General features: G+C 72.4%; 37 protein-coding genes and 1 pseudogene. 27 read left to right on the top strand and 11 right to left on the bottom strand.

The window, feature by feature from the left end; translation table 11 throughout:
• Positions 1-175 precede the first annotated feature (175 nt).
• The 4 genes from ACFWBB_RS07930 (at position 176) to hemW (ending at position 7,082) form a co-directional block, all read left to right on the top strand.
• Positions 176-2,050: an AMP-dependent synthetase/ligase gene (locus ACFWBB_RS07930; RefSeq protein WP_385268259.1), complete on the top strand. Its 1,875-nt coding sequence runs from the start codon at positions 176-178 to the stop codon at positions 2,048-2,050.
• A gap of 374 nt (positions 2,051-2,424) precedes the next feature.
• Complete coding sequence (locus ACFWBB_RS07925) at positions 2,425-4,365, top strand: SpoIIE family protein phosphatase (RefSeq protein WP_385268257.1); 1,941 nt, start codon at positions 2,425-2,427, stop codon at positions 4,363-4,365.
• Between the two features lie 245 nt (positions 4,366-4,610).
• Complete coding sequence (locus tag ACFWBB_RS07920; protein ID WP_385268255.1) at positions 4,611-5,726, top strand: Dyp-type peroxidase; 1,116 nt, start codon at positions 4,611-4,613, stop codon at positions 5,724-5,726.
• A 123-nt stretch (positions 5,727-5,849) separates the two neighbouring features.
• Positions 5,850-7,082 (top strand): radical SAM family heme chaperone HemW, encoded by a 1,233-nt coding sequence (hemW, locus tag ACFWBB_RS07915; RefSeq protein WP_385268253.1) that lies wholly within the window; start codon positions 5,850-5,852, stop codon positions 7,080-7,082.
• Between the two features lie 28 nt (positions 7,083-7,110).
• Here hemW and ACFWBB_RS07910 read toward each other — a convergent pair whose 3' ends face one another.
• Together ACFWBB_RS07910 and ACFWBB_RS07905 are read right to left on the bottom strand one after the other, a co-directional pair.
• Positions 7,111-7,914 (bottom strand): DUF3097 domain-containing protein, encoded by an 804-nt coding sequence (locus ACFWBB_RS07910; protein ID WP_385268251.1) that lies wholly within the window; start codon positions 7,912-7,914, stop codon positions 7,111-7,113.
• 31 nt (positions 7,915-7,945) lie between these two features.
• Positions 7,946-8,662, bottom strand: a complete 717-nt coding sequence (locus ACFWBB_RS07905) for an MBL fold metallo-hydrolase (protein ID WP_385268249.1) — start codon at positions 8,660-8,662, stop codon at positions 7,946-7,948.
• 159 nt (positions 8,663-8,821) lie between these two features.
• On the opposite strand from ACFWBB_RS07905, the gene hrcA reads away from it, so the two are divergent.
• From hrcA to ACFWBB_RS07880, 5 genes are all read left to right on the top strand, one after another.
• Positions 8,822-9,838, top strand: a complete 1,017-nt coding sequence (gene hrcA / locus ACFWBB_RS07900; RefSeq protein WP_385268247.1) for a heat-inducible transcriptional repressor HrcA — start codon at positions 8,822-8,824, stop codon at positions 9,836-9,838.
• On the top strand, positions 9,839-10,975 hold the full coding sequence (dnaJ, locus tag ACFWBB_RS07895; protein WP_385268245.1) for a molecular chaperone DnaJ: 1,137 nt from the start codon (positions 9,839-9,841) through the stop codon (positions 10,973-10,975). It abuts the gene before it with no gap.
• 212 nt (positions 10,976-11,187) lie between these two features.
• Positions 11,188-12,276 (top strand): nitronate monooxygenase, encoded by a 1,089-nt coding sequence (locus tag ACFWBB_RS07890; protein ID WP_385268243.1) that lies wholly within the window; start codon positions 11,188-11,190, stop codon positions 12,274-12,276.
• A complete protein-coding gene (locus ACFWBB_RS07885) occupies positions 12,273-13,019 on the top strand; it encodes a 16S rRNA (uracil(1498)-N(3))-methyltransferase (RefSeq protein WP_385268241.1) in 747 nt (248 codons plus the stop codon). Before ACFWBB_RS07890 ends, ACFWBB_RS07885 begins: the two co-directional genes overlap by 4 nt.
• A gap of 31 nt (positions 13,020-13,050) precedes the next feature.
• Positions 13,051-13,443, top strand: a complete 393-nt coding sequence (locus ACFWBB_RS07880) for a VOC family protein (RefSeq protein WP_385268239.1) — start codon at positions 13,051-13,053, stop codon at positions 13,441-13,443.
• On the opposite strand, the gene ACFWBB_RS07875 is transcribed toward ACFWBB_RS07880, so the two are convergent.
• Positions 13,385-13,780 carry a hypothetical protein gene (locus ACFWBB_RS07875; RefSeq protein ID WP_385268237.1) on the bottom strand — a complete coding sequence of 132 codons (396 nt, stop codon included), beginning with the start codon at positions 13,778-13,780 and terminating at the stop codon, positions 13,385-13,387. The genes ACFWBB_RS07880 and ACFWBB_RS07875 overlap by 59 nt on opposite strands.
• A gap of 79 nt (positions 13,781-13,859) precedes the next feature.
• Between ACFWBB_RS07875 and ACFWBB_RS07870 the strand changes: the two genes are divergently transcribed.
• The 5 genes from ACFWBB_RS07870 (at position 13,860) to ACFWBB_RS07850 (ending at position 20,040) form a co-directional block, all read left to right on the top strand.
• Complete coding sequence (locus ACFWBB_RS07870) at positions 13,860-14,357, top strand: hypothetical protein (RefSeq protein WP_385268235.1); 498 nt, start codon at positions 13,860-13,862, stop codon at positions 14,355-14,357.
• A 45-nt stretch (positions 14,358-14,402) separates the two neighbouring features.
• Positions 14,403-17,609 (top strand): S41 family peptidase, encoded by a 3,207-nt coding sequence (locus tag ACFWBB_RS07865; RefSeq protein ID WP_385268233.1) that lies wholly within the window; start codon positions 14,403-14,405, stop codon positions 17,607-17,609.
• Positions 17,610-17,764: 155 nt separating this feature from the next.
• Positions 17,765-18,118, top strand: a complete 354-nt coding sequence (locus ACFWBB_RS07860) for an HIT domain-containing protein (protein WP_385268231.1) — start codon at positions 17,765-17,767, stop codon at positions 18,116-18,118.
• Positions 18,119-18,124: 6 nt separating this feature from the next.
• Positions 18,125-19,030, top strand: a complete 906-nt coding sequence (locus ACFWBB_RS07855; protein WP_385268229.1) for a ribonuclease Z — start codon at positions 18,125-18,127, stop codon at positions 19,028-19,030.
• Between the two features lie 20 nt (positions 19,031-19,050).
• Positions 19,051-20,040, top strand: a complete 990-nt coding sequence (locus ACFWBB_RS07850) for an adenosine deaminase (protein ID WP_385268227.1) — start codon at positions 19,051-19,053, stop codon at positions 20,038-20,040.
• Between the two features lie 140 nt (positions 20,041-20,180).
• On the opposite strand, the gene ACFWBB_RS07845 is transcribed toward ACFWBB_RS07850, so the two are convergent.
• Positions 20,181-21,476, bottom strand: a complete 1,296-nt coding sequence (locus ACFWBB_RS07845) for an MFS transporter (RefSeq protein WP_385268225.1) — start codon at positions 21,474-21,476, stop codon at positions 20,181-20,183.
• A 175-nt stretch (positions 21,477-21,651) separates the two neighbouring features.
• Complete coding sequence (locus ACFWBB_RS07840; RefSeq protein WP_385268223.1) at positions 21,652-22,434, bottom strand: IclR family transcriptional regulator; 783 nt, start codon at positions 22,432-22,434, stop codon at positions 21,652-21,654.
• 276 nt (positions 22,435-22,710) lie between these two features.
• Here ACFWBB_RS07840 and ACFWBB_RS07835 point away from each other — a divergent pair.
• From ACFWBB_RS07835 to ACFWBB_RS07785, 11 genes and pseudogenes are all read left to right on the top strand, one after another.
• Positions 22,711-22,803: pseudogene (locus ACFWBB_RS07835) on the top strand (5-dehydro-4-deoxyglucarate dehydratase); the annotation flags it as partial.
• A 76-nt stretch (positions 22,804-22,879) separates the two neighbouring features.
• Positions 22,880-24,175, top strand: a complete 1,296-nt coding sequence (locus ACFWBB_RS07830; RefSeq protein ID WP_385268221.1) for a glucarate dehydratase family protein — start codon at positions 22,880-22,882, stop codon at positions 24,173-24,175.
• Between the two features lie 121 nt (positions 24,176-24,296).
• Positions 24,297-25,487, top strand: a complete 1,191-nt coding sequence (locus ACFWBB_RS07825; RefSeq protein WP_385268219.1) for a carbohydrate kinase family protein — start codon at positions 24,297-24,299, stop codon at positions 25,485-25,487.
• A gap of 141 nt (positions 25,488-25,628) precedes the next feature.
• Positions 25,629-26,687, top strand: coding sequence for a PhoH family protein (locus ACFWBB_RS07820; RefSeq protein WP_385268217.1), 1,059 nt, complete (start codon positions 25,629-25,631; stop codon positions 26,685-26,687).
• 12 nt (positions 26,688-26,699) lie between these two features.
• The gene (ybeY, locus tag ACFWBB_RS07815; RefSeq protein WP_385268215.1) at positions 26,700-27,197 is read left to right on the top strand and encodes an rRNA maturation RNase YbeY; all 498 of its coding nucleotides are present in this window, start codon (positions 26,700-26,702) and stop codon (positions 27,195-27,197) included.
• Positions 27,194-28,510, top strand: coding sequence for a hemolysin family protein (locus tag ACFWBB_RS07810; RefSeq protein WP_385268213.1), 1,317 nt, complete (start codon positions 27,194-27,196; stop codon positions 28,508-28,510). Before ybeY ends, ACFWBB_RS07810 begins: the two co-directional genes overlap by 4 nt.
• 42 nt (positions 28,511-28,552) lie before the next feature.
• A complete protein-coding gene (locus tag ACFWBB_RS07805; protein ID WP_385268211.1) occupies positions 28,553-28,912 on the top strand; it encodes an MmcQ/YjbR family DNA-binding protein in 360 nt (119 codons plus the stop codon).
• A 56-nt stretch (positions 28,913-28,968) separates the two neighbouring features.
• The gene (locus ACFWBB_RS07800) at positions 28,969-29,322 is read left to right on the top strand and encodes a cytidine deaminase (RefSeq protein ID WP_385268209.1); all 354 of its coding nucleotides are present in this window, start codon (positions 28,969-28,971) and stop codon (positions 29,320-29,322) included.
• A gap of 446 nt (positions 29,323-29,768) precedes the next feature.
• Complete coding sequence (locus ACFWBB_RS07795) at positions 29,769-30,245, top strand: hypothetical protein (RefSeq protein ID WP_385268207.1); 477 nt, start codon at positions 29,769-29,771, stop codon at positions 30,243-30,245.
• 171 nt (positions 30,246-30,416) lie between these two features.
• Positions 30,417-31,757, top strand: a complete 1,341-nt coding sequence (locus ACFWBB_RS07790) for a beta-xylosidase (protein ID WP_385268205.1) — start codon at positions 30,417-30,419, stop codon at positions 31,755-31,757.
• Between the two features lie 164 nt (positions 31,758-31,921).
• On the top strand, positions 31,922-32,935 hold the full coding sequence (locus ACFWBB_RS07785) for a WxL protein peptidoglycan domain-containing protein (protein WP_385268203.1): 1,014 nt from the start codon (positions 31,922-31,924) through the stop codon (positions 32,933-32,935).
• A gap of 119 nt (positions 32,936-33,054) precedes the next feature.
• On the opposite strand, the gene ACFWBB_RS07780 is transcribed toward ACFWBB_RS07785, so the two are convergent.
• A complete protein-coding gene (locus ACFWBB_RS07780) occupies positions 33,055-33,393 on the bottom strand; it encodes a P-II family nitrogen regulator (RefSeq protein ID WP_383472868.1) in 339 nt (112 codons plus the stop codon).
• Positions 33,390-34,700, bottom strand: a complete 1,311-nt coding sequence (locus tag ACFWBB_RS07775; RefSeq protein WP_385268199.1) for an ammonium transporter — start codon at positions 34,698-34,700, stop codon at positions 33,390-33,392. Before ACFWBB_RS07775 ends, ACFWBB_RS07780 begins: the two co-directional genes overlap by 4 nt.
• Positions 34,701-34,873: 173 nt before the next feature.
• Between ACFWBB_RS07775 and era the strand changes: the two genes are divergently transcribed.
• The gene (gene era / locus ACFWBB_RS07770) at positions 34,874-35,827 is read left to right on the top strand and encodes a GTPase Era (RefSeq protein WP_385268197.1); all 954 of its coding nucleotides are present in this window, start codon (positions 34,874-34,876) and stop codon (positions 35,825-35,827) included.
• 187 nt (positions 35,828-36,014) lie between these two features.
• Here era and ACFWBB_RS07765 read toward each other — a convergent pair whose 3' ends face one another.
• Complete coding sequence (locus ACFWBB_RS07765) at positions 36,015-36,881, bottom strand: helix-turn-helix transcriptional regulator (protein WP_385268195.1); 867 nt, start codon at positions 36,879-36,881, stop codon at positions 36,015-36,017.
• Between the two features lie 132 nt (positions 36,882-37,013).
• Between ACFWBB_RS07765 and ACFWBB_RS07760 the strand changes: the two genes are divergently transcribed.
• Entirely contained in the window at positions 37,014-37,868 is an 855-nt protein-coding gene (locus ACFWBB_RS07760) for an NAD-dependent epimerase/dehydratase family protein (protein WP_385268267.1), read from the top strand.
• Positions 37,869-37,932: 64 nt separating this feature from the next.
• On the opposite strand, the gene ACFWBB_RS07755 is transcribed toward ACFWBB_RS07760, so the two are convergent.
• The 3 genes from ACFWBB_RS07755 to ACFWBB_RS07745 form a co-directional block, all read right to left on the bottom strand.
• A complete protein-coding gene (locus tag ACFWBB_RS07755; protein ID WP_385268193.1) occupies positions 37,933-39,207 on the bottom strand; it encodes an MFS transporter in 1,275 nt (424 codons plus the stop codon).
• A complete protein-coding gene (locus ACFWBB_RS07750) occupies positions 39,204-40,526 on the bottom strand; it encodes a GH1 family beta-glucosidase (protein WP_385268191.1) in 1,323 nt (440 codons plus the stop codon). The genes ACFWBB_RS07755 and ACFWBB_RS07750 overlap by 4 nt, the downstream gene beginning before the upstream one ends.
• 82 nt (positions 40,527-40,608) lie before the next feature.
• Complete coding sequence (locus ACFWBB_RS07745; protein WP_385268189.1) at positions 40,609-40,863, bottom strand: protealysin inhibitor emfourin; 255 nt, start codon at positions 40,861-40,863, stop codon at positions 40,609-40,611.
• Positions 40,864-40,880 lie beyond the last annotated feature (17 nt).

Here is a 40,880-nt window from a genome sequence, read left to right as displayed (position 1 = left end):
GTACTCAGGAGAAAGTGACCGCCCGGAGCCCCTTACGCGCTGGCCAGTCGCCCTTTACTCTGATCCCTGCTCGGTAGTTACTCGTGAGTTAAACAAGAGCTGCCGTCAACAACAGTCGCGCGTCGAACGACGCCGCAACGAGCCAGCCGCACCGTCGCGGGTCCCGGAGGATGTCGTGAGCGACACACAGACACTGATCGAGAACCGTCCGCCGTCCGTCGCGGGCCTCTTCCTGGAGCGCGTGACGGCCACGCCCGACGCGGAGGCGTACCGGTACCCGGTGCCCTCCGCTTCCGGCGCGGGCCCCGACGACTGGAAGTCGCTGAGCTGGGCGCAGGCCGCCGAGCGGGTCTACGCGATCGCGGCCGGCCTCATCGAGCTGGGCGTACAGGCCGAGCAGCGCGTGGCGCTCGCCGCCTCGACCCGGCTCGAGTGGATCCTCGCCGACCTCGGCATCATGTGCGCCGGGGCCGCCACGACCACGGTCTACCCGCAGACGAACGCCGAGGAGTCGGCGTTCATCCTCTCGGACTCCGAGAGCAGGGTGCTGATCGCCGAGGACGCGGCCCAGCTCGCCAAGGCGGTCGAGAAGCGCGCCGAGCTGCCCGCCCTCACCCATGTGGTCGTGATCGACCCGGCCGGTGTCGAGACCGCCGACTGGATCCTCACCCTCGACGAGCTGGAGAGGCGCGGCGCCGCCCGGCTGGAGAAGGAAGCCGCGCTGATCAAGGAGCGGGTCGGCGCGATCACGAAGGACCAGCTCGCCACCCTCATCTACACCTCCGGCACCACGGGCCGGCCCAAGGGCGTCCGCCTGCCGCACGACAACTGGTCGTACATGGCGAAGGCGATCGCCGCGACCGGCCTGGTCGGCCCCGACGACGTGCAGTACCTGTGGCTGCCGCTCGCGCACGTCTTCGGCAAGGTCCTCACCTCCGGCCAGATCGAGGTGGGACACGTCACCGCCGTCGACGGCCGGGTCGACAAGATCATCGAGAACCTGCCGATCGTCCAGCCGACGTACATGGCCGCCGTGCCGCGCATCTTCGAGAAGGTCTACAACGGGGTCGCCGCCAAGGCCCGCGCGGGCGGCGGGGCCAAGTACAAGATCTTCCAGTGGGCCGCCGAGGTCTCCCGTGAGTACGCCAAGGCCGCGCAGGACAACTTCCGGCGCACCGGCACCGTCGCCGTCCCGTTCGCGCTCGGCGCCAAGCACAAGGTCGCCGACGCGCTCGTCTTCGCCAAGATCCGCGAGGCCTTCGGCGGCAACCTGCGCGCGTGTGTCTCCGGGTCGGCCGCCCTCGCGCCGGAGATCGGCTACTTCTTCGCCGGCGCCGGCATCCACATCCTCGAGGGCTACGGCCTGACGGAGTCCTCCGCGGCCTCCTTCATCAACCCCGGCGAGGCCTATCGCACCGGCACGGTCGGCAAGCCGCTGCCCGGCACCGAGGTGCGCATCGCCGACGACGGCGAGATCCTGCTGCGCGGCCCCGGCATCATGGAGGGCTACCACGGGCTCCCCGAGAAGACCGCCGAGGTCCTGGAGGCCGACGGCTGGTTCCACACCGGCGACATCGGCGAACTGTCGCCCGACGGTTACCTGCGCATCACCGACCGCAAGAAGGACCTCATCAAGACGTCCGGCGGCAAGTACATCGCGCCCGCCGAGGTCGAGGGACAGTTCAAGGCGGTGTGCCCGTATGTCTCCAACATCCTCGTGCACGGCGCCGACCGGAACTTCTGCACGGCGCTCATCGCCCTCGACGAGGTCTCGCTCCTCGACTGGGCGAAGGACAACGGACTGGCCGGGAAGTCGTACGCGGAGGTCGTCGCCGCGCCCGTCACCGTGGAGCTCATCGACGGCTACGTCAAGCAGCTCAACGAGGGCCTCCAGCGCTGGCAGACCGTCAAGAAGTTCCGGCTGCTGCCCCGGGACCTGGACGTGGAGCACGGCGAGATCACGCCGAGCCTGAAGCTGAAGCGGCCCGTCGTCGAGCGGGAGTACAAGCACCTGATCGACGAGATGTACGCGGGGTCGCGCGAGGCGTAGCGCCGGGCGTAACGCGGCGTACCGCGGGGCGGGGCGGCGCGAGGTGCGATGCGGGGGCGGTAGCCCGCCCCGGCACGCGGCCGCCTGCGACGCGGCCGCCCGGGCCGCCTGCGAGGCGGGCGCGCGACGCATGGTGCGAGGGCGCTTGCCGTGGCGCGACGGCGCGAGGGGGAGCGCGGCGCCGCGGGTGTCGCGCGGGGCGGGGGCGGAGCCCGAATGCTCGGATTCCGCCCCTCAAGCGTGCGTCATCGAACACGCGCGTGCACATGCGTAGCACGGTTCTCGGCAAGGACGGCCCACTTCGGTAACCCACCGCTCATGGCCGGGACCGGTCTGTCACCCTGTGGACATCCGAACTGTCCGGGGAGCTGCGCATGGGGGCCATTCCGACGCAACGGGAGACCGCCTCCCGTGCCCACGGCGCGCCCGCGCCCCCGAGTGCGCTCCCGTCCACCCGCGCGACCCTGACCGGAAGTCCCCTCGCGCCCGGCGCCGCCCGCGGGCTGGTGCGCGCCGCGCTGACGGAGTGGGCCGGCCTCGGCCTGCTCGGTGCCGAGGAACCCGGCGAGCGCCTCACACAGGACGCGGCACTCGTCGTCAGCGAGCTCGTCACCAACGCCGTCGTGCACGCCGGCACCGACGTCGGGCTGGAATGCCGGCTGGAGGAGGACCCCGAGCACCCCGGCGGCAGCCGCGCGGTCGTCGTCGAGGTCTGCGACCACCACCCCTCCCGCGCCCCTCGTGACGGCGCCCTCGAACCGTCGTACGGGACGCCGGAGTACGGCCGCGGTCTGCGCCTGGTCGCCGCGCTCGCCGACGCCTGGGGGGTGACGTACCGCAGGGGGGCGAAGACGGTCTGGGCCCGGCTGCTGCCGACGACCGCCGAGCCCGACGAACCCGTCCTCACCTTTCACCCCGGCCGCCTGCTCGACGGGTCCCCCGACCACGCCCTCGGCCCTGCTCCCGCTGCCGCGCCGGGTCTGCTCGAAGCCCTGGCCCCCGAGCCCCGGCCGGTCGGGGGCCAGGACCGGGACTGGCTCAACCGCGGTGCCCTCTCGTTCCTCGCGGAGGCGTCCGACCTGCTCGCCGGGCAGCTCGACGAGGATCTGGTGGCCGCGCTGACCGGCCAGCTGCTCGTGCCGCGGCTCGCCGACTGGTGCGCGGTGTGGCTGGAGGACGAGGTGAGCGGGCGCGGTGAGTGGGCCGGCGGGCCCGGGCCGCGGCTGGCCCGGGTCTGGCACGGCTGCGAGAGCCGGGTCGAGGAGCTGCGCCGGGCCCTGGAGAAGGATCCGCCGTGTCCGCCCGACGGCGGTCCGCGCTCCGGGCCCGAGCCCTTTCCCTGGCCCGGCGCGGTGCTTGGCCCGCACGGCGCGGCCCTCGCGTACCGGCTGATCGCGGGCGGCCGGCCGCTGGGCACCCTGGTCATCGGGCAGACCGGACTGCCGGCCTTCCCCGACGAGGTCACCGGGCTCGTCGAGGATCTCGGCCGCCGGGTGGCGCTGGCGATCGGCGCGGCACGTCAGTACGCCCGCCAGGCCACCATCAGCGCCGTTCTGCAACGGGGGCTGCTGCCCGGCGCGGTCGCCGAGATCCCCGGGGTGCGCAGCGCCCTCGTCTACGAGCCCCGCGAGCAGGGCGGGCCGAGCGGCGACTTCTACGACCTGTTCCCGGCGGGGGACGGCCGCTGGTGCTTCGCGGTGGGCGATGTGCAGGGCAAGGGCCCGGAGGCGGCCGTCGTGATCGGTCTGGCCCGCCCCTGGCTGCGGCTGCTGGCCCGCGAGGGGTACGGCGTCGCCGACGTCCTGGACCGGCTCAACCAGCTGCTCCTCGACGACGCGACCGAGGTCGCCGACGCCGCCGCCCGCGCCTTCGTCGGCCCCGCCGGGCCGGGAGACGGCCCGCAGACCCGCTTCCTCTCCCTCCTCTACGGCGAACTGGCCCCCTTCGAGGGAGGCGTCCGCTGCACGCTCGCCTCCGCCGGGCACCCGCTGCCGCTGCTGCTCGGGCCGGACGGCTCGGTCGCCACGGCCGGGCGTCCGCAGACCCTCCTCGGGGTCATCGAGGACGTCATGTACACCTGCGACAGCCTGGAGCTGCGGCCCGGCGACAGCCTGTTGTGCGTCACCGACGGCGTCACGGAACGGCGGTCGGGCTCCCGGCAGTTCGACGACGAGGACGGCCTCGCCGCCGCGCTTGCGGGCTGCGTCGGACTGGACGCGGAGCGGCTCGCGGAGCGGATCCGGCGACTGGTGCACGAGTTCGGCGAACAGCCGCCCGAGGACGACCTGGCGCTGCTGGTACTGCAGGCGGAATAGACACCGCCCCGGCCCATCCACCCGGACCCATCCCCAGGACCCATCCACCCATCCCCCATGCCCAGCCGCGCAGGCCCCGTCGGGCCTCCACCCAGGCCCAGTCGGTTCTCCACCCAGGCCCAGTCGGGCCTCCACCCAGGCTCCTCGGTCCGGGCCGGCCTCCGTCGGCGGGCAGGTGAGGGCCGTGGGCGGCGGGTGGGCGGGGGAGACGGGGTGGCCGGAGTCACGGATGTATCGTCCGGTTTGTGCTGAAGGCGACGAATGCCGCATCCGACCCGCCCACCCGTCGACGCGTTCTGATCGTCGGCGCGGGGTTCGGGCTGACCGTGACCGCCTGTGGCCGTGACACCGAGCCGCCCGAGGACGCCCGCGGGCCCGGCTTCCACGGGCTGCGTCAGGCCGGGGTGACGACCCCGCGCCAGTCCACCGTGCTGCTCCTCGCGTACGACCTCGATCCCGCCCTGCGGGGCGCGGCGGGCGCGCGTGAGCTGAAGGCGGTGCTCGGCACGTGGACGAACGCCCTCACGCAGACGCTGGGGTCGGCCGGCTCGCGCGCCGCCCGTCTCACCGCCACCCTCGGTGTCGGCCCGGCGCTGCCGGCGCGCCTCGGTCTGCGTGCCCCGGCCGCCCTGCGCGATCTGCCGCCGTTCACGGGTGACCGTCTCGACCCCGCCCGCTGCGGCGGCGATCTGCTCGTACAGCTCTGCGCCGACAGCGCGGAGACCACCGAGGCGACCGCCGAGACCCTGACCCAGCTGGCCGGGGACACCCTGCGCCCACGCTGGCGGCAGGACGGTTTCCTGCCCCCGTCCCCCGGCGGCGGCACGCCGCGCAATCTGCTCGGCTTCAAGGACGGGCCCGCCAACCCCACCCCCGAGGAGTGCGAACGCTGGGTGTGGTCGGGCAACGCCACCTTTCTCGTCGTACGCCGGATCCGGCTGCGCATCGAGGACTTCGCGCGGCTCGCCGAGCACCGGCAGGAGGAGATCGTCGGCCGTCGGCGCGAGACCGGCGGCCCGCTGGACGGCGGCCCCGAGGAGGCCGGGGCCGACCTCTCCGCCAGGACCCCGCAGGGCGCGTACGTCACCCCGGCGCGAGCCCATGTCCGGACCGTCGACCCCCGCCTCGACGCGGGGGCCCGGATGCTGCGCCGCGGCTACTCCTACGCCGACGGCCCCACCGACCAGGGCCTGCTGTTCCTGGCGTTCATGCGGGACCCCGCGCTGTTCGCCCGGGTGCAGCGCCGGATGGCCGCCCAGGACGAGCTGAGCGGCTTCGCCGAGGCCCGGGGCTCGGCGGTGGCCTACATCCTGCCGGGGGCCCGCCCGGGACACCCGCTCGGAGCGGAGCTGCTGGGCTGAAGGTCGGCCCGGTGCCCGTACGGTGCCAGTGCCAGTGCCAGTGCCGGTGCCGGTGCCGGTCCCCGCGCCGGGGTCGGGGCGGGGGCGGCGGGTGTGGTGCGGGCGTGCGGGACAATGGGCGGTATGCCTTCCGCACTTCCCGACGGTGAGCCGGTCCCCGACGACGGCGCACTCCCCACGCACGCGCTGGCCGGCGCCGCCGACCGCCCCCTCGGGTTCTATCTGCACGTCCCGTACTGTGCGACCCGCTGCGGCTACTGCGACTTCAACACCTACACCGCGACCGAGCTGCGCGGCTCCGGCGGTGTGCTCGCCTCCCGCGAGAACTACGCCGACACCCTGATCGACGAGGTCCGGCTGGCCCGCAAGGTCCTCGGCGACGACCCGCGCGAGGTCCACACGGTCTTCGTCGGCGGCGGCACGCCGACCCTGCTGGCCGCCTCCGACCTGGTACGGATGCTGGGCGCGATCCGCGAAGAGTTCGGTCTCGCGGCGGACGCGGAGGTGACGACGGAGGCCAACCCGGAGTCCGTCGACCCCGCCTATCTGGCCACCCTGCGCCAGGGCGGCTTCAACCGGATCTCCTTCGGCATGCAGAGCGCCCGGCAGCATGTGCTGAAGGTCCTCGACCGCACGCACACCCCCGGCCGGCCCGAGCGGTGCGTGGCCGAGGCCCGGGCGGCGGGCTTCGACCACGTCAACCTGGACCTGATCTACGGCACTCCGGGGGAGTCGGACGACGACTGGCGGGCCTCGCTGGACGCCGCCCTGGGAGCCCGCCCCGACCATGTCTCGGCGTACGCGCTGATCGTCGAGGAGGGCACGCAGCTCGCCCGCCGGATCCGCCGGGGCGAGGTCCCGATGACCGACGACGACGTCCACGCCGACCGCTATCTGATCGCCGAGGAGACCCTCTCCGCGGCGGGCTACGAGTGGTACGAGGTGTCGAACTGGGCCACCTCGGAGGCGGCCCGCTGCCTGCACAACGAGCTGTACTGGCGCGGCGCCGACTGGTGGGGCGCGGGCCCGGGCGCGCACTCCCACGTGGGCGGCGTGCGCTGGTGGAACGTCAAACACCCGGGGGCCTACGCGGCGGCGCTCGCGGCGGGCCGGTCGCCGGGGGCCGGACGCGAGCTTCTGCCGGACGAGGACCGGCGGGTGGAGCGGATCCTGCTGGAGCTGCGGCTGCGGGAGGGCGTACCCCTGGACCTGCTGCGGCCGCAGGGGCTCGCGGCATCGCGGCGGGCCCTGGCGGACGGGCTGCTCGACAGCGGTCCCTACGAGGAGGGGCGCGCCGTGCTCACCCTGCGCGGGCGGCTGCTGGCGGACGCGGTGGTGCGGGACCTGGTGGACTGAGCCCCGGAACCGGCGGACGGCCGGGGACTCAGGACACGGTCACGAAGTCGATCAGTTCCTCGACCCGCCCCAGCAGCTCCGGCTCGAGGTCCCGGTAGGACCCCACCCGCTTCAGGATCGCCTGCCAGACCGCCCCGGTGTTCTCCGGCCAGCCCAGTGCCCGGCACACGCCCGTCTTCCAGTCCTGGCCGTGCGGTACCCGCGGCCAGGCCTCGATCCCGACTGCCGACGGTTTCACGGCCTCCCAGATGTCGATGTACGGGTGGCCGACGACCAGGGCGTGCTCGCTCGTGACCGACCGCGCGATGCGCCACTCCTTCGTGCCGGGGACGAGGTGGTCCACCAGGACGCCCAGCCTGGCGTCCGGGCCCGGCGCGAACTCGGCGACGATCGACGGCAGGTCGTCCACGCCCTCCAGGTACTCCACGACCACGCCCTCCACGCGCAGGTCGTCGCCCCACACCTTCTCGACCAGCTCGGCGTCGTGCCGGCCCTCGACGTAGATACGGCCGGCGCGGGCGACACGCGCGCGTGCGCCGGGGACGGCGACCGAACCGGAGGCGGTACGGCTGGGACGTACGGGACCGCCGGAGGGAGGCCGTACGAGGGTCACGACCCTGCCCTCCAGCAGGAAGCCGCGCGGCTCGAGCGGGAACACCCGGTGCTTGCCGAAGCGGTCCTCCAGGGTCACCGTGCCCGCCTCGCAGCGGATCACCGCCCCGCAGAACCCGGTGCCGGGCTCCTCCACCACCAGGCCGGGCTCGGCCGGGACCTCGGGGACCGGCTTCGGCTTCTTCCAGGAAGGGGTCAGGTCGGTGTGGTACTGGCGCATTCGGATGACGATAGGAGAAGTCCGGGGCCGGTCAGGGCGACACGCCGAAACGGGCGCTCAGGGCGTCCCGTTGCGCCCGTACGAAGGCGGCGTCCACCACCGCCCCGTGACCGGGTACGTACAGCGCGTCCTCGCCGCCGAGATCGAGGAGACGGTCGAGGGCGGCGGGCCAGTGGGACGGTACGGCGTCCGGTCCTGCCTGCGGCTCGCCGGACTCCTCGACGAGGTCGCCGCAGAACACCGCCCCGGGACTGCCGGGGACGAGGACCACCAGGTCGTGGGCGGTGTGACCGGGCCCGACGTTCGCCAGCAGGACCTGTCGGCCGTCGCCCAGGTCGAGGGTCCACTCGCCGGAGACGAGGTGCCGGGGCCGGACGAGCGTGTCCGCGGCCTCCGTCGCCGCCGCCTCGTCGAGACCGTTGCGCACCGCGTCCGCCCGCAGCTCCTCGGCCGGCACGGTGTCCACGCCCACCGCCCCGAAGACCTCCGCGCCGGCGAAGGCCGCCGCACCGAACGCATGGTCGAAATGCGGGTGGGTGAGCGCGAGATGGGTCACACGGCCACCGGCGAGTTCCTCGGCGTGGGCCCGCAGCCGCACCCCCTCCGCCAGGCTCGATCCCGCGTCGATCATGAGGACCGCACCCGCCCCGACGACCAGCCCCGCCGTGCAGTCCCAGCCCGGCAGCCGGACCCGCCCCACTCCGGCCGCGACCCGCTCCCATCCGAGCTCTTCCCAAGTCACCGTCATACCGCGACGCTAGCCCTACGACGTTGCGCCAGGGGCCTACCTTGCCCCGGGTGTACCCCACAGCCGTACACTGGGCCGGGGAACGCTGGCACTCGGATGTGAAGAGTGCCAGGCGAGGCACCCAGGGGACTGGGGACGACTGCTGGAGGTGTGCGCGCGATGCTGAGTGAACGCAGGCTCCAGGTGCTGCGCGCCATCGTCCAGGACTACGTCGGCACCGAGGAACCCGTGGGGTCGAAGGCGCTCACCGAGCGGCACAGCCTCGGTGTCTCCCCGGCGACGGTCCGCAACGACATGGCCGCCCTGGAGGACGAGGGGTACATCGCCCAGCCGCACACCAGTGCCGGGCGGATCCCCACGGACAAGGGCTACCGGCTGTTCGTCGACAAGCTGGCCGGCGTCAAGCCGATGACCGGTCCCGAGCGGCGGGCCATCCAGAACTTCCTCGACGGCGCCGTCGACCTCGACGACGTGGTGGCCCGGACCGTACGGCTGCTCGCGCAGCTCACCCGGCAGGTCGCCGTCGTGCAGTACCCGTCCCTGACCCGTTCGACCGTGCGGCACGTGGAGCTTCTCTCGCTCGCGCCCGCGCGCCTGATGCTCGTGCTGATCACGGACACCGGGCGGGTCGAGCAGCGGATGGTGGACTGCCAGGCACCCTTCGGGGAGACCTCGCTGGCGGATCTACGCGCGCGGCTCAACAGCCGGGTCGCGGGCCGCCGGTTCGCGGACGTGCCGCATCTGGTGGAAGATCTGCCGGACGCCTTCGAGGCCGAGGACCGAGGCACGGTCACGACGGTGCTCTCCACTCTGCTGGAGACGCTCGTCGAGGAGAACGAGGAGCGGCTGATGATCGGCGGTACCGCCAATCTGACCCGCTTCGGACATGACTTTCCCCTCACCATCCGGCCCGTTCTGGAGGCACTGGAGGAGCAGGTCGTGCTCCTCAAGCTCCTTGGCGAGGCGGGGGATTCGGGCATGACCGTACGCATCGGTCACGAGAACGCCTATGAGGGACTCAACTCCACTTCCGTGGTGTCGGTCGGCTACGGTTCGGGCGGCGAGGCAGTCGCCAAGCTCGGCGTGGTCGGACCGACCCGCATGGATTACCCGGGAACGATGGGAGCGGTACGCGCAGTGGCACGGTACGTCGGACAGATCCTGGCGGAGTCGTAAGTGGCCACGGACTACTACGCCGTCCTCGGCGTGCGCCGCGACGCGTCGCAGGAAGAGATCAAGAAGGCCTTCCGGCGGCTCGCACGCGAGCTGCACCCGGACGTCAATCCGGATCCGAAGACCCAGGAGCGGTTCAAGGAGATCAACGCCGCTTACGAGGTGTTGTCGGATCCGCAGAAGAAGCAGGTCTACGACCTCGGCGGCGACCCGCTGTCGCAGTCGGGGGGCGGTGGCGCGGGCGGCTTCGGCGCCGGTGGCTTCGGGAACTTCTCGGACATCATGGACGCGTTCTTCGGGACGGCGTCGCAGCGCGGTCCGCGCTCGCGCACCCGGCGCGGCCAGGACGCGATGATCCGGCTGGAGATCGACCTCGAGGAGGCGGCCTTCGGCACCACCAAGGACCTCCAGGTCGACACGGCGATCGTCTGCACCACGTGCAGCGGCGAGGGCGCCGCCCCCGGAACCACGGCCCAGACGTGCGACATGTGCCGCGGCCGCGGTGAGGTGTCGCAGGTGACACGGTCCTTCCTGGGCCAGGTCATGACCTCGCGCCCGTGCCCGCAGTGCCAGGGCTTCGGCACCGTGGTGCCGACCCCGTGCCCGGAGTGCGCGGGCGACGGACGGGTGCGGTCGCGCCGCACGCTGACCGTGAAGATCCCGGCCGGTGTCGACAACGGCACCAGGATCCAGCTCGCGGGCGAGGGTGAGGTCGGCCCCGGCGGCGGCCCCGCCGGTGACCTGTACGTCGAGATCCACGAGTTGCCGCACGCGATGTTCCAGCGGCGCGGTGACGATCTGCACTGCACGGTGACGCTGCCGATGACCGCGGCGGCGCTCGGCACCAAGGTGCCGCTGGAGACGCTGGACGGGATGGAAGAGGTCGACATCCGGCCCGGCACCCAGTCCGGCCAGTCGATCCCCCTGCACGGCCGGGGCGTCACGCATCTGCGCGGCGGGGGGCGTGGTGACCTCATCGTGCATGTCGAGGTCCAGACGCCGAGCAAGCTCGACCCCGAGCAGGAGCGGGTGCTGCGGGAGCTGGCCAAACTGCGGGGTGAGGAGCGGCCCATCGGGCAGTTCCAGCCCGGGCAGCAGGGGCTGTTCTCCCGGCTGAAGGACGCGTTCAACGGGCGGTGACGGTGGCTGCGCGGGGGCTGTTTCCGCCCCCGCCGCCCCTTCCCCTCCCGCCCCTGGGGGCTGCGCCCCCAGACCCCCGCTTCGGCGCTGAACCGGCGGCCTCGTCCTCGAGTTCCCCCTGAGAGGGGACCCCCGGACGGGCTGAAGAGCTGGCACGTGCCAATGGGAAGGGCCGATTCGGACTTGTTCGGAGGACGTGACAACATGCCGTCATGTCCTCCGCACTGACCGATCTCTTCCCTCATCCGATCGTGCAGGCCCCCATGGCGGGCGGTGTCTCCCTCCCGCGGCTGACGGCCGCCGTGTGCGAGGCCGGTGGGCTCGGATTCCTGGCCGCCGGGTACAAGACGGCGGACGGCCTGTACCAGGAGATCAAGCAACTGCGGAGCCTCACGACCCGTCCCTTCGGCGTGAACCTCTTCATGCCGCAGCCGGAGAACGCGGAGAGGGGCGCCGTCGAGGTCTACGCCCACCAGCTGGCCGGTGAGGCCGCCTGGTACGAGACCGAGCTCGGCGACCCGGACAGCGGCCGCGACGACGGCTACGACGCGAAGCTCTCGGTGCTGCTGGACAACCCGGTGCCCGTGGTGTCGTTCCACTTCGGCGTCCCGAGCGGCGAAACGCTGGCGTCCCTGCGGCGCGCGGGAACGTTCACCCTGGTCACGGCGACCACCACCGAGGAGGCCCTGGCGGTGGAGCGGGCCGGCGCGGACGCGGTGATCGTGCAGGGCGTGGAGGCCGGCGGGCACCAGGGCACCCACCGGGACAACCCCGAGACCGACGGCTCCGGCATCGGACTGCTCGCGCTGATCGCCCAGGTCCGCGGATCCGTGAACCTGCCGGTCGTCGCCGCGGGCGGGCTCATGCGCGGCAGCCAGATCGCCGCGGTCCTCGCGGCAGGCGCGAGCGCGGCCCAGCTGGGCACCGCGTTCCTCGTCACGCCCGAGTCCGGCGCGCACGCCCTGCACAAGCAGGCGCTGACCAACCCCCTCTTCGTGCGCACCGAACTGACCCGCGCCTTCTCCGGCCGACCGGCCCGCGGCCTGGTCAACCGCTTCCTGCGCGAGCACGGCCCGTACGCGCCCGCCGCCTACCCGGAGGTCCACCACCTCACCGCGCCGCTGCGCAAGGCGGCCGCGCGGGCGGGCGACGCGCAGGGCATGGCGCTCTGGGCGGGACAGGGCCACCGGCTGGCCCGCGAGCTGCCCGCCGGGCAACTGGTGGAGGTCCTGGTGTCCGAAATCGCCGCGGCCCGGACAGCGTTGTCGGAGTACCCGGCCGGTGACGGCGGTCTCTCATGACCGCGCCCGTCTTCGTCGTCGACGAATTCCCGGCCTCCCGCTCCACGATGGTGCTGGACGGCCCCGAGGGCCGGCACGCCGTCTCCGTGAAGCGGCTGCGGACCGGCGAGGAGGTCGTCCTCACCGACGGCGCCGGACGCTGGGCGCGGGGCGAGGTCGCCGCCGCGGAGGGCAGGGACCGGCTGGTGGTGAGCCTGGGAGAGGTGATCGAGGAGCCCGCCGAGTCGCCCCGGATCACCGTCGTCCAGGCCCTGCCGAAGGGCGACCGGGGTGAGCTGGCCGTCGAGACGATGACCGAGACCGGCGTCGACGCGATCGTGCCGTGGGCGGCCTCGCGCTGCATCACCCAGTGGAAGGGCGAGCGCGGCGCGAAGGCGCTCGCCAAGTGGCGGGCCACCGCCCGCGAGGCCGGCAAGCAGTCCCGCCGGGTCCGTTTCCCCGAGGTCGCCGAGGCGTCGACGTCCCGGCAGGTGGCGGCGCTGCTCGCCCGGGCCGACTTCGCCGCCGTCCTGCACGAGGACCGCGACTACGGCAGTGCGCCCCTCGCCACCGCCGAACTCCCCACCGGGGGTGAGATCGTGCTCGTGGTGGGACCCGAAGGGGGCGTCTCGCCCGACGAGTTGGCGCTCTTCGAGGAGGCGGGCGCGAAGGCGTACCGGCTCGGGCGGAGCGTCCTGCGCACCTCGACAGCCGGTACGGCGGCCGCGTCCCTGATCATGGGCAGGACCGGTCGCTGGTCCTGACCCCCATCGGTCCGCCCATCGGGAGAAAACCGTGGAATTCGCCCAAGTAAGGCTGCTGGTCACCGACTTCGCCGCCTGCTACCACTTCTACGCCGACGTCCTCGGGCTCAAGCCGCAGTCGGGGGCGGAGCACGGACCGTACGAGAAGTTCTCTCCCGCTACCGGCTCGACGGGGATCGCCATCCAGGACCGGGCGATGATGGCGCGGGTGCTCGGCGAACTGGGCGGTGCGGCGAACGGTCACCGGTCCCTGGTGGCCCTGCGCGTCGACGACCTGGACGCCACCTGTGCGCGGATCACCGCCCGCGGCGCCACCCTGATCCACGGCCCCGCCCCGATGACCGACCGGATGCGCGTCGCCCACCTCAAGGACCCTGAGGGCAATCTGGTGGAACTTCAGGAGTGGCTCCTGCTGATTGGCTGAGCGCGACGGTGGTGAACAACTCCCAGCCGTTCAACTCCCCTTCCAGTGGCAGCAGTTCCCGATTGACGGCCTCGTCGACCAGGGCGCGCACCACACCGGGTCTGTTCAGGTTGAGGTGATGGTGGCGGTCGCCCACCCCGCCGCTGTGCCCGTAGGCGACGCTGCCCACGTAACGCCCTTCACCGGCCTGGAAGACGATGTGGGTGCGCACGCCGTCCCGGTGCAGGGTGAGGACCTCCTGGCACGGCCGTCCGTCCCCGTGCCGGTGGCGGACCGTCCACACATAGGTGGTCGACTCGTCCACGACGAGGGTCCTCCGGCGCCGTTTGTCGTTCATGCCTCCACGGTAGAACCCGCGCGGAATGTGACCGCATACGGGCTACCGCACCGCCTGCCCGAGTGGCACGCTGCCGTCCATGGGGGCATTGAGGCGTATTTGGCTTCTCCCGGTGGTGGCCGGGGCGGCGATCGGCGTCGTGGCGTGCGAGCCGGGCGGGTTGAGCACCATGTCCGTGGCGTACACCACCGACGAGGCCGCGACGGCCGAGATCCAGCGGCGGGACGTGGACGTGCGCTGGCTGACCTGCACGGCCCAGTACAAGGACCAGCGGAAGGCGGGGACCGTCGCCTCCGTGGACTGCCGGGGAAAGACCGCCGACGGGCGGGACATCACGGTCAAGGGGCAGGTCGCACGGGCGGTCGACGGGGCCTGTGTACGGGGGGATCTCACCGCTGTCGTCGGCAAGAAGCAGTTGTTCCGGGTGAGCGGGCTCGGTGACTGCAAGTCCGCGACGCCCTCGCCGGTCAGCCCGTCCGGTTCCGCCCGCCCGGGCGCCCGCCCGACGGTCACCGTGACCGTCACCGTCACCGAGACGATGGGCGGAGGCGGGAACGGAGGCGGCGGAGGGAAGTGATCGAAAGCCCTGACCTGCGGTCCCGCCCTTGCATACAGTGATCCGGTGACCCAGTCCGCGACGCCTGCCGCATACCTCCGATTCCCCCACCTGCACGGCGACTTGGTGGCCTTCACCGCCGAGGACGACGTGTGGCTGGCCCCCCTCGACGGCGGGCGCGCCTGGCGCGTCAGCGCCGACAACAGGCCGGTGACCCTGCCGCGTATCTCACCCGACGGCACCATGGTCGCCTGGACCTCCGCCCGCGACGGCGCCCCCGAGGTGCACATCGCCCCCGTCGACGGCGGCCCGTCGACCCGGCTGACGTACTGGGGGAGCCGGCAGACCCGGGTGCGGGGCTGGACCCCGGACGGTCAGGTCCTCGCCGTCAGCACCCACGACCAGGCGACCCTGCGACGCAGCTGGGCCCGCGCCGTCCCCGTCGACGGCGGCCCGGCGACGACCCTGCCGTACGGGCCGGTCGGCACGGTCGCCCACGGCCCGCACACCGTGCTGCTGTCCGCGTCGATGGGCCGCGAGGCCGCCCACTGGAAGCGCTACCGGGGCGGTACGGCGGGCAGGTTGTGGATCGACCGGGAGGGCGACGGGGAGTTCGTCCGGCTGCACGAGGAGCTGGACGGCAACATCGAGTACCCGGTGTGGGCAGGGGAGCGCTTGGCGTTCCTGTCCGACCACGAGGGCACGGGGGCCCTGTACTCCTCCCTCGCCGACGGGTCCGACCTACGGCGGCACACCCCCCTCGAAGGCTTCTACGCCCGGCACGCCGCCGGTGACGGCACCCGGGTCGTGTACATGTCCGCGGGCGAGCTGTGGCTGCTCGACGACCTCGACGGCGCCGAACCGCGTCGGCTCGACAGCCGCCTCGGCGGGCAGCGCGCCGACCGCCGCCCCTACCCGGTGAGTGCCGCCCGGTGGCTGGGCGCCGCCGCACCCGACCACACCGCGCGCGGCAGCGCCGTGGAGGTACGCGGAGCCGTGCACTGGGTGACCCACCGCAGCGGACCGGCCCGCGCGCTCGCCGCCGAACCCGGCGTCCGGGCCCGGCTGCCGCGCACCTTCCGCACGGAGGGCGAGGAATGGGTCGTGTGGGTGACGGACGCCGAGGGGGAGGACGCGCTGGAGTTCGCCCCGGCCACCGGGCCGGCCCCCGGCGCCTCCCCGCGCCGGCTCGCCGCCGGACGGCTCGGCCGGGTCCTGGAGCTCGCCATGGCGCCCGACGGCAGCCGGGCCGCCGTCGCCGCGCACGACGGGCGGCTGCTGCTCGTCGAGCGGGAGTCCGGTGAGGTCCGCGAGGTCGACAGCAGCCCCGACGGCGAGGTGTCCGACCTGGTCTTCTCACCCGACTCGGCATGGCTGGCCTGGTCGCACCCCGGGCCGCGCCCGCTCAGCCAGCTCAAGCTCGCCAACGTCACCGACCTGTCGGTCACCGAGGCGACCCCGCTGCGCTTCCGGGACTACGCGCCCGCCTTCACCCTCGACGGCAGGCACCTCGCGTTCCTCTCCGCGCGCGCCTTCGACCCGGTCTACGACGAGCACGTCTTCGATCTCTCCTTCGTGGCCGGCGCCCGCCCGCACCTCATCACCCTCGCGGCGACCACCCCGTCCCCCTTCGGCCCGCAGCGGCACGGCAGGCCCTTCGAGGCCCCCGACAAGGACGAGACGCCCGACAGCGAGGGCATCCCGACCACCCGTATCGACCTCGAAGGCCTCGCCGACCGGATAGTCCCCTTCCCGGTGGAGGCCGGCCGCTACTCCGGCCTCGCCGCGGCGAAGGACGGCGTCCTGTGGCTGCGGCACCCCGTGCGCGGTGTCCTCGGCGCCTCCCGCGCCACCCCGGACGACCCCGACCCGCACACCGAACTCGAGCGCTACGACCTCGCCCAGCAGCGCATCGAACACCTCGCCGCCGACGCCGACGGCTACGAGGTCAGCGGCGACGGCAAGCGGCTGCTGCTGTGGACCGACGGCAAGCTCAAGGTCGTCCCGAGCGACCGGCGCGCCTCGGGCGACGAGGACAGCGACAGCAACATCACCGTCGACCTCGGCCGGGTCCGCCGCAGCGTCGACCCAACCGCCGAGTGGCGGCAGATGTACGACGAGACCGGCCGGATCATGCGGGACAACTTCTGGCGGCCCGATCTGGGCGGAGTCGACTGGGACGGCGTCCTCGACCGCTACCGGCCCGTGCTGGAGCGGGTCGCGACCCACGACGACCTCGTCGACCTGCTGTGGGAGGTGCACGGCGAACTCGGTACCTCGCACGCCTACGTCACACCGCGCGGCGGCCACGGCGGCCGCGCCCGGCAGGGCCTGCTGGGCGCGGACATCTCCCGTCACCCCGACGGCAGCTGGCGCATCGACCGGATCCTGCCCTCGGAGACCTCCGACCCCGACGCGCGCTCCCCGCTGGCCGCACCCGGCGTCGCGGTGCGGGCCGGTGACGCGATCGTCGCCGTCGGCGGGCAGCAGGTGGACCCGGTCACCGGGCCCGGACCGCTGCTCGCAGGCACCGCGGGCAGGATCGTCGAGCTGACGATCTCGCCGTCCGGCGGGGGCGAGCCGAGGCACGCCGTCGTCGTCCCCGTCGCGGACGAGGAGACGCTGCGCTACCACGCGTGGGTGTCGGACCGGCGGGCCTATGTGCACGAGGCCTCCGGCGGCCGGCTGGGGTATCTGCACGTGCCCGACATGCAGGCGCCCGGGTGGGCCCAGATCCACCGTGACCTGCGGGTGGAGGTCACGCGGGAGGGGCTGGTCGTGGACGTGCGGGAGAACCGGGGCGGCCACACCTCCCAACTGGTCGTCGAGAAGCTCGCCCGGCGCATCGTCGGCTGGGACCTGCCGCGCGGGATGCGGGCGTCCAGCTATCCGGAGGACGCGCCCCGGGGGCCCGTCGTCGCCGTCGCCAACGAGTTCTCCGGGTCCGACGGGGACATCGTCAACGCGGCGATCAAGGCGCTCGGGATCGGGCCGGTGGTGGGCACGCGTACGTGGGGCGGGACGATCGGGATCGACAGCAGGTACCGGTTGGTCGACGGGACGCTCGTCACGCAGCCCAAGTACGCGTTCTGGCTGGAGGGGTACGGGTGGGGCGTGGAGAACCACGGCGTCGATCCCGACGTCGAGGTGGTCACCCGGCCCCAGGACTACGCGGCCGGACGGGACGTCCAGCTGGACGAGGCGGTGTCGCTGGCGCTGGCCGCTCTGCGCGAGACGCCGGCGAAGACGCCTCCGCTGCTGCCGGGGTCATAGCTCACCCGGCGTCGGTGCGACCGTCTCCGGAGGCTGCCGCCCCCAGACCCCCGCTTCGGCCTGAACGGCCTCGTCCTCAAGCGCCGGACCGGCTGGAGCAGGCCACCCCCGCTACCATGCCCCCGTACTGATCAACCGTCCGAGGAGGAACTCGCATGGCAGGGGAAGCGCAGGACGACTGTCTGTTCTGCAAGATCGTCGCGGGGACCATCCCGGCGACGATCGTGCGGGAGACCGAGACGACCATCGCGTTCCGGGACATCAACCCCCAGGCGCCCACCCACGTCCTGGTGATCCCGAAGGCGCACTACCGGGACGCCGCCGCCCTCGCGGCCGGCGCGCCGGAGCTCGCCGCCGACGTGCTGCGCGAGACGCAGGCGGTCGCCGACCTGGACAAGCTGGAGAGCTACCGCGTCGTCTTCAACACCGGGACCGGCGCGGGCCAGACCGTCTGGCACGCCCACGCCCATGTCGTCGGCGGCCGCGGTCTGCACTGGCCCCCCGGATAGACCGCCGTGTCCGTACGCGAACTGGTGGTGCTCGGCACCGCCAGCCAGGTCCCGACCCGGCACCGTAACCACAACGGCTACCTCCTGCGCTGGGACGGCGAGGGCATCCTCTTCGACCCGGGCGAGGGCACCCAGCGCCAGATGCTGCGCGCCGGGGTCGCCGCGCACGACCTCAACCGGATCTGCGTCACGCACTTCCACGGCGACCACTCCCTCGGGCTGGCCGGCGTCATCCAGCGCATCAACCTGGACCAGGTCCCGCATCCGGTAACCGCGCACTTCCCGCGCTCCGGACAGCGCTTCTTCGACCGGCTGCGCCACTCCACCGCCTACCGCGAGACGGTAGGCATCACCGAGGCGCCGGTCGACGCGGACGGAGTCCTCGCCACCACCTCGTCCTACCGGCTCGAAACCGCCGGGCTGTCGCACCCCGTCGAGTCCTACGGCTACCGGATCGTCGAGCCCGACGGCCGTCGCATGCTGTCCGAGCGGCTGGCCGAGCACGGCATCAAGGGGCCGGACGTCGGCCGGATCCAGCGGGAGGGTTCGATCGGCGGGGTGTCGCTGGACGACGTCAGCGAGGTGCGGCGCGGACAGCGGTTCGCGTTCGTCATGGACACCCGGCTGTGCGACGGGGTGCACGCGCTCGCCGACGGCGCCGACCTGCTCGTCATCGAGTCGACGTTCCTCGACGAGGACGAGCGACTCGCCGTCGACCACGGGCATCTGACGGCCGGCCAGGCAGCGCGGGCGGCTCGGGACGCGGGGGTGCGACATCTCGTCCTCACCCACTTCAGCCAGCGCTACCCGGACGCGGAGGAGTTCGAGCGGCAGGCGCGAGCGGCCGGGTTCGAGGGCGAGCTGACCGTGGCGTACGACCTCCTGCGGGTGCCGGTTCCGAAACGGCGGTAAAGCGGCCGTACGATGCTTTGATGCCCCTCCCCAAAGCTGAACTGCACCTGCACATCGAAGGAACCCTGGAGCCCGAGCTGGCTTTCGAGCTGGCCGCCCGCAACGGGGTCGCGCTGCCGTACGCCGACACGGAGGAGCTCCGCAAGGCGTACCAGTTCGAGGATCTCCAGTCCTTCCTGAACCTGTACTACGAGCTCATGGCCGTGCTGCGCACCGAGCGGGACTTCGAGGACCTCGCGAACGCCTATCTCGCCCGGGCCGCCGCGCAGGGCGTGCGGCACGCGGAGATCTTCTTCGACCCGCAGGCCCACCTCGCCCGCGGGGTGGAGATGGGCACGGTCGTGGAGGGGCTGTGGCGCGCGCTGGGCAGCAGCGAGGCCGACCACGGCATCTCGACCCGTCTGATCCTCTGCTTCCTGCGCGACGAGTCCGCCGAGTCGGCGCTGGAGACCCTGGAGGCGGCGCGGCCCCACCTCGACCGGATCACCGGGGTCGGCCTGGACTCCGCCGAGGTCGGCCATCCGCCGGTGAAGTTCCGCGAGGTGTACGAGGCGGCGGCCGCCCTCGGGCTGCGGCGCGTCGCGCACGCCGGTGAGGAGGGTCCGCCGGAGTACATCACCGAGGCCCTGGACGTGCTGGGCGTGGAGCGCGTCGACCATGGCCTCAGGTGCATGGAGGACCCGGCGCTCGTCGCGCGGCTGGTGCGGGAGCGGATCCCGCTGACGCTGTGCCCGCTGTCCAACGTCCGGCTGCGGACCGTCGACGTCCTCGCCGACCACCCGCTGCCCGCCATGCTCGACGCCGGGCTGCTGTGCACCGTCAACTCCGACGACCCCGCCTACTTCGGCGGGTACGCCGGCGACAACTTCGACGCGGTGGGCGCCGCTCTGGGCCTGGGCGAGGAGCGGCTGCGCGAACTGGCCCGCAACTCCTTCGTCGCCTCGTTCCTGGAGGACGACGAGGAGCGGCGGGCGCGGTATCTCGCGGAGGTCGACAACTACACGTTCTGACAGCCGCACCTACTGACAGCCGCACCTACTGACAGCCGCATCTACTGGCAGCCGCATCTGCCAGCAGATGCACTGACTGGCAGATGCGCTTACCGGTAGCGGCACGTTCTGACGGCTCCGCGCTCCAGGGGGCCTGTGGCTCAGTCGCCGGCCCCCGGTGCGGCGCCCGCGGGCCGGGGGCCGGCCGTGCCGTAGGCGTCCCGGAGGGGTACCGCCGAGCCGTCCACCCGAATTTCCACCACCGGGATCTCCACCACCTGGGGCTCCGGGACGCCGCCGCGCCGCCGGACCGTGCCCGCGACCGGCGAACCTCCGCCCGCGCGCACGGCGACGGCGGTCATCGGTACGGCGACGACCAGCAGCCCGGCCCCCAGGACCAGCCCCATCGCCGGGAACCCGGCCCACGCCGACAGCACGCTCCCGGTCAGCGGCCCCGCCGCCGTGCCCAGCGAGGACGCCGACCCGACGAGTACCGCCCAGCGGCCGCGCGGGTCGAGCGAGGCGGCCAGTCCGATCAGGTACGACAGCACGATCGGGTAGAGCGTGTTCCAGGCGATCTCGCCGACCGCGAAGCTGACCGGCCCGGTCGCGGAGGCGCTGGCGACGACGCAGCCGGCGATCAGAACCGTCCCCGCGCCGATGGGCACCGCCCGCCCGAGCCGCGCCCCGAGCATCCCGGCGCCCAGCACACCCGTGAGCCCGGCTCCCAGCGCCACCGCGAAGACGACGCCGACGGTGGCCTCGCCGAGGTGCGCCTGGGTCAGGCCGATGCGGCCGCTGACGCCCCAGAGCGAGTTCTGGACCAGGGACCAGCAGGGCATGGCGGCGGCCAGGACGAGTCCGGCTCGGAGCCGGGGCAGCCGCGGGCGGTCCTCGCGGCGGGTGGGGGCGGGTGCCGTGCGGCCGGGCAGACGGCCCGTCAGCGGCCATACCGCGAGCGCGGTGAGGGCGATCGCGGCCAGCGGCTGTCCGTGCCCCGCGCCCAGGTGCGGCACCGTCAGATAGACGACGCCCGCGAGCGCGGAGACCCCGAGCAGGCCCGCCGTGGAGACACGGTGCGGGTCGGGCTCGGCGGCGATCCGGGTGGCGGCGACCGTCGTGACCGTGCCGGAGCCGAGACCGCCGAGGACCGCGCCCGCGATCACGGTGGTCACGTCACCGGCGAGGGCGGCACCGCCGTACCCCAGTACGGCGAGGGTGAGGCCGATCCGGGCGAGCGTCCGCGCCCCGATCCGCTCCACACGGGAGGCGAGCAGGAACCCGGCGGCGGCCGAACCGAGCAGCAGCGCACTGCCGACGGCTCCCGCCTCGGTGGCGGACAGCGGCAGCCCGGCGTCCAGTCGGCCGACCACGGTCGGCAGCAGGTAGGGGGCGAGGTACCCGGCCGTGAAAAGGGCGACGACGGGCCAGGGCATGGTGGTGCGTGGGGCGAACACGGGCGTTCCAGGGCGTGCGAAAGAGGCGGCTCGGAGCAAGGGTTGGGGCGCCGACCGTCGACGGACAGGAACGCGCGGGCAATTTGTATCAAGCACGGAGTGCGAGGTGAAGCGCGGGGTGGGTGATGTGGATCACCATGCGTTTGCGGTGGGGGAGGGAGGGTAGGCGCGGGCGCTACCGCCAGTCGGGGGCGCCCCCGAAGCCCGGGGCCGTCGCCTCGATCTTCGCCCTGATCTCCCGCATCACCGCGACGATCCGCTCCTCGTGCTCCGGCGTCAGCCGGGCCACCGGAACCGAGCAGCTGACCGCGTCCTGCGCGGGAGTGTCGTAACGCAGCGCGAACCCGAACCCCACGATGCCGAGGACGCCCTCCTCGCGGTCCACGGAGTACCCGCGCGCCCGTACCTCGGCGAGGTCGGCGAGCAGCGCCCGACGGCTCGTGCGGGAGTGCGGGGTGAAGGCCTCGTACGGCCCCTCGGGCAGCTCCTCGTCCGGCCGCTGTGCCAGCAGCGCCTTGCCGAGCGCGCCGACGTGCGCGGGGAGCCGCCGCCCGACCCGGCTGATCGTGCGCAGGTACTCGTGGGACTCGCGCGTCGCCAGATACGTCACGCCCAGGCCGTCCAGCCGGCCCAGGTGGATCGTCTCGCCCAGCGCCTCGGACGCCTCGTCGAGACAGGGCCGCACCAGCCGGACGCGCGGGTCGGAGTCGAGATAGCTCGTGCCGGTCAGCAGGGCGTGGATGCCGATGCCGTAGAGGGAGCCGGTCACGTCCGTGCGCACCCAGCCCCGGCTGATCAGGGTCTGGAGCAGCGCGTACATCGAGCTGCGCGGCACGCCCAGCTCGTCCGCCAGCTCCTGCAGCCGGGCCGGCCGGTCGCCGCGGGCCGCCAGCAGTTCCAGCAGCTCGACCGTGCGCGCCGCGGACTTCACCTCGCGGACGCCCCCTGTCTCCGACATGAGTCGATCGTAAGGCGGTACGGGTGGCGCAGCGCAGGCCAGGGCGGCATGCCCGGACCGTGCGCCCCGGCTGCGCGTCCCGACCGTGCGCCCCGGCCGTGCGTCCCGTCCGTGCGCCCGGGCCGTCCGAGCCGCTCGCCGGGCGTGTGCTGGGCGCGCATGCCCTGTTGACGGCTGACGTTCGCGTATCTAACCTCCATCTTCATACGTAGATGACCTCCACTTAGGGAGAGGAACGAGGGTGAGCCCCGACACGGAAACGGTTGGGCGCCTGCGGAGGAGTACCGGCAGGTCGTGACGATCACCGTCGAGGAGGCGGCCGGCCGCCTGCCCGTCATCGCCGCCGTCGGCCACGGCTGGGCCCAGGCACCGACCCCTCGCCCGCCGACCTCGCAGAACTCAGAACCCTTCTGACCACCGGCCTCGACCTCGTAGGAGCCGCGCTGTGAGTCCCGACCTCACGATCGCCGACGTCCGCCTGACCCCGATCCTGGTCGCCGACCCGCCCCTGCTCAACACCCAGGGCGTGCACCAGCCGTACACCCCCCGGCTGATCGTGGAGGTGGAGACGGCGGACGGCATCACCGGCGTCGGCGAGACGTACGGCGACGCCAGGTACCTGGAACTGGCCCGCCCGTTCGCCGAGAAGCTCCACGGCCGCCCGGTGAGCGATCTGAACGGCCTGTTCACCCTCGCCGACGAGGTGGCCGTCGACAGCTCCCGGATCTCCGGACAGGTGGACGTCGGCGGGCTGCGCGGCGTCCAGACCGCCGGCAAACTGCGCCTGTCCGTCGTCTCCGCCTTCGAGGTCGCCTGCCTCGACGCCCTGGGCAAGGCACTCGGCCTGCCCGTGCACGCCCTGCTCGGCGGCAAGGTGCGCGACTCGGTCGAATACAGCGCCTATCTCTTCTACCGGTGGGCCGACCACCCCGAGGGCGTCCCCGCGGAGAAGGACGACTGGGGCGCCGCCGTCGACCCGGCCGGAGTCGTCGAGCAGGCCCGGCGCTTCAAGGAGCGCTACGGCTTCACCTCCTTCAAGCTCAAGGGCGGTGTCTTCCCGCCGGACGAGGAGATCGCGGCCGTACGGGCGCTGGCCGAGGCGTTCCCCGGACATCCGCTGCGGCTCGACCCCAACGGCGCCTGGTCCGTCGAGACCTCGCTGAGGGTCGCCGGCGAGATCGGCGGCATCCTCGAGTACCTGGAGGACCCGGCCCTCGGCACCCCGGCCATGGCCGAGGTGGCCGCGAGGACCGATGTGCCGCTCGCCACCAACATGTGCGTGACGACGTTCGCCGAGATCAAGGAGGCGTTCACACGCGACGCCGTACAGGTCGTCCTCTCCGACCACCACTACTGGGGCGGACTGCGCAACACCCGGCAACTCGCCGCGATCTGCCGGACGTTCGGCGTCGGCATCTCCATGCACTCCAACACCCACCTGGGTATCTCGCTGGCCGCCATGACCCACGTGGCGTCCACCGTCCCCGACCTCCACCACGCCTGCGACTCCCACTACCCCTGGCAGTCGGAGGACGTGCTCACGGAACGCCTGACCTTCGACGACGGCAGGGTCACCGTGTCGGACGCGCCCGGCCTGGGCGTCGAACTCGACCGGGACAGGCTCGGGTCGCTGCACCGGCGCTGGCTCGACGACGACGGAGCCCTGCGCGAACGCGACGACGCGGCGGCCATGCGGGTGGCCGAACCCGGGTGGGTCACCCCGGCCGTTCCCCGCTGGTGACTCCGTGAGGGCATGGCCCGTGCCGGGGAGGGAAGTGTCCCCGCGTCGCGTGTGACGGACGGCGTGTTGTCGGTGGTGTGGTGCACACTGGCCAGATCGGCACCACGTCAGGGAGCGCACCGTGACCGCGTCCAACGCGTCCACCGGAGAGGGACACCACCGCCACACCGGCAAGGCCGGCCACACCGGCCAGACCTGCCCGGCCGCCCGGGTCGACCCCCTGGCCGCCCGGCGCGTCCCCGACGATCCACCGTGGGACGTCTACCTCACCGGCACCGTCTTCCTCGACATCATCTTCACCGGGCTCGACTCGGCCCCGGTGCGCGGGACCGAGTCCTGGGCGCGCGGCATGGGGTCGAGCCCCGGTGGCGTCGCCAACATGGCCACCGCGCTCGCCCGGCTCGGCCTGCGCACCTCCCTCGCGGCGGCCTTCGGGGACGACCACTACGGTGAATACTGCTGGGACGCCCTCGAACAGGGCGAGGGCATCGACCTCACTACCTCGCGCTCGGTCCCCGGCTGGCATTCGCCGGTCACCGTCTCCATGGCCTACGAGGGCGAGCGGACCATGGTCTCCCACGGGCACGAACCGCCGCCGGAAGCCGTACTGGTCGAGGAGGGCGCCCCGGAGGACGCGCCGCACGCCCGCGCCGCCGTCGCCTCCCTCACCCCCGGCAAACAGGCCCCCTGGATCGCGCGGGCCGCCGCTCGCGGCACCCGCATCTTCGCCGACGTCGGCTGGGACGACACCGGCGCGTGGGACCTGGCCGGCCTCGCCGACCTGGCGCACTGCGAGGCCTTCCTGCCGAACGCGGAGGAGGCCATGCGCTACACCGGCGCCACCTGTCCCCGCGCCGCCGCCCACGCCCTCACCGAGTACGTACCGCTCGCGGTCGTGACACTCGGCGCGGAGGGCGCCTACGCCGTCGACCGGCGTTCCGGCGAGTCCGCCGAGGTCCCGGCCATCGCCGTCGAGGCCCTCGACCCCACCGGCGCGGGGGACGTCTTCGTGGCCGGTTTCGTCACCGGCACCCTGGCCGGCTGGCCGCTAGCCGACCGCCTGGCCTTCGCCGGCCTCACGGCAGCCCTCTCCGTGCAGGAGTTCGGCGGCTCGCTCTCCGCACCCGGCTGGTCCGAGATCGCGGCCTGGTGGCGCAGGGTCCAGTCGGTCGAGAGCCAGGACCCCGAGGCGCTGCGCCGGTACGCGTTCCTGGAGAACCTGCTCCCGGCCCTGCTCCCGGCGGTGGAGGAGGCCACCCCGTGGCCGCTGCGCAGAGCGGTGCCGACGATCGGTTTCGGCCGTTCGGCATGACCACGGGACCCGCTCGGCCCGTGCCGGGACCCGGGAAAACCCTGCGGCGTTGTCAGTCCCCTGGCGTACCCTTGAATCGCCAGGCTGCCCCTGTGGCAGGCGAGACGCATCCGGGAGGACGTAGAGGCCTTCGGCCCGCCTATGACTCAGACACCCACAGCTCACACGCCCGCGCAGGGCAAGGCGAGAGCACAGTTCACCGTTCCCGCCCAGCACCCCATGGTGACCGTGCTGGGATCCGGAGACTCCCTTCTGCGCGTGATAGAGACGGCTTTCCCGGCGGCCGACATCCACGTCCGGGGCAATGAGATCAGCGCGGTCGGCGACCCACGGGAAGTCGCTCTCGTCCAGCGCCTGTTCGACGAGATGATGCTGGTGCTCCGCACCGGGCAGCCGATGACGGAGGACGCAGTGGAACGCTCGATCGCCATGCTGCGGGCGAGTGAGAACGGGACGAGTGACGGCCAGGAGACCCCGGCCGAGGTTCTGACACAGAACATCCTGTCCTCGCGCGGTCGCACCATCAGACCCAAGACCCTCAACCAGAAGCGGTACGTCGACGCGATCGACAAGCACACGATCGTCTTCGGCATCGGCCCCGCAGGCACCGGCAAGACCTACCTGGCCATGGCCAAGGCGGTCCAGGCCCTCCAGTCCAAGCAGGTCAACCGCATCATCCTGACCCGCCCCGCGGTCGAGGCGGGGGAGCGGCTCGGCTTCCTGCCGGGCACGCTGTACGAGAAGATCGACCCCTATCTGCGCCCGTTGTACGACGCGCTGCACGACATGCTCGACCCGGACTCGATCCCGAAGCTGATGGCCTCGGGGACGATCGAGGTGGCGCCCCTTGCGTACATGAGGGGCCGGTCCCTGAACGACTCCTTCATCATTCTGGACGAGGCCCAGAACACGAGCCCCGAGCAGATGAAGATGTTCCTCACCCGGCTCGGCTTCGACTCGAAGATCGTGATCACGGGTGACGTGACGCAGGTCGACCTGCCGAACGGCACGAAGTCGGGTCTGCGCCAGGTCCAGGACATCCTGGAGGGGGTCGACGACGTCCACTTCTCCCGCCTGTCGTCCCAGGACGTCGTCCGGCACAAGCTGGTCGGCCGTATCGTCGACGCGTACGAGAAGTACGACAGTGCCAACGGTACGGAGAACGGCACCCACCAGGGCGGCCGTAACAAGCGGAAGTAGACAAGCAGCACCATGTCGATCGACGTCAACAACGAGTCCGGAACCGAGGTCGACGAGCAGGCGATCCTCGACATCGCCCGCTACGCGCTCGCGCGGATGCGCATCCACCCGCTCTCCGAGCTCTCGGTGATCGTCGTGGACGCCGACGCCATGGAGCAGCTGCACATCCAGTGGATGGACCTGCCGGGGCCCACGGACGTCATGTCCTTCCCGATGGACGAGCTGCGTCCGCCGTCGAAGGACGACGACGAGCCCCCGCAGGGCCTCCTCGGCGACATCGTGCTGTGCCCCGAGGTCGCCGAGCGGCAGGGCAAGGAAGCGCCCACGGAGCACTCCATGGACGAGGAGCTGCAACTGCTCACCGTCCATGGGGTGCTGCACCTGCTCGGCTACGACCACGAGGAAGCCGACGAGAAGGCCGAGATGTTCGGCCTCCAGGCCGCCATCGTCGACGGCTGGCGTGCGGAGAAGGGCTTCACCGGCCCGTCGCCGGCCCCGACCGTCTCATGAGTGCCGGCCTCGTCGCCGGCGCGATCGCCCTGGTCGTCGTCGCCTGGCTCGCCGCCTGCGCGGAGGCGGGCCTCGCGCGGGTCTCCAGTTTCCGTGCCGAGGAGGCCGTGCGCTCCGGGCGGCGGGGCAGCGCCAAGCTCGCGCAGATCGCCGCCGACCCCACCCGCTATCTGAACGTGGCGCTGCTCGTCCGTGTCGCCTGCGAGATGGCGGCCGCCGCACTGGTCACCTACGCCTGCCTCCAGCAGATCGACGGCACGACCCCGGCCCTGTTCGCGGCGATCGGCGTGATGGTCCTCGTCTCGTACGTCGCCGTAGGGGTGTCCCCGCGCACCATCGGCCGCCAGCACCCGATGAACACCGCGACGGTGGCCGCGTACGTGCTGCTCCCGCTGGCCCGGATCATGGGCCCGATCCCGTCGCTCCTGATCCTCATCGGCAACGCGCTGACCCCCGGCAAGGGCTTCCGCCGGGGCCCCTTCGCCTCGGAGGCGGAACTGCGCGCGCTGGTCGACCTCGCCGAGAAGGAGTCCCTGATCGAGGACGACGAGCGCCGCATGGTGCACTCCGTCTTCGAACTCGGCGACACCCTCGTCCGCGAGGTCATGGTCCCGAGGACCGATCTCGTCGTCATCGAGCGGTACAAGACCATCCGCCAGGCCCTGACCCTCGCCCTGCGCTCCGGTTTCTCCCGCATACCGGTGACGGGGGAGAACGAGGACGACATCGTCGGCATCGTGTATCTGAAGGACCTGGTCCGCAAGACGCACATCAACCGGGACGCCGAGGGCGAGCTGGTGTCGACGGCGATGCGGCCCGCCGCGTTCGTCCCCGACACCAAGAACGCCGGTGACCTGCTGCGGGAGATGCAGCAGGACCGCAACCACGTCGCCGTCGTCATCGACGAGTACGGCGGCACGGCCGGCATCGTCACCATCGAGGACATCCTCGAGGAGATCGTCGGCGAGATCACCGACGAGTACGACCGTGAGCTCCCGCCCGTGGAGGAACTCGGCGGCGACCGCCACCGGGTCACCGCCCGCCTCGACATCACCGACCTCGGTGAGCTGTACGGCCTCGACGAGTACGACGACGAGGACGTGGAGACCGTTGGCGGGCTGCTCGCGAAGGCCCTGGGCCGGGTGCCCATCGCCGGCGCGTCGAGCGTGGTCGACCTGCCGGACGGGCGCGGGCTGCGGCTGACGGCGGAGGCCGCGGCCGGCCGCCGGAACAAGATCGTCACGGTACTGGTGGAGCCGGTGGAGCCGCTCGAACAGGCGGGCGGCCCGCAGGACGAGACGAAACCGGAGTGACGGAGTGACGGACCACGAAGCGACGCAGCACGGAGTGACGGAGTGACACCTCAGGAACTGCGTGCCCTGTGCCTCTCCTTCAACGCGGTGGTGGAGGACTTCCCCTTCCGGCCGGAGGTCTCGGTCTTCAAGGTCGGCGGCAAGCTGTTCGCCCTGACGACCCTGGACGCGCGGCCCCTGACGGTGAACCTCAAGTGCGACCCGGACGACGCGTTGCGCCTGCGCGGGGAGCACGAGGGGCTGATCGTCCCCGGGTACCACATGAACAAACGGCACTGGAACACGGTGACGGTCGACGGAGAGCTCCCCGACCGGCTGGTCAGGGAGCTCGTCGAGGACTCCTACGACCTGGTGGTCGCGGGTCTGCCGAGGGCCGAGCGGCTACGGCTCGACCGGCCCTGAGTCCGCCCCGTGGCCGCGTGACCCGGGCCCCGGCCGGTTCTTCGTATGCTCTGCGCATGACCGACAGCAACGCGCTCGACCCCGAGGACCGCAAGATCGTCACCCTGGCCCGTTCCGCGCGGGCCCGCAACGGTGTGCCCGAGGGGGCCGCCGTACGGGACGAGACGGGACGTACGTATGTCGCGGGGACGGTGGATCTGCCGTCGCTGCGGTTGACCGCGCTCCAGACGGCGGTGGCGATGGCCGTGGCCTCGGGGGCGGAGTCGCTGGAGGCGGCGGCGGTGGTGACCTCGTCGGAGGCGGCCGCCGAGGCCGATCTCGCCGCCGTACGAGATCTCGGCGGGCCGGGGACCCCGGTGCTGGTGGCCGCACCCGACGGGACCGTCCGGCTGACCGTTTCCGCGGGCTGACGGCTGGCGGTTTCCGCGTTCTGGCGCCTGGCCGTTTCCGCGGGCTGACGGTTGACCGTTTCCGCGGTCTGGCGGCTGGCGGTTTCCGCGTTCTGGCGCCTGGCGGTTTCCGCAGGCCGGCGCCTTACCGTTCCTGCCGGCCGGTAGCTGTCCGTCTCGGCCGGCCTTCCGCGGCCTGACGGCATCCGAAGCAGTCCGAAGCAGTCCGAAGCAGCCCGAAGGCAGAGCCGAGCGGCCCGCGGCGGCGCGGTCCGAGGTAGGCCGGTTTTCAACCTTGCCGTTTTCGCATCGCTCGCGCATCAATGGAACCGCAAGTTCCGACGGACCGTCAGATTTGGTCCCGGGCAGGGTGTCCGCACCCATCCCTCCCGGGCGGTGGCCCGTCGGCATCTCCCGTCCATCCACCCCCCACATGGATTCCCGTACTCGGGAAGGGAGCGGATCCCATGAGAGGCAAGCGAATCGGATCAGGTGCGGCAATGCTGGCAGGGGCCCTCGCGGTCACCGGGCTGGCCTTCGCGCCCTCGGCTGTCGCCGTCACCCCGCTGACGGCGACCGTCACCGCCAACTGCGGTCTCTTCGGAGGCGGCGCAGCCACCCTCACGGCCACCCAGACGGGCACGGCCGCCACCCTCACACTGTCCTCCACCGCCATCACCGCGCCGATCCCGATCGGCGCGAACAGCATCGCTTCCACGCTCACGATGGCGAACTCGACCGGTGCCGCCAGGGTCTTCAGCGGCACCGTGAACCCCGCCATGGCCACCGGAGCCCCGATCACGGTCGGTCCGCTCAACGGGACCGTGGCCTCCGGTGACAAGCTGGACTTCTACAAGGGCTCCCTGAAGATGGTCGTCTTCGGGATCACCGTCACCTGTACGGCGAACGCCGCTCAGGCGCCGGGCCCGTTCGTGTTCAGCTGATAGCGGTTGGAAACTGAGCCGACAGGCCGTCAGCTTTCCGGCGATGCCAGGAAGCTGACGGTCCATCAGCTATCTGCGTGATGTCCATTGACTTCTCACGCGATCCGCATCTCAATGCCCCCTGTCGGCGCAGAAGAGCCGCTGCGCCCGCACCCTGGAGGAGGGGGCAACATGGGTTCACCCCGAAGTTCCGGAAGTGCCCGAGGTTCCCGAAGACGCCGCTGGGCGTCGCTGCTCGGGGCGACCGCGCTCGCGGTCACCGCCGGCGGGGCGCTGGCGGCCCCGGCCGGCGCCGCGTCCAACGTGGATTTCGCCACGCACTGCATCCCGCCGGCGATCGCGGGCCTCCCGCCGATCGACGGCACGACCACCGCGAAGATCACGGTGGACAACGCCAGTCCCAAGGTCGGCGACACCGTCGCCGTCACGTACACGGTGGTCTCGCCCGCCGCGAGCAACCCCACCGACCTGGCCCTGCCGGCCGACATCATGACGCCGACGGGCAAGATCATTCTCGGCGGCTCGCAGACCGGCAGCGTCACGGTCACGGGGCCGAAGAAGAACGACCCGGTGCCCGGCAAGGGCGTCTTCCCGTCGTTCTCCATGACCGGCACCTTCACGGTCACCACGCCCGGCGCGATCACCCTCTCGCCCGGTGACTACAACATCCACACCAGCTACATCCTGGAACTGGACACCCCCTGCACGGTGACCAACCCGCCCGCCCCGGTGTCGGAGACGGTCACCGCGGCCGACAACCCGCCGGCCAACACCCGGGCCATCTCGCTCGGTTCGGCCTCCGGGAGTCCGGGCGCGGCCGTCGCCGTCACCGGCAGCGGGTTCACCGCGGGCGCGACCGTCACACTGGCCGGGCGCTCCGCGTCCGCCCAGACCGCGGACACGACGACCGTGACCGCGGACGCCCAGGGCGGTATCTCCGGCTCGCTCGTCGTCAGCGACCTCACCACGACCGGTGTCGTGGCGTACGAGGGCGGCGCGTGGAGCTCGGACCTCGGTGCCGGACCGGTCGCGTACGTCGTCATCGACGACCAGCCCGTACCGGAGGGCAGCCAGAAGGTGACCACCACGGTCCGGGCGGGCACGCTGTCGATGTCCCAGGCCGGGGACGCCGTCCAGCTGTCCGGGGTCGACTTCGGTCAGGGCGGCGCCTCGACCGGCGCCCTCCAGACCGTGACCGTCAAGGACTTCCGCGGCGGGCCCGCGGGCTGGTCCCTGACCGGCAAGGTCACCGACTTCAGCGGCCCCGGCGCCAAGATCGACGCCGGCAAGCTGAGCTGGACGCCCGCGTGCACCACCAAGGCGGGCAGCCCGAGCACCTGTCAGGCCGGTTCGGCGGGCACGGTCGGCGCCGCGGGGGCGACCCTGGCGTCCACGCCCGACGGCACGGCCACCGGCGGCGAGTTCACCGCCAACGCCCAACTCTCCCTCGACGTACCGTCGTTCACGCCTCCGGGCACCTACGCCGGCGTCCTGACCCTCACGCTCACCTGAGCGTACGCACCAGGTCCACCGGTGGCCGGGCGCCCGCCCCACGGGTCCGCACCCGCCCGTCCACCCAGCCGTCGAAGCCCGATCGCCAGGGCCTGCTCCTCAGGGCCCGTTCCTCAGGGCCCGGTCGTCGGGGCCCGTTCGCCGTTCGCCGGGGGTCCGCACCCATGCGCAAGCCGTACGTCCTTCTCCTCCCGCTTCTGCCGCTTTTGCTGTTCCTGACGCTCGCGGCCCCCGCCCACGCGGCCGACAACGGCAGCTGGTCCGTCTACCCCGTCTCCTCGGCCGTCGCCGCGCGGCCCTACTTCTACGTCTCCGCCGATCCCGGGCAGACGATCGAGGACAAGGTCGTCGTCGCCAACAAGACGGACGAGCCCCTCACGTTCCGGCTGTACGCGGCCGACGCCTACAACACCGCGCGTGACGGCGGGTTCGCCGTGAAGTCGCTCGGCGAGAAGATGCGGGGGGTGGGCGCGTGGGCCGAGCTGCCCAAGGACCGGGTCACCGTGCCGGGCGGCAGGACCGTCACCGTGCCGTTCACCGTCCGGGTGCCCGAGGGCGCCGAGCCCGGCGACCACCCGGGCGCGATCGTCGCCCTCGACGAACGGGTCCCGAAGGGCGAAGGCGGGGTCGCGCTGGGCATACAACGCGCCGTCGGCGCCCGCGTCTACCTCCAGGTCGGCGGACCCACACTGCCCGCGCTCGCCGTCGAGAACGTCCAGGTCAGCCACCATCAGCCTCTGATCCCCGGCCTCGGCGGCAGCACGGCGACGATCTCGTACACCCTGCACAACACCGGAAACGTCACCCTCGCGCCCAAGGTGCGGCTGACGGCGAGCGGCCTCTTCGGCCGCACCCTTCTCACCCGCGACCTGACGAAGATCCCCTCCCAGCTCCTCCCGGGCCAACGGGTCCGCCTGACCGAACGCTGGACCGACGCCCCCCAGCTCGACTGGACGGACGTGAAGCTGACGGCGAGCGCCAAGGACACCAGCGAGTCGGCGAAAGCGTCCTTCGTGGCGGTGCCGTGGCTGGTGGTGGGCTTGCTGACGGCGGGGATCGCAACAGGGGTATGGCTGGTGATCCGGCGCAGGCGAGCCCGCCTCAGAGGGGCGCGGGGAACTGCGCGACCAGCCCCCGCTCACCCGCAGACAAAGATCGGCCAACCCGCCGGCGGTTAGAGCGCGACCAGCCACAGCGGACCCGCAGCCAGAAAGTCGGCCAATCCGCCGGAGGCCAGAGCGCGACCGGCCTCCACCGACCCGCAGACAAAGATCGGCCAACCCGCCGGAGGCCGACGCTAAAGCGCGTCGGGCCCCCGCTCACCCGTCCGCACCCGCACGACCGTCTCCACCGGCAGTGCCCACACCTTGCCGTCCCCGATCTTCCCGGTGTGCGCGGCGCGCACGATCGCGTCGATCACGGCTTCGGAGTCCGCGTCGTCGACGACGACCTCGATGCGGACCTTGGGCACGAGGTCGACCTGGTACTCGGCGCCCCGGTACACCTCGGTGTGGCCGCGCTGCCGGCCGTAGCCGCTGGCCTCGGTCACGGTCAGGCCGTGCACGCCGAGCTCCTGGAGGGCCGTCTTGACCTCGTCGAGGCGGTAGGGCTTGACGATCGCGGTGATGAGCTTCATACCGGTGGTTTGACCTTCTGGGCGGAGGGGACGGAGTGCGCGGAGACCGGGGCGCCATGGCCCAGGACGCCGTGATCGTATGCCGTCTCGGCGTGCACCGTAAGGTCCAGGCCGGTGTGCTCGTGGTCCTCCTCCGCCCGGAAACCGATCGCCTTGTCGAGCAGCTTGCCGATGCCGTAGGTGACGGAGAAGGCGTACGCCGCCACGACGACCACGGCGACCAGCTGCTTGCCGAGCTGGCTGAGCCCGCCGCCGTAGAGGAGGCCCTCCGCGCCGCCGGTCATGGTGTCCACCGCGAAGACGCCGATGAGGAGCGTGCCGATGACCCCCCCGACCAGGTGGACGCCGACCACGTCGAGCGAGTCGTCGTAGTTCAGCCTGAACTTCCAGCTCACGGCGTAGGAGCAGACGACACCGGCGGCGAGGCCGACGACCAGGGCGCCGAGCAGGGAGACCGAGCCGCAGGACGGCGTGATGGCCACGAGGCCCGCGACCGCTCCGGACGCCGCGCCCAGTGTCGTCGGGTGGCCGTCGCGCTTCTGCTCGACGAAGAGCCAGCCGAGCAGACCGGTGCAGCCGGCGGCGAGCGTGTTGAGGAAGGCGGCGGCCGCCAGACCGTTCGCGCCCAGGGCGGAACCCGCGTTGAAGCCGAACCAGCCGAACCAGAGGAGACCCGCGCCCAGCATCACCATGGGGAGGTTGTGCGGACGCATCGCGTCCTTCTTGAAGCCCAGGCGCGGGCCCAGGACCAGGCACAACGCCAGTCCCGAGGCGCCCGAGGTGATCTCCACGGGCAGACCGCCCGCGAAGTCCAGCGCACCCAGCTCGGTCAGGATCCAGCCGCCGGGGCCCCACACCCAGTGGGCGACGGGAACGTATACGAGGAGCGCCCAGACCGGTACGAAGACCAGCCACGCGCCGAACTTCGCCCGGTCGGCTATCGCGCCGCTGATCAGGGCGGCCGTGATGATCGCGAAGGTGAGCTGGAAGGTGGCGAAGAGGAGGGTGGGAACCGTGCCCTGCACGCTGTCCGGACCGAGGCCCGCCATCCCGGCGTGCTCCAGCCCGCCGATCAGCCCGCCCCCGGCGTCGTCGTCGAAGGCGAGGGAGTAGCCGGCGGCCAGCCACACCACCGTGACCAGCGCGATCGACACGAAGCTCATCATGAGCATGTTGAGGACGCTCTTCGTGCGGACCATGCCGCCGTAGAACAGGGCGAGGCCCGGTGTCATCAGCAGGACGAGGGCGGTGGCGGCGAGCAGCCAGGCGGTGTCGCCGGTGTTCGCTTGGACGGCGGCCAGAGTCACGGGGTCTCCAACGATGCGGGGGCTCGTCAGAGGTTCACCGGTTCTGGTTTCCGGTCGCGTACAGGTGTGTTTCCGTGACGTTTCATTGCGTGGAGGTTTCCGGGAGCTCACGCGGGAGGGCGTTGCCGCTCGTGTGTACGGCGGGGCTTCGTGGATCAGGGAGAATGGGGGCCATGAGCGTCCGTAACCAGTCATCCGAGCAGTCGGCCGAGTCCGTACACCGTGCCGGCTTCGCCTGCTTCGTGGGCCGCCCCAACGCGGGCAAGTCCACCCTCACGAACGCTCTGGTCGGGAAGAAGGTGGCGATCACCTCGAACCGTCCGCAGACGACGCGGCACACGGTGCGGGGCATCGTGCACCGCCCGGAGGCCCAGCTGATCCTGGTCGACACGCCGGGCCTGCACAAGCCGCGCACCCTGCTCGGCGAGCGGCTGAACGACGTCGTGCGCGCCACCTGGGCCGAGGTCGACGTCATCGGTTTCTGCCTGCCGGCCAACGAGAAGCTGGGCCCCGGCGACCGCTTCATCGCCAAGGAGCTGGCCGGCATCAAGCGGACGCCGAAGGTCGCGGTCGTGACGAAGACCGACCTCGTGGACTCGAAGGCGCTCGCCGAGCAGCTCATCGCCATCGACCAGCTCGGCAAGGAGCTGGGCTTCGAGTGGGCGGAGATCGTGCCGGTCTCGGCGGTCGGCGGCCAGCAGGTCGAGCTGCTGGCGGACCTCCTCGCCCCGATGCTCCCGGAGAGCCCGCCGCTCTACCCCGAGGGCGACCTGACGGACGAGCCCGAGCAGGTGATGGTCGCCGAGCTGATCCGCGAGGCGGCGCTGGAGGGCGTACGGGACGAGCTCCCGCACTCCATCGCGGTGGTCGTCGAGGAGATGCTCCCGCGCGAGGACCGCCCGGCGGAGAAGCCGCTGCTCGACATCCACGCCAACATCTACATCGAGCGCCCCAGCCAGAAGGGCATCATCATCGGCCCCAAGGGCAAGCGCCTGAAGGACGTGGGCATCAAGTCCCGCAAGCAGATCGAGGCGCTGCTCGGCACCCCGGTCTTCCTCGACCTGCACGTGAAGGTCGCGAAGGACTGGCAGCGCGACCCGAAGCAGCTGCGCAAGCTGGGGTTCTGAGGCTTGGGTGGGGGCGTTGCGTGATGTGCGTCCGGGGCGGGTCCGGCAAGCGGTTCGAGTCGCTGCTGGGCATGCCGGCCGCGCGGCGGTAGCCGCATATGGATGCAGCCTCGACCTGCACGTGAAGGTCGCGAAGGACTGGCAGCGCGACCCGAAGCAGCTGCGCAAGCTGGGGTTCCAGGCCGTTCTAGACCGCCTGCCGGGGGGTCTCACCCTGCGGGGTCATGTCCTGCACCCCGAGCACCCGCAGGAGCTGCAGCCGTTCGTGCGCGTCCGTGCCCGGGCGGGCCGTGTGGATGATCAGGAGCTGGTGGTGCTCGTGGCTGAGCATGACCTCGCAGTCCAGCTCCAGCAGGCCCACCAGGGGGTGTTGGAAGCGCTTGGTCGCCTTGTGCCGGACGGACACCTCGTGTTCGTCCCACAGGCGGGCGAACTCCTCGCTGGACGCGCGGAGTTCGGCGACCAGCGCGGCCGGCTCCGGGTCGTCCGGGCGCGCGGCGGCCACCGCCCGCAGGCTCGCCACGTGGGCGCGGGCGAGGTGCGGCCGGTCCTCCTCCGGGAACAGACAGCGCGCGGCCGGATACAGGAAGTGCAGACGGACCAGGTTGCGCTCGCGCCGGGGGCGGGACAGCACATCGCGGGTCAGCGCCCGGGCCATCGCGTTCTGGGCCAGCACCTCGCCGCAGTCGGTCACCACCTGCGCCGGTGTGTCGTGCAGCCGGTCCAGGATCAGCATCAGGCCGGGCAGGACATGCACCGACGCCGTCTCGCGGCGCGGCGGTTCCTCGCCGGTCAGGTGGAACAGGTGGTCGCGTTCGTCGTCGGTGAGGCGCAGGGCGCGGGCCAGTGCCGTCAGCATCTGGCGTGACGGTCGCGGGCCCCGGCGCTGTTCCAGGCGTGTGTAGTAGTCGACCGACATGCCCGCCAGCTGCGCCACCTCCTCGCGGCGCAGCCCGGGCGTACGGCGCCGGACCCCCAGCGTGAGCCCCACGTCCGGCGGAGTGAGGCGGGCGCGGCCGCGGCGCAGGAAGTCGGCGAGTTCGGCTCGGTTCATTGCCACTCCTCCAGGCTGCGGCACCCCGCCCGCGTTAGCCAGGGACTGCCGGTCCCCTGATCCACGGGTCTCTCCCGTTCCTTCCGGCCGCGCCCGAGGCTGGTGGCACCGGACCAAGAGGAGCGAATGACGATGTTGACACTGGTGACAGGTACGACGGGACAGGTCGGCCGGCGCTTCGTGCCCAGGCTGCTGGCGCAGGCCGGGCCGGAGGGCCGGGTGCGGGTCCTGGTGCGTGACGCGGCGCGGGGGGAGCGCTTCGCGGAGCTGGGCGCCGAGGTCGTGACCGGGGACCTGCGGGACGCGGAGGCGCTCGGCAGGGCGGTGGCCGGGGCGGACGCGGTCGTGAACGTCGCGGCGGCCTTCCGCGGGGTGCCGGACGAGGAGGGGTGGGCCGTGAACCGGGATGCCGCGGTGGAACTGGGCCGCGCCGCGCTGGCCTCCGGCGTGCGGCGCTTCGTGCAGGTCAGCACGGGGCTGGTGTACGGCCTCGGCCGGGGCCGCCCGCTGACCGAGGAGGACGAGATCCGGCCCGGCGGCGGGATGTGGGGCGCCTACGCCGAGTCGAAGGGGGTGGCCGAGCGGGAGCTGTTCGCGATGGAGGGCCTGGACGTACGGGTGGGCCGGCTCGCCTTCGTCTACGGAGAGGGTGATCCGCACCTCGCCCAGTCCCTGATGTGGGCCGGGAGCTGGGCGGCGAACCAGCGGCTCCAGATGGTCCACCACGCGGACGTCGCCCAGGGACTGCTGCGTCTCCTGCACGCCCCGGGAATCGCCGGCCGGAGCTACAACATCGCCGACGACGCCCCGTTGACGGCGGTCGAACTGCACCAGCTCAACGGCGTCGACGTACCCGCCGAGCTGCACACCCGCACGGACCCCGACCCGTTCTTCCAGCTGACCTCCACCGACCGCATCCGCCGTGAACTCGGCTACCGCCCGCTGTACCCCAGCGTCTACGCGGCCCGCGAGGCCGGAGCGCTCTAGACCCCCCGGGGTCGTCGGCCCCTCCGGCGAGTCACCGCACCCCGGAGGGCCTTCGGTCCGGAAGTCACTCCACCCCCCGGATCCGTCCCACCAGCACCGCCCCCGCCAGCCCGACCACCGCCGCCACCAGGTACAGCACCCGGTAGCCGCCCAGGTGGGTCACGATGGGCGCGGCGAGGGCGGGGGCCGCGACCTGGGGCAGGGCGTTGGCGACGTTGATGACGCCCAGGTCCTTGCCCCGGTCCCCGGCCTTCGGCAGGACGTCCGTCATCAGCGCGAAGTCCACGGAGGTGAAGACACCGAACCCCACCCCGAGCACCGCCGCCGCGACGATCGCCCCCGGCCAGGTCTGCCAGACCGCGAGACCCGCCGTCGCCACCGCCATGATCACGCCCGACCAGGTCACGAACGGCTTGCGCCGGCCGACCCGGTCCGACCAGGCGCCCCCGACGACCACCGTGGCCAGCAGCGTCAGCCCGTTCACCGCCGTCAGGATCAGCACGCCCTGCTCGGGGTCGGAGTGGTGCAGGCGGTCGCGCAGGTAGTACAGGAGGTACAGCAGCACCAGCGCGTTGCTCAGGTTCATCAGGAAGCGGGTCAGCCAGGCCCAGCCGAGGTCGGGATAGGCGCGCGGGCTCAACCAGAACCCGGCCGCGAAGCCGCGCCAGGACCAGGCCGGCCGGTCCTCCGCCGCCAGCCGCAGATCCTCGTACCGGAGCACGTACGGCAGCACGCCCAGGGTCGTGAACGCCGCGCACGCCACGTACCCCGCCCCGACGCCCCCGGCGACCGTCGCGAGCCCCGTGCCGCCGACCACGCCCAGGATCTGCGCGGCGCCCAACCAGCCGCCCACCGAGCCCCGTTGGAGCCGGGGGACCCGGTCGGGGACGGCGGCCGTCACCGCCGCGAAGGCCGCGTTCAGCGTCAACTGGACCAGGCACCAGCCCACCGCCATGGTCCAGACGCCGCCCGCGCCCGCGAGCAGCAAGAGCGAGAGGGCGCCGCCCGCCGTGCCCGCCACGATCCACGGTGTACGGCGGCCCCGGCGGGACGTCGTACGGTCCGACAGCGCGCCGAAGAGGGGGTTGGCGGCCAGGGACGCCACCGCGCCCACGCCCGTCACCCAGGCCAGCACGGCCTCCTTCGACATGCCCGAGCCGGGTGCGAAGTCCTCGGCCTGGGAGGCCAGCAGGATCTGCAGGGGGCCGTACCAGCCCACCCAGATCGCCCCGTTGGCGAGGGACAGGGCCGAGGTCCAGCCCCGGCCCACCCGCTCCACGGGCTCGGCCAGGGCGGCCGCCGGGGCCCCGTCCGCCGGAGCCCTGTCCGCCGTCGTCATCTCTGCGCCCGCAGGACGTCCCGCAACCAGGCGTACGACGCCTTCGGGGTCCGGGCCTGGGTCTCGAAGTCCACCTGGACCAGGCCGAAGCGGCGCGCGTACCCCTCCGCCCACTCGAAGTTGTCCAGCAGCGACCACACGAAGTAGCCGCGCACGTCCACGCCCGCCTCCACCGCCCGGTGCAGAGCCCGGAGATGGCCGTCCAGGTAGGCGATGCGGTTCTGGTCGTCCAGGCCCTCGTAACTGCAGCCGTTCTCCGTGATGACGACCGGGGGCAGCCGGTCGCCGTAGCGGTCGCGGAAGGTGGTGAGGAGTTCCGTGAGGCCCTCCGGGACGACCGGCCAGCCGAAGTCCGTCACCGGGACGCCCTCGATCTGCTGCACGGAGAAGGGCAGTTCGGCCGGCATGGTGATCCCGCCGAACTCGATCTCCGTGCCCTGCGGGGCGCCCACCCTCGTCGGGGCGTAGTAGTTGATCCCGTAGAAGTCGAGCGGCTCGGAGATCGCCTTCAGGTCGGAGGCCACGTCACCCGGCATCAACTCGCCCAGGCCCTCCGGGTACTCGCCCAGCAGCAGCGGCTCCGCGAACAGTCTGTTCAGCAGGAGGTCGTAGAAGGCGGCCGCCTCCAGGTCGGCGGGCTCCTGGGAGGCCGGCCAGGTCGGGCCGTGCGAGTTGGCGATGCCGATGTCCGTGGCGCCGGCCGCGCGCAGGGCCCGGACGGCGAGACCGTGCCCCAGCAGCTGGTGGTGGGCGGCCGGGAGCGCGTCGAACAGGAGCTGCTTCCCGGGGGCGTGGGTGCCGAGCGCGTGCCCCAGCAGGGTGTGCTCGGCGGGCTCGTTGAGGGTGATCCACTTCTGCACGCGGTCACCGAGGCGCCCGGCCACCACCGACACGTACTCGGCGAACCGGGACGCCGTGTCCCGCTCCAGCCAGTCGAGCCCGGCCGGCAGGTCCCAGTGGAAGAGGGTGGGGACCGGGCGGACGCCGGCCGCGCACAGCTCGTCGACGAGCCGGTCGTAGAAGTCGAGACCGGCGGGCGAGTTCACCCTCGGCCACGAGACCGAGAAGCGGTAGGCGTCCACGCCCAGGCCGGACAGGAGCGCCACGTCCTCGGGGTAGCGGTGGTAGTGGTCGCAGGCCACCGCCGCCGTGGAGCCGTCCTTCACCCGTCCCGGTTCGGCGGTGAACGTGTCCCAGACGGAGGGCTCGCGCTCGTCCACCGCGCCCTCGATCTGGTGGGCGGAGGTGGACACGCCCCAGAGGAAGCCGTCCGGGAACCGGGGGATCGGGTGCGCCGCGTCGCGCGGATCGTTCGCCATGGGCGGGATCATCCTTACCGATGGGTAAGGAAGTCAACGCCCGGGCGTGAACTGCCAGTTCGCGCCGGGCGTGCACGACCGGTCAAGCCCCCTCCTTCAGCACCCGCGAGATCAGCTCCCGCTGCTCGTCCGTGAGCCGGGGATCGGCCGCGTACACCGTCCTGCCGTCCACGGTGATCTCGTAGCTGAAACCGTCCGGTACACCGTGCGGGGGCGCGCCCCGGCCGGCGGCGACCGCCCGCTCGGCCAGGGCGTGCCACTCGTGGGCGTCGGGGCGGGGGGGGGGGGGGGCCCCCCCGCCCCCCCCGCGGGCCCCCCCCCCCCCCCCCCCCCCCACAACGAGAAAAAAAAGGG

Source organism: Streptomyces sp. NPDC060000 (assembly GCF_042737375.1).
Classification (GTDB): Bacteria; Actinomycetota; Actinomycetes; order Streptomycetales; family Streptomycetaceae; genus Streptomyces.
This window is presented reverse-complemented; position numbering and strand designations above follow the sequence as displayed.

Bases quoted from the DNA above. Each gene is read 5' to 3' on its own strand.
- ACFWBB_RS07925 (WP_385268257.1), top strand. From the start codon at position 2,425: ATGGGGGCCATTCCGACGCAACGGGAGACCGCCTCCCGTGCCCACGGC.
- hemW (WP_385268253.1), top strand. From the start codon at position 5,850: ATGCCTTCCGCACTTCCCGACGGTGAGCCGGTCCCCGACGACGGCGCA.
- ACFWBB_RS07910 (WP_385268251.1), bottom strand. From the start codon at position 7,914: ATGCGCCAGTACCACACCGACCTGACCCCTTCCTGGAAGAAGCCGAAG.
- ACFWBB_RS07905 (WP_385268249.1), bottom strand. From the start codon at position 8,662: ATGACGGTGACTTGGGAAGAGCTCGGATGGGAGCGGGTCGCGGCCGGA.
- hrcA (WP_385268247.1), top strand. From the start codon at position 8,822: ATGCTGAGTGAACGCAGGCTCCAGGTGCTGCGCGCCATCGTCCAGGAC.
- ACFWBB_RS07890 (WP_385268243.1), top strand. From the start codon at position 11,188: ATGTCCTCCGCACTGACCGATCTCTTCCCTCATCCGATCGTGCAGGCC.
- ACFWBB_RS07885 (WP_385268241.1), top strand. From the start codon at position 12,273: ATGACCGCGCCCGTCTTCGTCGTCGACGAATTCCCGGCCTCCCGCTCC.
- ACFWBB_RS07875 (WP_385268237.1), bottom strand. From the start codon at position 13,780: ATGAACGACAAACGGCGCCGGAGGACCCTCGTCGTGGACGAGTCGACC.
- ACFWBB_RS07870 (WP_385268235.1), top strand. From the start codon at position 13,860: ATGGGGGCATTGAGGCGTATTTGGCTTCTCCCGGTGGTGGCCGGGGCG.
- ACFWBB_RS07860 (WP_385268231.1), top strand. From the start codon at position 17,765: ATGGCAGGGGAAGCGCAGGACGACTGTCTGTTCTGCAAGATCGTCGCG.
- ACFWBB_RS07850 (WP_385268227.1), top strand. From the start codon at position 19,051: ATGCCCCTCCCCAAAGCTGAACTGCACCTGCACATCGAAGGAACCCTG.
- ACFWBB_RS07840 (WP_385268223.1), bottom strand. From the start codon at position 22,434: ATGTCGGAGACAGGGGGCGTCCGCGAGGTGAAGTCCGCGGCGCGCACG.
- ACFWBB_RS07820 (WP_385268217.1), top strand. From the start codon at position 25,629: ATGACTCAGACACCCACAGCTCACACGCCCGCGCAGGGCAAGGCGAGA.
- ybeY (WP_385268215.1), top strand. From the start codon at position 26,700: ATGTCGATCGACGTCAACAACGAGTCCGGAACCGAGGTCGACGAGCAG.
- ACFWBB_RS07810 (WP_385268213.1), top strand. From the start codon at position 27,194: ATGAGTGCCGGCCTCGTCGCCGGCGCGATCGCCCTGGTCGTCGTCGCC.
- ACFWBB_RS07800 (WP_385268209.1), top strand. From the start codon at position 28,969: ATGACCGACAGCAACGCGCTCGACCCCGAGGACCGCAAGATCGTCACC.
- ACFWBB_RS07795 (WP_385268207.1), top strand. From the start codon at position 29,769: ATGAGAGGCAAGCGAATCGGATCAGGTGCGGCAATGCTGGCAGGGGCC.
- ACFWBB_RS07790 (WP_385268205.1), top strand. From the start codon at position 30,417: ATGGGTTCACCCCGAAGTTCCGGAAGTGCCCGAGGTTCCCGAAGACGC.
- ACFWBB_RS07785 (WP_385268203.1), top strand. From the start codon at position 31,922: ATGCGCAAGCCGTACGTCCTTCTCCTCCCGCTTCTGCCGCTTTTGCTG.
- ACFWBB_RS07780 (WP_383472868.1), bottom strand. From the start codon at position 33,393: ATGAAGCTCATCACCGCGATCGTCAAGCCCTACCGCCTCGACGAGGTC.
- era (WP_385268197.1), top strand. From the start codon at position 34,874: ATGAGCGTCCGTAACCAGTCATCCGAGCAGTCGGCCGAGTCCGTACAC.
- ACFWBB_RS07765 (WP_385268195.1), bottom strand. From the start codon at position 36,881: ATGAACCGAGCCGAACTCGCCGACTTCCTGCGCCGCGGCCGCGCCCGC.
- ACFWBB_RS07760 (WP_385268267.1), top strand. From the start codon at position 37,014: ATGTTGACACTGGTGACAGGTACGACGGGACAGGTCGGCCGGCGCTTC.
- ACFWBB_RS07755 (WP_385268193.1), bottom strand. From the start codon at position 39,207: ATGACGACGGCGGACAGGGCTCCGGCGGACGGGGCCCCGGCGGCCGCC.
- ACFWBB_RS07750 (WP_385268191.1), bottom strand. From the start codon at position 40,526: ATGGCGAACGATCCGCGCGACGCGGCGCACCCGATCCCCCGGTTCCCG.